The following is a 56,139-nucleotide window of genomic DNA, read 5'->3' on the forward strand; positions in this document are numbered from 1 at the left end:
GAAAGTCACCGCGATCGAGCGCGAGCGTCACGCCCAGTTCGGCACGCTGGAGGAGCAGTTGCGACGCGCGCAGGAGTCCGACGAGGCGCTGCGGGCGACGACGGAGTCCCTCGCCGGAGCGCTGCGCTCGACAGCCACGCGCGGAGTGTGGGGCGAGACGCAGTTACGCCGCGTGGTGGAAGCGGCAGGGCTCACACGCCACATCGACTTCGATCTGCAGGCGACGATCTCCTCCGACCGGGGCCAGGGTCGGCCCGACATGGTCATCCGTCTCGCCGGCGGCAGCTCCATCGCGGTCGACGCCAAGGTGCCGCTCGACGCGTATCTCGAGGCATCGGCGCTGTCGGCGGGCGACGCCCAGGAACCGCAGCGGCGATCCCTCATGCAGAAGCACGTCAAGGCCGTCCGCGCGCACATCGATGCCCTGGCCAAGAAGGCGTACTGGGCCGGACTCGACGCGAGTCCCGAGTTCGTGATCTGCTTCCTGCCGAGCGAGTCGCTGCTCGCCGCGGCCATCGACGAAGACCCCACCCTGCTCGACTACGCGTTCAGCCGACGAGTGGCTCTCGCGTCTCCCGTGAATCTCTGGGCCGTCCTGAAGACCGTGGCTTTCACGTGGACGCAGCAGGAGGTGTCGACCGAGGCACGCACGCTGCTCGCCCTCGGCACGCAGCTCTATGACCGGTTGGGCACTCTCGCCGGGCACGCCGACGACCTGCGCCGCGCCCTGGAGCGCACGGTCGACAGCTACAACCGCTTCGCCGGCTCCCTCGAGACGCGCGTGCTCGTGACGGCGCGGCAGTTCCCCGGCGTCGATGCTGCGGCTCTCGCGTCCGTTCCGGCAGTGACGGAGAGCACAGGACGACGCTTCACGGCTCCCGAGCTGATCGCCGCCGACGGGCGAGGGGACGAATCCGTGGCTGAAACGTCAGAAGCCACCGACCACATCGGTGCGGCATCGGTGCGCGCGGACGTGGGCGAGGTACGGGTTCGTCTCGACGAGATCTAGGGGCCACCGACGCTGTGCACCGCCGTCACGCCTGCACTGCGGCCTACGGCGTAGCGCGCGGACGAACGGTCGAGCAGCGCCTCAGGCGATACCGGGTACGCCGCTGAGCAGCAGGATCACGAGGCCACTGGTGGCGAGGAAAGCTCCGATCATCCACCAGGCACTGATCTCATGGCCCTCGTCGCGGCGGACGCGGAACAGCACGTCAGCGCGGCGAGCCGGATCGGCGATCGCCGCCGGCGGGGTGGTCACGGGCGGGGTGGCTGCGACGCCCGGCTCGGCGTCGGCGCTCACTCGGAGAATTCGCCCGGTGTTCGTCGTGATGATCTTCGTCGCGGCGGCCTTCGAGCCGCTCGTGTGCTGCGTTGTCATCCGTTCGCCCTCCTGTGCCTGCGGTGCCTGACGGCTCCGTCCACGGCGACAAACCCAGTGACAATTGTGACACGGCGCTCCGGAAAGCGTGGCTCACGCCACCCCGGCCCTATACCGGCTCGATAACGATGCCGTCGTCGTCGGCCGGGAGAAACGCGCCCTCAGAGGGGCCTGTGAATCAGAGCCACTTCGAGACGAGGTGCTCCGAGGCGATGCGACGGAGGGTTCCGGAAGCACCACGGAGCACGACGCTCTCCGTGTACACATAGCCCCGCTCACGGCGGACGCCCGCCACGAGCTGGCCGTCGGTGACACCGGTCGCGACGAAGATCGTGTTGTTGCCCTGCACCAGGTCGTCGGCCTCGTAGACCCTGTCCATGTCGAGCCCGGCGTCGATCCCGCGCTGACGCTCGTCGTCGTCACGCGGCCACAGACGACCCTGGATGTGTCCGCCGAGCGCCTTGATGGCGCATGCCGTGACGATGCCCTCGGGGCTGCCGCCGACGCCGACGCACATGTCGGTGCGCGCATCATGCCGGGCGGCGTTGATCCCACCCGCGACGTCACCGTCGCTCATCAGTCGGGTGCCGGCGCCCGCATCGCGGATCTCCTGGATGAGTTGCTCATGACGCGGACGGTTCAGTACCGACACGACGATCTCGTCGACGGGCTTGTCGAGCGCACCGGCGAGCTTGCGGATGTTCTCGCCGATGGGGAGCCGGATGTCGACGACACCGACGCCTGCGGGCCCCGTGACGAGCTTGTCCATGTAGAAGACGGTGGAGGCATCCAGCATCGTGCCCCGGTCGGACACCGCGATCACGGACAGCGCGTTCTGCCGACCCGCTGCGGTGAGGGAGGTTCCGTCGATGGGATCGACCGCGATGTCGCACAGCGGTCCGCGCCCGGTGCCGACGACCTCGCCGTTGAACAGCATGGGTGCGTTGTCCTTCTCGCCCTCGCCGATCACGACGCGGCCTTGGAAGTCGACGGTGCCCAGGAACGCGCGCATCGCGTCGACGGCCGCCCCGTCGGCGGCCTCCTTCGCGCCTCGACCGATGAAAGGGACCGCGCGGATGGCCGCAGCCTCCGTCGCTCGCACCAACTCCATCGCGAGGTTACGGTCGGGACGAAGAGGGCTCAGATCCGCAGTCAGACTCACCATGCGGTCAGCCTAGCTATCGACGCGAGCGAACAGCCCGGTTTTCCGCCTCCATCCCTCGAAGGAATCGCGATTCTTAACGCCTGGGCACGAGCTGCCGTGCGAGCGGGACGCCCGACCTTCGATACGACTCCGGTGGCCCCGATAGAGTGGCACCTGTCCCGGCTTCCCTTATCGCAGGAGTTCTCATGCCCGTCGCCACCCCGGATCAGTACGCCGAAATGCTCGACCGCGCGAAGGCCGGCGGCTTCGCGTATCCCGCATTCAACGTCTCGAGCTCGCAGACGATCAACTCCGTCCTCCAGGGGCTGACCGAGGCCGGCTCCGACGGCATCATCCAGGTCACCACGGGTGGAGCCGACTACTTCGCCGGCCACACCGTCAAGGCACGCGCCACCGGCGCTCTCGCCTTCGCCCGCTTCGCCACCGAGGTCGCCAAGAACTACCCGATCACCGTCGCGCTGCACACCGACCACTGCCCGAAGGACGCCCTCGCCGGCTTCGTCGAGCCGCTGATCGCAGCCTCCGAGGACGAGGTCAAGGCCGGCCGCAACCCGATCTTCCAGTCCCACATGTGGGACGGCTCGGCGGTTCCCCTCGCGGAGAACATCGAGATCGCGAAGGACCTTCTCCCCCGCATGAAGAACATCAACGCCATCCTCGAGGTCGAGATCGGCGTCGTCGGCGGCGAAGAAGACGGCGTGCAGCACGAGGGCTCGAACGACGCCCTCTACACGACGTTCGCGGATGTCGACCAGGCCGTGCAGGCCCTTGGTCTCGGCGAGCAGGGTCGCTACATCGCCGCCCTCACGTTCGGCAACGTGCACGGCGTGTACAAGCCGGGTGGCGTCAAGCTGCGCCCGGAACTCCTCGGCGAGATCCAGGCCGAGGTCGCAGCGAAGTACAACACGGGCGCCAAGCCGCTCGATCTGGTCTTCCACGGTGGCTCCGGCTCGACCGACGAGGAGATCGCCCTCGCGGTCGCGAACGGCGTCATCAAGATGAACATCGACACCGACACGCAGTACGCCTACACGCGTGCGATCGCCGACTACATGTTCAAGAACTACGACGGCGTGCTGAAGGTCGACGGCGAGGTCGGCAACAAGAAGCAGTACGACCCCCGCGCCTGGGGCAAGATCGCCGAGTCGGCGATGGCAGCCCGCGTGGTCGAATCGACCCGTCAGCTCGGTTCGTACGGCCAGTCGAAGAGCTGATCCGTCGCGACTTCGATGAGAGATGCCCCAGCCGGTCGGCTGGGGCATCTCTCATTTCGCAGCGTGGCGCGGTCGGCCAGCCGGGCAGCCGTCAGCCTCGGCCGCGGCGGATCCGGACGATCGAGATCGCTGCATCGATCAACGCATCGATCACGAGCAGCAACCCGAGGGTCCTGCCCGCTCCCCGCACGCGAGACGTTACCCACGCTCCCGCGGCGAACTCCCCGAACGACAGGGCGAGGCCGACCACGGGACGGCGGCGGAGAGCCTCGCCGAGCCGCGCGAGCGGGCGTTCCCGACGGGTGAGAGGCGTGAACTCCCCGACCCCGGCGATCGCCGTCTCCCGTACCGCGGTCCACCACCCCACCGGCAGGAACCGCCGTTGCGGCCGTGCGGTCGCCCCGCCGAACGCGGCGTCGATCAAGTCCGGCGCGACGCCGAAGGCGGCCAGGAAGGCTCGCTCGCGGGACTCGGCACCGATCACACCACCCAATGCCTCGGGAATCAGTGCGCGGTGGGCGGCATCCACGTCGAGCCTGACGGCGGCGGCCAGCTCCAGGAGCTCATCGCGGCTCCCGTCACCCTCGGTGAGCAGTCGACGGTAGATCTCCGCAGTCTCGGGAACACGGATGGCGTCGATGTCGAGCACGGGTAGGGTGTCGCGTTCCGCATCCGTCCAGAACGGCACCGGACCGCCGTTGCCCGCGGTCACCTCGAACCACACGTCGGCGTCCGCGCGATTCAGCTCGATCACGGGCACCTCCGCCCTGGAGGTCGACCAATCACCGGTCGGCTCCGAGGTCTCGAACTGCTGAAGCGACCAGTCGCCGGACTCCCGGTGATCGACGGGCATTCTGCGCGCCGTCGCCAGGATCCTCGCGATGCCGGGGCCGCGGTGCGAGAACGCGGAGACCCTCACCGCCGAAGCCGCGAACAGTGCGGAATCGATCGCGGCATCCTCCGACTCGTCGGCGCCCACCTCGGCCGAATCGTCGATGAGCTCGTCGACCAGTTCCTCCACCGGATCGAAGCCGAACGCCTCGTCCTCATCCACGTCCACGTCCACGTCCAGCCAGAGCGTCAGGCCCTCCGCCTCGAAGGCTGACTTCAGCTCGCTCGTCGACAGGGTCGACTCGACCGTGTCCTCCTCGCTGAGCGTCAGGACGTGGCCGTCGTCCGTCACCGGGATCGCGAGTACGGCCTCCTCCCGGTCATCCCACGCGGCTGTCGCATCGCGCATACCGGCGGGAACACGCAACAGGGAGAGGATGTCTCGGGCCGCTGGCCGAGGGTCGGAGCCGTCGCCACGATCCACGGAGGCGTAGGAGAGCTGGATGCCGAAGCTGTTCTGAAGCATCCTTCGACAGTACGTGCTCCCGCGGCTACTGCCCGACGGTCGCGAGGTAGGCCACGAACGCCGGGTCGTTCATCATCGGCACCGAGATGCAGATCGTCACGACGATCATCGTCGCCAGCGCACCCGCGATCGGCACCCACCAGCTGATCCGTCGACGCCGCAGACGTCGGATCGACAGCGCCGCCGTGATCGACCATCCGACGGCGAGCACGATGGCCGCGATCGTCCCCCAGATCCGCCCCTGGGCGAAGTTCGTGAACTCCCCCTCGATGCCGAGGATCTTCATCGTCTCGTTCATCACGGTGGGCAGATCGAGATACGACAACCCGGTGATGATGATGTTCACCAGGCCGTAGGCAAGCAGCGCGATGGTCACGAAGCGGTCGACCGGGTGCGGACGTGCCGCCGGGGCGCTCGCGCTCGGATCGGGCACCGTCGGGCCTGCGGCCGGCGGTGCCGGCGGGGCGACGACGACCTCGTCGAGGGGCGGCAAGCCGGCGGCTCGCCGCTGCTCCTCGGGCGTGGCGAGTTCGCCGTACTGCGGGCGCTGATCGGTCATCCCGCCATGCTAACCGTCCCGACCCTGGGCGATTCACAGCGAGGGCGCGTGAAAACGATAGCGGCCCCGGAGAAGTGGGGACTTCGCGGGGCCGCGGACGTGAAGCGCTGGGGACGCTTCTCATCCAATTTGATCACCGGCGCTGGGGACGCCCGTGGTGATCAGTAGCGCTGATGCATGCCGCTACTCACCTGATCATAGGAAAACGTGTGCCCGAGCGCCAGGGGTCAGACTTCAGATAGTGAACTCCGCGCCGTCGGAACCCGCGTCGAAGTTGTCGGCGCCGAGTTGCAGCGAGAGCCGTCTGGCCGTTCGCTGCAGCGTCGCCACCAGCTCGCTGTCCACCACTGCGCGGTCGGCCGGCAACGAGATCGCGAGCGACGCGGTGACGCCGGGGGCGATGACCGGCACCGCCACACAGGTCGCGCCGATCACATACTCCTCATGATCCACCGCCCACCCGGGCGAGTGCTCCAGCTGGGTCAGCAGTGTCGTGCGATCGCTGATCGTGCGCGGCGTGAGCTCCTCCAGGCGATGTCGGGAGAGGTAGTCCAGTCGCTCATCATCGGGCAGGTCCGCCAGGATCTGCTTCCCCAAAGCCGTCGCGTGCGCGCTCGACTGCAGTCCGACCCACAGCTCCACCCTCGGGTTGCGCACCGCGTCGACGATGTCGACCAGGTGCATCTCTCCATCAGCGAACCGGGAGAGGTACGCGGTCGCCCCCACATCCTCCGTCACGTCCCGGAGGGCGGCTCGGACTCGAGCCAGGAAGACACCCCGCGAGTCGATCTGCTGCTGGAACGAGGGGAACCGGGCCCCGAGCACCAACCCGTCGGGTTCGGAGTTCAGATACCCCTCGTGGACGAGGGTGCGCACGAGATTGTATGTCGTGCCCGGTGTCAGCCCCGTAATCGCCGCCAGCATCTTGGTCGGAAGCGGCCGAGGTGAATTGGCGACGATGTCGACCAGCCGCAGCGCGCGCTGTACCGACCCGATGAGGGTCGGCTCCGCTTCCGCGGCGCTCAACGCTACGCGCCTCCTCCAGTGGCGCGACCGCCGAGTGCACGATCGTCACGCTGACCGGAAGCATCGTGTCGAAGCTCCTTGGGCAGGGAGAACATGAGGTCCTCCTCTGCGGTCTTGACCTCTTCGACATCACGGTACCCGGCGTCGCCGATCGCATCCAGTACCTCGCGCACCAGTACCTCGGGCACGGATGCACCACTCGTGACGCCGACGGTCTCGACGCCGTCGAGCCACTCCTGCTGGATCTCCTCCGCGTAGTCGACGCGGTAGGCGGCCTTCGCGCCGTACTCGAGCGCGACCTCGACGAGGCGCACGCTGTTGGAGGAGTTCGACGAGCCGACGACGATCACGAGGTCGGCACCGGCCGCGACCTTCTTGATCGCGACCTGGCGGTTCTGCGTGGCGTAGCAGATGTCGTCGGACGGCGGGTTGTGCAGCTCGGGGAAGCGCGTGCGGAGGCGATTCACCGTCTCCATCGTCTCGTCGACCGAGAGAGTGGTCTGCGAGAGCCAGACGACCTTGTTGGGGTCCTTCACGACGACGGTGTCTGCCTCTTCCGGGGAGTTCACGACCGTGACGTGCTCCGGGGCCTCGCCTGCTGTCCCCTCGACCTCTTCATGACCCTCGTGACCGATGAGCAGGATCTCGAAGTCGTCGCGGGCGAATCGCACGGCCTCGCGGTGAACCTTGGTGACCAGAGGGCAGGTCGCATCGATCGCGTGAAGTCCACGATCCGATGCGGCGTTGACGACCGCCGGGGAGACGCCGTGCGCACTGAAGACGACGTGCGCGCCCTCGGGGACCTCGTCGACCTCTTCGACGAAGATCGCGCCCTTCTCCTCGAGCTCGGTCACGACATGGATGTTGTGCACGATCTGCTTGCGCACATAGACCGGGGCGCCGTAGCGTTCGAGCGCCTTCTCGACGGCGACGACGGCGCGGTCGACGCCGGCGCAGTATCCGCGCGGCGCGGCGAGCAGGACCCGCTTGCGTCCGGCCACCGGGTTATCCTGAAGCCGTCCGGCCGCCGCACGAACACGTGGGAGACGGGGGACGGGGAGATGCACGGCAGTCGAAGTCACCCTTGGATTCTACCGCCGCGCGGCTGTGCGGGGCCGGAGAGACCAGGGTCAGGAACGGGAGCGGATGACAGTCTTCGAAGCGACGACGGGCCAGGGTGAGACGCCGCCCGCCGATTCGGTCGCCCCTCGCGATTCCACAGCCGATGCCCCCACCTCGGTCACGAGGCTCAACGCGACGATCCGCGACTTCATCGCCCGCTGGAACACGGTCTGGGTCGAAGGTGAGATCACGTCCTGGAACGTGCGCGCCGGCAACGTCTTCGCACGGCTGAAGGACACCCGCTCGGACGCGCAGATCTCGATCCGCGTGTGGTCGAGTGTGCGCGGACGCATCCCGTCCGACATCGGCATCGGCGATCACGTCGTCGTCGCGGTGAAGGCCGACTACTTCGTCAAAGCCGGAGACTTCAGCTTCGCGGTCTCCGCGATGAAGCACGTGGGGCTCGGCGATCAGCTCGAGCGTCTCGAGAAGCTCCGTGTGCAGCTGCGTCAGGAGGGTCTGTTCGACCCGGCCCGGAAGAAGCGCCTGCCGTTCCTCCCGCACGTCATCGGGCTGATCACCGGCGAGCGCTCGGACGCCGAGAAGGACGTGCACCGCAACGCCGAGCTGCGCTGGCCGCAGGTGCGCTTCCGCACCGAGTACGCCGCCGTGCAGGGTGATCGCTGTGTGCCCGACACCCTGGCGGCCCTCGCGAAATTGGACGCGGACCCCGAGGTCGACGTCATCATCATCGCCCGCGGCGGCGGTGACCCGCAGACGCTCCTCGGCTTCAGCGATGAGCGTCTCGTGCGGGCGGTGTCCGCGGCGACCACTCCCGTCGTCAGCGCGATCGGACATGAGAACGACCACCCCCTCCTCGACGATGTCGCCGACCTCCGCGCATCCACCCCGACGGATGCGGCGAAGCGCGTGGTCCCCGACGTCGGAGAGCAGCGGGCTCTGATCGCGCAGCTGAGATCCCGCGCGACGTCGCGCCTCACGCAGCGCCTCACGCACGACATCGCACAGCTCGAGCAGCTCCGCTCCCGCCCGGTCCTGCGCTCCCCCGCGCCGATCATCGACGCGCGCGCGCAGGAGCTGTGGCTCCTGCTGTCGCGTGGTCGTGACAGTCTCACCCGGCAGCTCGACCTCGCCGGACGTCGCACCAGCGAGCTGCGCGCCTCCCTGCGGGCGCTCTCCCCCGCGGCGACCCTGGCTCGCGGCTATGCGATCGCGCACCTCGAGGGCGGCGTGATCCTTCGCGATGCGGCGGATGCGCCGGCAGGCAGCGCCCTGACGATCACGGTCGATCGTGGATCGGTGGCTGCCCGCTCGGAGGGCGAGATCCCTGAGAACGACTGAGCCGGGCCGACACGACGCACGACGTAGGATGGAGGGGTGAGCGCCCTGAACGACATCCCCGTGGAGACGCTGTCGTTCGAGGCAGCCCGTGACGAGCTCGTGAAAGTCGTCGCCGAGCTTGAACAGGGCTCTCCGACCCTCGAGCACTCGCTCGCCCTCTGGGAGCGCGGCGAGGCGCTGGCCGCTCGCTGCGAGGAGTGGCTGCTCGGCGCGAAACGCCGTCTGGATGCCGCTCGCGCAGCCGCGTCGGACGACGAGACTCCTGGCGGCGACGCATGAGCAAGCAGCCTCCGATCATCGCCGAGCTCGGACGCCCGGAGACGCCTGACGAGACCGCCGCCCGCAAGGCGGCGTCGAGTAAGGCCTACCGATCCAGCCAGACCTTCCGCAACCTCATCGCGGCGCTGCTGGTCACAGTGGCCGTCGTCGCCGTCATCATCTTCGCCGTGCCCCGGGGCGAGCCTGTCGAGCGCAAGCCGCTCGACGTCGCGTCCGTGGCCGAAGGCGTGGAGTCCTCGATGGAGCGCCCCGTCCTCATCCCCGAGCTCGGCACCTTCTGGCGCGCGAACAATGCGGAGATGCAGGGTGGCGCCACGGTCGTCTGGGAAGTGACGCTCGCCCCGAAATCCGACACCGAGCGCGGCTTCGTCAAGGTCGCGCAAGCCTTCGACGCCGACGCGTCCTGGGCCCCGCAGCGACTGAACGGCATCGCACCCACGGACACGGTGCGCATCGGCGGACTCGACTGGGACGTCTACAAGCCCGGCAGCGCCGAGTCCAACGCGAACGTCACCTACGCCATCGGCACTCAGGCGGGCGACGACTACATCCTGCTCTACGGCGCGCGCTCTGCAGACTCCACCGCGGAGCTCGCAGAATCCCTCATCCCGCAGATCCGCGACATCTCGGAGGCCTCATGACGCACCCCTTGACCCCGGCCGCAGCCTGGCAGCAGATGCAGGAGGGCAACCGCCGTTTCGTCGCGGACGAACCGCGTCACCCGAACCAGGATGTGCTCCGACGCAAAGACCTGGCGGCGGCGCAGCACCCCGTCGCCACGCTGTTCGGCTGCTCGGACTCACGTCTCGCCGCGGAGATCATCTTCGACCTCGGCCTCGGCGACCTGTTCGTCGTCCGCAACGCCGGCCAGGTCATGGGTGAATCGATCGTCGCGAGCCTCGAGTACGCGGTCGCGGTGCTCGAAGTGCCCCTGATCGTGGTGCTCGCCCATGACTCCTGCGGCGCGGTTCGCGCGGCGATCGACGGCACCGCGATCGACGCCGCTCCTCTGCCGCCGCACATCTGGAAGCTGATCGCCCCGATCGTCCCCGCCGCGCGGAAGGTCCTGGCAGAGAGCGGCGGCGGCACCGTCGCCGACATCGACTCGGAGCTCGTCGGCATCGAGCATCTGCGCAACACCGTGCGCGACCTGCTGCAGTCGTCCGAGATCATCAGCAACGCCGTCGCCGAAGGCCGTCTGGGCATCGTCGGCGCCAACTACCGTCTGGCCGAGGGCGAGGCGGTGCCCGTCATCACGGTCGGGCTCGACACCGACGTCACCAAGGGGATCGACCCCGCAACCAAGGAGGGTTCGGAATGACCGACACCGAGTACCGGATCGAGCACGACACCATGGGTGAGGTGCGGGTGCCCGTGAACGCGCTCTACGGGGCGCAGACGCAGCGCGCCGTCGAGAACTTCCCGATCTCGGGCAAGGGCCTCGAATCGACGCAGATCGCCGCCCTCGCCCGGATCAAGAAGGCTGCAGCGCTCGCCAACAAGGAACTCGGCACGCTCGACGGCGCCATCGCCGACGCGATCGCCCAGGCCGCCGACCAGGTGGCCTCCGGCGCGCACGACGGCGAGTTCCCGGTCGACACCTACCAGACCGGTTCCGGCACGTCGTCGAACATGAACATGAACGAGGTGCTGGCCACCCTCGCAACCGGCATCCTCGGTTCGGCCGTGCACCCGAACGACCACGTGAACGCCTCGCAGTCCTCGAACGACGTGTTCCCGACGTCGGTGCACATCGCCGTGACGCAGGCCCTCATCGACACACTCATCCCCGCGCTCGACCACCTCGCCGTGGCCCTCGAGGCGAAGGCGGAACTGTGGAAGGACGCGGTCAAGTCCGGCCGCACGCACCTCATGGACGCCACGCCCGTGACCCTCGGCCAGGAGTTCGGCGGCTACGCCCGTCAGATCCGCCTCGGCATCGAGCGCGTGCAGTCGGCCCTCCCGCGCGTCGCCGAGGTTCCCCTGGGCGGCACCGCCGTGGGCACCGGCATCAACACGCCCCTCGGCTTCCCGCAGAAGGTCATCGCGCTGCTCGCGGCCGAGACCGAGCTGCCCATCACCGAGGCGAAGGATCACTTCGAGGCGCAGGCCAACCGCGACGGCCTGGTCGAGGCCTCCGGCGCTCTGCGGACGATCGCCGTCTCGCTCACCAAGATCAACAACGACCTGCGGTGGATGGGCTCCGGCCCCAACACGGGTCTCGGCGAACTGCACATCCCCGACCTCCAGCCCGGCTCCTCGATCATGCCCGGCAAGGTCAACCCGGTCGTCCCCGAGGCCGTGCTGATGGTGTGCGCGCGCGTGATCGGCAACGACGCGACCGTCGCCTGGGCCGGAGCATCCGGTTCGTTCGAGCTCAACGTCGCGATCCCGGTGATGGGCACGGCGGTGCTCGAGTCGATCCGTCTGCTGTCGAACGCCTCGCGCGTGCTCGCTGACAAGACCATCGACGGCCTGCAGGCGAACGTCGAACGCGCCGCCGCTTTCGCGGGCATGAGCCCGTCGATCGTCACCCCGCTGAACAAGCTCATCGGCTACGAGGCTGCCGCGAAGATCGCCAAGCACTCGGTCGCCAAGGGCATCACCGTGCGCGACGCCGTGATCGACCTCGGCTACGTCGAGCGCGGTGACCTCACTCTCGAGCAGCTCGACGAGAAGCTCGACCTGCTGTCGATGACGCACCCGGGCTGACCTGCACGAAACGACGGATGCCGCGATGACTCGTTCCTCGCGGCATCCGTCGTTTCCGGTCCGCAAATGCATGACCGTGTTCCGGGTGCATGAGAACCCAACAGGAACATTCATGCATCTGGCAAGAACTCATGCGGATGGAGCGGGTCAGACCCGCGCACGGCCGAGTGCTGCCATCACGGCCGCCACAACCACATCCCAGGTGTGCAAGATCATCGCGTAGTCGAAGCGAAGAGTCTCGAACCCGAGGCGTGATGCCGCGGCATCGCGCATGAGATCCCGGTGACGCTGACTCGGTCCGTCGTGGTTCTCCCGACCGTCTGCTTCCAGAATCACCCGCCCCTCGATGACGAAGTCGACTCGTCCGACTCCTGCGACTGCGACCTGCGTTCGCACCTCGACTCGGATGAGGTGGAGCCTCAGCCGTACCAGCGATTCCAAGCCGCTCTCCGCATCGGGCCGTGCAAGATCGACGAGCCAGCGCGCGGAAGCAGGAAGAGCCGCCCGGACCCTCGCGCGTGCCGCGGCTGTAAGCATCCGCTTGTTCCATGCCGACTCGAATGCAGCGAAGAAGAACTCCTCGCCATAGCAGGCGAATGCGTGCAGAAGCGCGACATCGATCGGAGCGATTCCGATATCCATACGTCCTGGGGTGAAGTGGGCGACGCAGCCGCACCGCTCCGGATGATGACGTCGACCACCGAGACCCATCCACACGTGCACCTCTTTCGGCATCTCGAGCGTCCACACTTCTCGAGCGCGCAAAGCTCCACCGCACGTGAGGGCGCCACCGTGCGCTGCTGCCGAGACCACTTCCGGTGCGGCGTCACCCGACGCGAAAAACCAGGGCCGCACCCGAACGATACGTCCGGCCCTGCACTCGACGCCCAGCCGCGAACGCGAGCAGCCGAACGCCTGAAGTCGGGTGCCGCGCGCGACCCCTCCGAAGTGCCCGAGGACGGAGCCGACGTCGATCATCGTCTCATCCTGGATGCACGTGACCATTGCTCTCGCACGCCGGAGTGCAATCCGTGGAATCACGTTTCTCAAACCATGGCTGTGCAGTCCCGGACCACCCGGTCCGCCCCCGGATGCATGAGGATTGCACGAACGCAGGATGTCCAGCGCCCGAACGGTCATGCATCCGGGCGCCACTCATGCATTCGGCGGAAGGCGAGATCCCCGCGCACACGACGGCGGATGCCGCGGTCTCAGACCGCGTGGCATCCGCCGTCGTCGCCGTCATGCGTCGTCAGCTGAGCTCTCCGCCCTCCAGGAGCTCGGTGACGAGGGCGGCGATGGCCGAGCGCTCGGAGCGGGTCAGGGTGACATGTCCGAAGAGCTCATGCCCCTTCAGCGTCTCGATGACACTGGCGATCCCATCGTGCCGGCCGACGCGGAGGTTGTCCCGCTGACCGACGTCGTGGGTGAGGATGACCCGCGAGTTCTGTCCCATGCGGCTCAGCACGGTGAGCAGCACGTTCCGCTCGAGGGACTGGGCCTCATCGACGATCACGAAGGCGTCGTGCAGAGAGCGTCCACGGATGTGCGTGAGCGGCAGCACCTCGAGCAGTCCGCGCTCGACGACCTCTTCGATGACGTTGCCGGAGACGACCGAGCCGAGCGTGTCGAACACCGCCTGCCCCCAGGGGCCCATCTTCTCGCCCTGGTCGCCGGGCAGGTAGCCGAGCTCCTGGCCGCCGACCGCGAACAGCGGCCGGAACACGATGATCTTCTTCTGCTGCTGGCGCTCCAACACGGCCTCGAGCCCGGCGCACAGTGCGAGCGCCGACTTGCCGGTTCCCGCACGACCGCCGAGGGAGACGATGCCGACCTCCTGGTCGAGCAGCAGGTCGATCGCGATCCGCTGCTCCGCCGAGCGGCCGTGCATGCCGAAGATGTCGCGGTCCCCTCGCACTAGGCGGAACTCGCCGTCACCCGTGACGCGCCCGAGAGCGGAGCCGCGCTCGGAGTGGATGATCAGCCCGGTGTTCACCGGGATCCCCCGAGCCTGGTCGCTGATGCCGACTTCGCTCTCGTAGAGGTCGCTGATGTCGTCGCCGGAGAGGTCGAGCGTCGCGATGCCGGTCCATCCGGAGTCCACCGCCTGTTCGGCGAGGTACTCCTCGGCCCGGAGTCCCAGCGATGCGGCCTTCACGCGCATCGGCAGGTCCTTCGAGACGATCGTGACGTCCTGGCCGTCCTGCGCGAGGTGCATCGCGACCGAGAGGATGCGGGTGTCGTTGTCGCTGAGCCGGATGCCAGCCGGGAGCACCGAGGAGTCGGTGTTGGCCAGCTCGACGCGGAGCGTGCCGCCCTCCCCGACCTCGACCGGGAAGTCCAGGCGGCCGTGCTCGATGCGCAGGTCGTCGAGGTGCCGCAGCGCCTGCCGTGCGAAGTAGCCGATCTCCGGGTCGTGGCGCTTGCCCTCCAGCTCCGTGATCACGACGACCGGGACGACGACCGAGTGCTCGGCGAAACGGAAGAACGCCTGCGGATCGCTCAGCAGAACGGAGGTGTCGAGCACGTAGGTGCGCAGATCCTGATCCGGATCGGCGGACGACGATGCCCGGCTCGACGTCCTACGGGTGGACTGCTGCGCGGTGCTGGTGGCCTGCTGCGCTGTACGTGTGGTCACGACCCACTCCCGACCCGGGGAATCCCGGCTATTCGAACGAGTCGACCAGGGGGTCACGAGCCGCGAACCTGAGGCCGACCCGAACGGGCGCCTTGCCCGATGCCTAGAACGTACGACCGCCCAGGGGATTAACCCGAACTCGACACGCCAGGGATTCGTTACGCGCTGATGAACGTCTCGTTGCCGAACGCGTGCAGGGCGTCGTCGAGGAGCTCGAAAGTGGCAGCATCCGTACCCGCGTGCGGGGCGACCCGCACCGAAGCACCTCGGGCAGTCACGACGATTCCTGCGTTGGCGAGCGCTGCGGCGAGGCGTGCAGGTTCCTCCGGTGCCAGCGCGACGATGCCGGCCCGCTCCACGCGCTCGCGCGGCGAACTCACCTCGATCCCATGGCGGTCGGCGATCTCGATGACACGGTCGACGTTCTCGGCGAGTCGCTCCTCGATGGCGGCGACCCCGGCATCGCGCATGTCCCGCACGCCGATCGCGAGGCGCCCGGCAGCGAGGGTGTCCGGCTGGCTGACCGTGTAGGCGCTCGCGGATGCCGCCGGCCCCGGCAGCTCATCGACGAACAGTCCGGTCGCCGTCGTTCCGGTGATCCCGGACAGCACGGGGACGATCCGCTCCCGTGCACGCGGCGCGAACCAGGCGAAGGCGCTGCCCCTGCCCGCACGCAACCACTTGTATCCGTGTCCGACGACCACGTCGGCGGCCGCGTAGTCCACGTCGATCACGCCGAACGACTGCACCGCGTCGACGATGAGCAGGCGGTCGGGGCCGATGACGTCACGCAGTGCGGCGAGGTCGGCCCGGTATCCGGTGCGGAAGTCGACGTGACTCACTGCCAGCGCGACGACCTCGTCGTCGAGCGCCTCGGCGACTGCCTCCGGCGTCACGCGTCCGTCGTCGGGCGTGATCCACCGGGGCGATACGGCGCGGTCCGATGCGGTCGCGGCCCGCTCGATCGTCAGGCTGACGCTGGGGAACTCCGCCGTGCTCACGATGACCGCCCCGGAGATGCCGTACAGGGCGTGCATGAGTCCGTGCGTCGACGAGGGCTGCAGGGTGACGTCGGCGGCGTCTGCGCCGAGGAGCTCCGCGACGAGCTCCTGCGCCTGGCCGACGCGCTCGGCGACCAGCGACAGGGAGGAGGGGCGCCCGCTTCCCAGAAGGTCGGCATCGGCGAAGACCTCTTCGCGCACGGAGGGGGACAGCGGACCGAATGCTGCCCAGTTCAGGTAGCCGGACTCGTTGTCGAATGTGTCGACGTAGTCCTGGAAAGTGCTCACTGCGTCATTGTGGCACGGTGCCGGGCGTGCCGCCCCGGCTTCAGCGACCGAACCGTCGGTCGCGATCCGCGAAGTCGCGGATGGCGCGGAGGAAGTCGACCTGTCGGAGATCGGGCCCGAGCGCCTCCACGAAGTAGAACTCGCTGTGAGCGCTCTGCCAGAGCAGGAAGTCGCTCAACCGCTGCTCACCGCTCGTGCGGATGACGAGGTCCGGGTCCGGCTGTCCCCCGGTGTAGAGGTGTTCCCCGATCATCTCCGGGGTGAGGTGGGCGGCGAGATCCTCCATCGTGCCCCCCGATGCCTCGTGCTTGGTGATGATGCTGCGAACGGCGTCGACGATCTCGTTGCGGCCGCCGTAGCCGACGGCGAGATTCACGTGGAGTCCGCTGTGGTCTTTGGTGCGCGCTTCGGCGTCGGCGAGCACTCTGGCGAGTTCGGGCGGCAGGATGTCGGAGCGTCCGACGTGCTTGACCCGCCAGTTGCCCTCCTGAGAGAGCGCCTCCGCCAGCTCGGCGATGATCTCGATGAGATCGGCGAGCTCCACGGAGTCCCGCTTTCGCAGGTTGTCACTGGAGAGCAGATACAGCGACACGACGCGCACGCCGAGCTCGTCGCACCAGCCGAGGAACTCACGCATCTTCGCAGCCCCGGCCCGGTGGCCTTCTGCCGCGCTGTCGAACCCGAGCTGGCGCGCCCATCGCCTGTTGCCGTCGATCATCATCGCGACGTGATGCGGGACGGAAGCGGGATCGAGGTGGCGACGCAGCCGACTGGTGTAGAGCCGATACAGCGGCCCTCGCACCGGATTCTCGCGTGATATCACCTCCCTACGCTACCGTGCCCCGGCTTTCGCCACGGTGTGCGGATGCTGAGGATCATGTGCTCGTCGAGGTATGCGCGTCGGCTTAGAGTGAGCACGTGAGCACTCCCGAACAGTCCGGTCCCGACGTCCCCGAGCTCCCGCTGCACGCTGCCGGGGAAGTTGATGCCGCGGTGGAGATCCGACCCACGTGGCGAGGGTGGATCCACGCGGGCACCTTCCCGGTGGCGGTGGTCGCCGGCGCGATCCTGATCCTCGTCGCCGACGGGGCCGCAGCGAAATGGGCCTCCGCGGTCTTCATGGTCACGTCCATGCTGCTGTTCGGCAACTCGGCGCTTTACCACCGGTTCGACTGGAAGCCGAAGGTCAAGGTGCTCCTGAAGCGGATCGATCACGCGAACATCCTGCTGCTGATCGCCGGCACCTACACGCCGCTGGCCGTGCTCGCGCTGCCGCCTGCGAAGGGAGTGCTGCTCCTCTGCCTCGTCTGGGGAGGGACCCTCGTCGGCATCCTCTTCCGCGTCTTCTGGATCAACGCCCCCCGCTGGCTGTACGTCGCGCTGTATCTGCTGCTCGGCTGGGCGGCGGTGATGTACATCGGCGACCTTCTCGCGGCGAACGTCGCGATGATGGTGCTCGTGATCGTCGGCGGGCTCCTGTACACGGGCGGCGCGGTCGTCTACGCCCTCAAGAAACCGAACCCCTGGCCCGGCCACTTCGGCTTCCACGAGATCTTCCACGTGTGCACGGTGCTCGCGTTCCTGTGCCACTGGACCGCGTGCCTGCTCATCGCCATCGCGCCGCTGTCGCCCTCGCTCGGCGCTCCGTAGTCACCGTCACCCGTCCTCACTCGGGCGCTCCGGAACTCGTGGGCGCTCAGCGTGCAGGCGGTTCTTCACCCTCGTCGTGTGTGCTCGAGCCGTCGACCTCGGTCGATCCCGTCGCGCTCGTGTCGGCTTGTGCTCCGGCTGCGGCGCGGGCGGCCTCCTCGGCGTCGAGCTCCTCGCGCACCTCGTCGCGATACCGGACGCGGCGGATCCGACGGTTCATGTCCCAGATCAGCAGGATCACGGCGATCACGATCACCACGATCACCGCGAAGCCCACGAACCCCGGGGTGACGGACACCGGATCGACGGTCATGCTGGGCGTCGGCATCGGGGTCTCGGTCAGAGCGAGCATGAATCGGCCTTTCGTACGCAGGTCGCATAACCTGGTACCACCAGCCTAACGACCGGGAAGACCCACCTGTGACGACCGCACAACAGCTCGACGAACGCTATGGACGAACCCGACGGCGTCGGTGGCCGTGGATCGTCGGCGGCGGCCTCGCGCTGCTCGTGATCGGTGCCTTCAGCTGGATGACCGTCGCGCAGTCCATGGCCTCCGTGGACGCCGACGATCTGGGCTTCACGCTCGTCGACGAGCACTCGGTGGAGGTGAGCTTCCAGGTCACCGGCGTGCAGGGCCGGGACGTCGTGTGCGCTCTCGAAGCCCTCGATGAGGAGTTCGGCGTGGTCGGCTGGAAGATCGTCGAGATCCCCGCCGGGAACAGTCACTCACAGGCGAAGTCGGTCACCATCCCGACGGTCGCCGAGGCCACGACAGGTTTGGTGAACACCTGCTGGGTCGCCTAGACTCGTGGCAGACATACGACGCCCCGGCACGAGCCGGGGCGTCTTGGCATATCCCCCGCAGCACGCCGGAGGGATCCCGAAAGAAGGAGCTTCGCCATGTCCACCGATGCTCAGGTTCCCTTCCTCACGCAGGAGGCTTACGACCGGCTCGTCGCCGAGCTGGAGCACCTGTCGACCGTCGGTCGCGATGAGATCGCCAAGCGCATCGAGGCGGCTCGCGAAGAAGGCGACCTCAAGGAGAACGGCGGATACCACGCCGCGAAGGATGAGCAGGGCAAGCAGGAGGCCCGCATCCGCACCCTCGAGGCTCTGCTGAAGACCGCCAAGGTCGGCGAGGCTCCCGCCAGCCGCGGGATCGTCGAGCCCGGCACCGTCGTCACGGCTCTCGTCGCCGGCGGCGAAGAGGTCTTCCTCCTCGGCAGTCGGGAGATCGCGGTCGGCAGCGACCTCGACGTCTACAGCGAGGCCAGCCCGCTCGGTCAGGCCATCCTCGGCCTCAAGGTCGGCGAGAAGTCGGCCTACGAGGCGCCCAACGGGCGTTCCATCAGCGTGGAGATCGTGAACGTCGAGACTTACGCGGGCTGACCACCCACGCAGAAGCGCCCCCGCATCCTCTCGGACGCGGGGGCGCTTCTGCGTGGGTGGGAAGGTCAGTCGGCGACGAGGATGGGCTCGAAGCCGGCCCGCCGCAGCGTGTCGAGCGTGTGCTCCGAGTGCTCGGGGCCACGCGTCTCGACGCTGAGTTCGAGGATGACCTCGCTGATCTGGAGTCCGTGACCATGACGGGTGTGCATCGCCTCGATGACATTCGCACCCGCCTCGGCGATGAGCTCGGAGACGCGGGCGAGCTGGCCCGGACGGTCGGGCAGTGGGACGCGGATGGTGAGGTATCGGCCCGATGCCGCAAGCCCGTGCGAGACCACGCGCTGCAGGAGCAGCGGATCGATGTTGCCGCCCGACAGCACCGCCATCGTCGTGCCGGTGCCGGAGACCTTGCCGGCCAGGATCGCCGCGACGCCGGCCGCACCGGCCGGCTCGACCACGACCTTCGCCTGCTCCAGCAGGATCAGGATCGCCCGAGCGAGGTCATCGTCCGAGACCGTGACGACCTCATCGACGAGCTCCTTGATGATGTCGAACGGGATGGCGCCGGGGCGCGCGACCAGGATGCCGTCGGCGATGGTCGGACGGGTGACGATGTCCACGGGTTCGCCCGCAGCGAGCGACGGGGGCACAGCGGCGGCGTTCTCGGCCTGGACGCCGATGATGCGGACGGTGCGCCCGAGTTCGGCGGCACGCGCTTTCACGGCCGCGGCGACGCCCGCGATCAGGCCTCCGCCACCGATGCCGAGGACCACGGTGTCGACATCCGGGGCGTCCTCGAGCAGTTCGAGTCCGAGCGTCCCCTGCCCGATCACGACGTCGCGGTGGTCGAACGGGTGGATCAGCACCGCACCGGTACGCTCGGAGAACTCCGCCGCCAGACGCAGCGATGTCGCCACGGTCTCACCCTCCAGCACGACCTCGGCGCCGTACCCGCGGGTGGCGAGGAGCTTGGGAACCGGAACCCCCAGCGGCATGAAGATGGTCGCGGGGATGCCGAGCGCCTGCGCCGCGAGCGCGACGCCCTGGGCGTGGTTGCCGGCGGATGCGGCGACGACGCCCCGCGAGCGCTCCTCGGCGCTCAGGCGTGAGAGGCGGTACGCGGCACCGCGGATCTTGAACGAGCCCGTGCGCTGAAGATTCTCCATCTTCAGCAGGACGGTGCCTCCGTGAATGTCGGAGAGGGCTCGCGACGGCAACGTCGGCGTGTGCGAGATCACCTCAGCCAGACTCTGAGCCGCTAGCTCGAACTCGGTCAGGCTGGGGACTGCACTCATCGATTCCTCCGTCTCCGCTCGCGCGGTACTGTGCTCCAGATAAGGTCTCCGCTGGGCCCGACGCCGGTGCGCCAGGAACCAGAACTGATGGTCACGGCCGCGACGTTGACGAAGGCCGCAAGCGGAACGGCGAACAGTGCTCCGGGGATGCCGGCGATCATCGCGCCGCCCGCCACGACGAGGACGACGGCGAGCGGATGCACCTTGACCGCGGAGCCCATCATGATCGGCTGCAGGATGTGGCCCTCGATCTGCTGGACCGCCAGCACGACCACGAGCATCCACAGTGCGATCCACGGCCCGTTGTAGACGAGAGCCAGGAACACGGCGACGGCGCCGGTCGCGACCGCACCCACGATCGGGATGAAGGAGCCGAGGAACACCAGGACGGCGACCGGAAGCGCGAGCGGCACCTGCAGCAGGAATGCCCCGAGGCCGATGCCGATCGCGTCGATGGTGGCCACGAACAACTGAGTGCGGGCGTAGTTCACGATCGTCGCCCAGCCGTTTCGGGCGGCACCGTCGACGGCGGGCCGCGCCTTGCGCGGGAAGATCCGAAGGGTCCAGCGCCAGATTCCTGCGCCGTCGGCGAGGAGACAGATGAGGATGAACAGCGACAGCAGCGCACCGGTCGCGACGTGTCCGACCGTCGTGCCGATGGCCAGTGCGCCCGTCCAGAGCGCCTGCGTCTGCTCGTCGAGGAAGTCGAGGCCCTGCTGCAGGTAGTCGGCGATCTGGGTGTCGGAGAGGTTCAGGGGACCTTCGTGGAGCCAGACCTGGAACTGGTCGAACGCCTCGGTCGAGCGTGCCTGCACGTCGGGCAGCTGAGCGCGCACCTGCCAGACGACTAGCCACATCAGTCCGGTCACGATGGCGGCCGTTCCGATCAGCGAGATCGTGATCGCCAGCCAGCGTGGGAATCCGCGTCGCAGCATCCACGAGAACGCCGGCCACAGGAGTGCGGTGATGAGGATGCCGACCATGAGCGGGATGACCAGGAGCTTCAGCAGCATCACCAGCCAGATGAAGACGCCGATCGCTGCGGCGATGATCAACAGCCGCCAGGAGTAGCTCGCCGTGATGCGCAGCGGCAAGGGCACCGCCTCATCGGCATCGGTCGTCACGGTGCGGTCGGTGGAGACCGGGCGCGGACGGAAGAGATCTCGCAGCCGGGGGCGCTGGTCCTCGCTCATCGCCCAAGTCTACGGTCAAGCCGTATGCCGTTCGACGCATCCATCGCTGAAGAGCGGAGATGTCGGTGCCCGGCGATACGCTGACGGCGTGACCGAGACCCTCAGCTCCCCGCACGCCCGGCGGATCGCCCTCGCCGCTCAGGGGTTCACCCGATCCCGACCCGCATCGGTCACCGCGCGCCACGTGCACCGCGTGATGGATCGGCTCGGCGTCCTTCAGATCGATTCGGTGAACGTGTTCGCGCGCTCGCATTACCTGCCGCTCTTCTCGCGTCTCGGCTCCTACGACCCCACACTGCTCGACAGGGTCTTCCTCTCCCGCACCACCCATTACGTCGAGTACCTCGCCCACGAGGCGACGTTCATCCCGGTGGCGGACTGGCCGCTGTGGCGATTCCGCATGGACGACTTCCGGCGGAAGTGGGCGGATGAGGACTCGTGGATGAGCAACAACGCGCGCACGGTGCAGTGGGTGCAGGACGAACTCCGCGCCAGGGGGCCGCTGCGTCCCGCCGACCTGCGCGACGACGCGCCGCGAGAGCGCGGAACATGGTGGGACTGGGACGAAGCCAAGCTCGCGCTCGAACACCTCTGGCGCACGGGCGATGTCGCCGTGAGCGGCCGCCGGGGCTTCGAGCGCACGTACGCGCTGGCCGACCAGGTGATCCCCGACGTTATCCGATCGCGGGAGATCTCCCGAGACGAGGCGATCCTGGAGTTGACGCGCCGTGCGGCTCGCTCGAGCGGTGTCGCGACGCAGTCCGACCTCGCCGACTACTACCGCATCCGCGACCGTGCCGCGGTCGCCCGATCGATCACCGAGCTCGTCGACGCCGGCGAGCTGCAGCCGGTGCAGGTGCGCGGCTGGGAACGCGGAGGCCGTCCGCTGCGCGCGTGGCGGCATCGCGATGCCGTGCTGCCCCGCAAGATCGAGACCGCGGCCGTTCTGACTCCGTTCGATCCGGTGGTGTGGTTCCGCAACCGGGCGCTGCGCATCTTCGATCTCGACTACCGCATCGAGATCTACGTGCCGGCCGAGAAGCGCCGGTTCGGCTACTACTCGCTGCCCGTGCTCGTCGGCGACCGCATCGTGGCGCGCGTCGATCTGAAGGCCGACCGCGCCACCTCGACGCTGCAGGTGCAGTCCGCGTGGTGGGAACCCCAGGCGCAGCCGGGCGATGCCGAGCCGGTCGCCGCCGAGTTGGCCCTCGCGGCCGCCTGGCAGGGCCTGGAGCGGGTCTCGGTCTCTGGGTGGGGTGATGCCACGGCAGCGCTTCATGCGGCGCTGACCGGAGCAGGTGGCAGCGTGCACCGCCACGTGCACGCTAGAGAGAGTGCCCCGTGAGCCGGCGGCGATGGTGGCTGATCGCCGGTGCGGTCGGTGTCGTCGTGCTCGTCGCCGGGGGCCTGTGGATCTGGCAGGCGACCGGCCGCCCCGCCACGGCGGAGGAGGCGGCGGCGGAGTACCTGCGCGCACTCGAATCCGGTGACCCCGCAGCGGTGGAGGCCACTGGTGCCGTGATGCAACGGGAGACCCTCGACGCGTTCTCCGACGCGACGGCACTCGTGCACGATGCGGAGGTGATCTCCGTCAGCGGAGACGACAGCGCGCCGGTCGGTGGTGTGACGGCGACGGCCGAGATCACTTTCCGCCTGGCCGACGAGAAGCACACGGCAGCGCTCACACTCTCCCCCGTCGACGGGCGGTGGGTCGTGGATGAGTCCGGGCGGGGCACCGTGACCGCCGATCCCTCGATCGGCTCGTTCGTCTCCATCGGCGGGCAGACGCTGCCCGCGGGCGAAGCCACGGCGCTGTTGCCGGCGAGCTACACCGTCGCCGCCGCACCGGTGTCGCTGCTCAGCGGAGAGACATCGGTGACCGTGCTCCCCGGCGACGAGACGGCCGTCGACATCGATGTGTCGCTGCGCTCGGAGGCGACAGTCGCAGCCCAGAATCAGCTCGACGAGCACCTCGAGACGTGCGCGGAGCCCGGCACCGCCGCGCCCGAGGGCTGCGGCATCCGCATTCCCTGGGGTACCGAATTCCGCGCCGTGTCGGAGTACCGGTACCGCATCGAGAAGCTACCGACGCTGGCCCTATCCGGCAACGGATTCGCGGCGGAGGGGGGCGTCCTCGTCACCACGGTCACCGGAACCGGTCAGGACGGCGCGAAACGTGAGGCCACCTACCGGACCGACTCGTGGAGTCTGCGCGGCGACGTGTCGTTCACCGCAGAGGGCGTGGTGCTCAGCGCCTGGTGAGCGGGCCCCTGGTGAATGCGATTCGAATCAGAACTGGACGCGAGGAGGTTCGGAGATCGCACTGCTGTCGGCGACCTCGAAGAACTCCCGCTCGGTGAAGCCGAGCCCCTTGGCGAACAGGTTGTTCGGGAAGACCTTGATCTTGGTGTTGAGCTCGCGCACGCCACCGTTGTAGAACCGGCGCGCAGCCTGGATCTTGTCTTCGGTGTCGACCAGCGCCTGCTGCACCTGGAGGAAGTTCGTGCTCGCCTGCAGCTGCGGGTACGCCTCGGCGACCGCGAAGAGACTGCGCAGCGCCTGCTGGAGGTGTCCCTCGGCGATGCCGGCCTCACCGGGACCGCCGGCCGACAGCGTCTCGGCGCGCGCACGAGTCACGTTCTCGAAGACCGCCTTCTCGTGGGAGGCGTATCCCTTGACCGTCTCGATGAGGTTGGGGATGAGGTCGGCTCGTCGCTTCAGCTGCACCGTGATGCCGCTCCACGCCTCGTCGACGCGGACCTTCAGCTGCACCAGCGAGTTGTACGTGGCCCACAGATAGATGCCGGCGAGCAGGATCACTCCGACAACGATCAGTACCGGCACGAGCCATTCCATCAGAGGCCCACCCTTCCTCGTGTTTCTCTCATCCTAGACGCGCACCCTGCACGTGGACTGGGCGCGCGGCGCGGATTGCGGCCTCGAGCCGGGTCAGGCTCCGAGAACCCGTTCGAGATAGCGGTTCGAGAAGCGCCGCTCGGGGTCCAGGCGGTCGCGGAGCGCGACGAAGTCGTCGAATCGAGGGTAGCGCTCGCGCAGCGTCTGGTCCGTCAACGTGTGCAGCTTGCCCCAGTGCGGCCGTCCGCCGAACTCGAGCATGATCTCCTCGACCGCGTTGAAGTACTCCGTGGGGTCGGCGCGCCAATACCGGTGCACGGCGATGTAGGCGCTCGGCCGCCCGTGCGCCGTCGACAGCCACAGGTCGTCTTCCGCCGCGAAGCGCACCTCGATCGGGAACTCGATCCGCCACCCGCGCTGAGCGATGAGGGCGCGGACCGCCTGGAACGCCGGCACGACGTTCTCGGCCGGGAGCGCGTACTCCATCTCACGGAAACGCACGGTGCGGCTCTGGATGAGCACCCGATGCGACAGCTCGGTGTACTCACGGTCCCCGGTGAGCTTGACCGCCAACCTGCTGAACGGCGGAGTCACCGCAGGAACCACCTGCCCCGCAGCGCACACGACGCGGTAGACCCCGTTGGAGAGGAGCGTCTCATCGATCCACCTGCCCACGACCGGGAGCGGCTTGCGCACCGTCGACTCCGGCAGTCGCGTCTGACGCTTCGTCAGCGCCACCTCGGTGTGCGGGAACCAGTAGAACTCGAAGTGGTCCCACGAGGCCACGCGCTCCTCGAGTGTGGCGAGCACGTCGTCGAGGGGCGCCGGCTCGTCGATGGCGTGCATCACGAACGCCGGCGCGCATTGCAGCGTCACCTCGACGATGATGCCGAGCGCGCCGAGCCCGAGCGCGACGGCAGGCAGCAGGTCGCTCTCGTGTTCATCGTCGATGCGGAGGAAATCTCCGGCGGCCGTGACCATGGTGATGCCGACGACCTGGGTCGCCAGGCCGCCGAACCGGGCACCGGAGCCGTGGGTTCCGGTCGAGATCGCTCCCGCGATGGACTGGCGATCGATGTCGCCCAGATTCTCCATGGCGAGCCCATAGGGGGCGAGTAGTCCGGGGATGCGGTGCAGACGGGTTCCTGCGAGGAGGGTGACGCGGCCGCTGGCTGCATCCGCCGATACGAGTCCCTGCAGGTCGTCCAGCTCCAGCAGAACACCGGGTGCGACGGCAATGCCGGTGAAGCTGTGCCCCGCTCCGACAGCCTTCACGCTGAGACCGTGCTTGACCGCAGCGATCACCGCGCGCTGCACGCCTTCGGGGCTGCGCGGACGCTCCACGCGCACGGGGCGCACCGAGGCCGAACGGCCCCAGTTCTGCCAGGAGCCGCCGATTCTCGTCACAGGAACGCCTTTCCCTCGCCGCGGTAGGTGGGAAGCTCCTCGATGACCTGCTCCCCCGACACCAGGTGATAGCGCTCGATGCGCTCCGCGGGCTCGCCGCTCTTCGCATGCCGGAACCAGACCCGGTCCCCCACGCCCAACGACGTGGCGGCGGGGCCCTGCAGCGGCGTCTGCACCTCACCGGCGGCCTCGCGCCCGAGTGTGCGGAGTCCCTCGGGCCACACCGGACGGGGCTGACGGGAGGCGAGAGCGGGACCGGAAGCTACCCACCCTCCACCCAGCACGGTGGCGATGTCGGCGGCCGGTCGGCGCACCACATCGAACGCGAAGGCCGAGGCAGGAGCGGGACGGAACGAGCGGTAGCCGTCGAACAGGTGGCCACCGAGCAGCCCGCTCCCGGCACTCGCCTCGGTGAGTGATTCGTCGCTCCCCGTGAACTCGAGCGAGCCGGTGCCCCCTCCGTTGAGGATCTCCAGCGGAGCGATCGCACCGACGGCGGCCACGATGGCTGCCCGTCGCTCCCGCAGCTCGTTCCTCGAACGTGCCTGCACCATGCGGATCAGCGGCGCGTCGGCACCGGCATCATCGCCCTGACCGGCGATCTGCGCGTCGTACATCTGAAGTCCGACGAGCCGGAAGCCGGGACGGGCGACGACCTTGCGGGCGAAGCCCGCGACCTCGCCGGGCGTGAAGAGCGCCGAGCGGCGCACGCCGATGTGGCCGAGGAGGGAAGAGCGCCAGGACGCATCGACATCGATCGCGACCCGGATCTCGGGGCGCGAGGCGGGACCTGCGACACTGTCGATCAAGTCGAGGTGGACGAGATCGTCGACCATCAGCGTGATGCGCTGCGCCGCCTGCTCGTCGGAGAAGAGCCGTTCCAGGCCCGCACGATCCACCGTCGGATAGCCGAGCATGATGTCATCGTGCGTCTCGGCCAGCCACAGCGCCTCCTCGAGCGTGAACGCGAGGATCCCGCGGAATCCGGGGAGCTTCAGCACGGCATCGAGCACGGCCCGCACCCGCACCGATTTCGAGGCGACACGGATGGGGAGCCCGCCCGCGCGCACCAGCAGGTCCATCGCGTTATAACGGAGCGCTTCGCGATCGATCACCCCGACCGGCGCGGGCAAGTGTCCGGTGGCGGCGGAGAGGCGTGGCCAGTAGCGGGCAGGATCTTCCCACTCGGGGGCGGTCGCGGGCGCACCCTGGACGGGGCTCAGTTCGTCGATGAGGTCGAGCACTCCCCCACCCTAAGGCCTCCTCGTACTCCGGATCACCCCTTGCGGCACCGGGTCGCAGCCACCACACGGCGATAGGCTGACGACGCGGCCCCCGTAGCCCAATGGCAGAGGCAGGCGACTTAAAATCGCTTCAGTCTGGGTTCGAGTCCCAGCGGGGGCACTCCGCTTCTCAGTTCTCGCCGTCGGCAACCGCCCTCCGCTCTCCCGCAGCCTCACGCACCCGGCGAGCGACCAGGACGATGAGGGCGATCACGATGGCCGTGTAGACGGCGTAGTCGAGGTACCCGAGGTACTGCTCCAACTGCTCGTGCTGCGTGCCGAGCGCCGCACCGACACCGAGGAGCAGAGCGTTCCACGCGCCACTGCCGACGATCGTGTAGATGCTGAAGGTGGCGAGATTCATGCGCGATGCCCCGGCGGGGATGGAGATGAGACTGCGAACGCCCGGGACCATCCGGCCCACCAGCACCGTCCAGCCGCCGCTGCGCGTGAACCAGTCGGCTCCCCGCTCCAGGTCGGAGCGGCTCACCAACCGGGTCGCCGCCAGCAGCCGCACCGCCCGTTGCATGCCGATCGCCGCGCCGAGTCCATACAGCAGCAGGGCTCCCAGCCAGGAGGCCAGCGTGCTCCAGAAGATGAGCCACCCCAGGTTCAGCTCCCCACTCTGGCTGAGGTATCCGGCGAACGGCAGGATCACCTCGCTCGGGATCGGCGGGATCAGCACCTCGAGGAAGACGAGCACCCCGACCCCGACGTCGCCGAGGGAGGTGAGCACGTCGGCCGCGAATCCGGTCAGACCGGTGAAGCCGTGTTCGGCGTCGGTTGCGAAGAACATCCGAGCTCAGCGTCCGAACAGATCGCCGATGCCCGGGATGCCCAGGTCGCCGAGCCGCTCGCCCCATCCCGTGGCCGTCTCGCCCAGTCCGGACGCCGCCTCGCCTGCGGAACCCATGAGGTCGCCGGCCCCGCCCGCGATCGACTCGACATCGATTCCGGCGGCGAGCGACTCGACGTCGACGCCCTCGGCCAGCGCGCCGAAGTCGACGCCGATGTTCGCGGCCTGCTCCAGAAGCGGACCGGCCACCGTGCTGAGCACCGCACCACCGGCGACAACGCCGAGCAGTCCCACCGCCGCACCGCCTGCGGCGACCGCAGCACCACCGGCACCCGCGCCGCGCACGCGCGACAGGAGTCCGCGCATCCGCCCCGGCTTCATGGCCTCGGCCCGCCCGGCCGCTCGCGCGAGGTCGTCCGGCGACGACGACCTCGGACGCTCCCCCGGTTCGAGCTCCTGCCGCATCCGCGCCTCGACGAGCGTGCGCTGCTCGGGAGTCAGACGGGCGAATGCCTCGCGGTGGATCTGCTCGACACGCTGCGGGTCGGCCGTCTGCAGCAGGTAATCGTAGCGGGCGATGGCTGCTCTATCGGCGTCGGTTGCCGCAGGGGATGTACGCGCGGATCCGGCGACCGGTGGTGCGTAACGATCCCGCGGAGGGGTCGAACCGGCCCTGACGCTCGGAGCACCGGGTGCCGGCGGCGCGTAGGGATCCGCCCCCGCGACCCGTGCGCTCTGCTCGGCGCGAGGAGTTCCGTCCGCCGGACCGCGGACCGCGTCCACGGCTCCGCGGAGCATCCCGCCCCAGTCCGTCGAGCGGGACCCGCCCGCCGAATGGTCGGTGCGTCCGGAACCGGCATTCTTCTCGAGCGCGTCGGATGCCATTCCGATCAGTCGGGAGAGCTTTCCCATGGGTGTCCCTTTCGTGGTGCGGGCCACCGGGGATTCCCACGTCGAAGCGACGGCAGGGGTCTCTCGGCACCCCGCGATGCGGGTGCCAAGGTCTCCTCCACCCTCACGGGCCAGCGGGCCGGAGCACGATCTCGTGCTCGTAATGACGACGACGCTGCAGACGGGAGTACTCCCCTTGCTGCCCTCACGCTACCGACCGCACCTGTGCTTCGCCTCGGAGCCGCCCCGAAGAAACGAAGATCGGCCCCGGCGCAGAGCGCGCGGGGCCGATCTCAATCTGATTCGAGGGTCTGCTACTTCGCTGCAGCCTCGGCCGGCTCAGGAGCCTTCTCGGCGGCAGGCTTCTTCGCCGCAGGCTTCTTCGCGGCCGGCTTCTTCGCGGCCGGCTTCTTCTCGGCGGTCGTCTCCGAGGCCGCCGGAGCAGCCTTCGCGGCAGGAGCAGCCTTCGCCGCAGGAGCAGCATCTGCCACGGGCGCCGCGGGAGCTGCCGGACGCGGACGCGCGGCGAACTCCTCGAAGACGTAGCGCGGGTTCTGCACCGTCTCGAGGTTCACCAGGTCGCGACCCAGCCACAGGTTGTTCCACCAGCCCCAGATGACGCGGAACTTGCGCTCCCACGTCGGCATCGCGAGGCCGTGGTAGCCGCGGTGCGCGACCCAGGCCACGAAGCCCTTGAGGGCGATCTTGCCGGACTGGAAGACGCCGTTGTACAGGCCGAGACCCGCCACCGCGCCCATGTTCTTGTGGAAGTACTCCTTGGGGTTCTCGCCCCGGAGGACGGCCACGAGGTTCTTCGCGAGGAGCTTCGCCTGACGGACGGCATGCTGAGCGTTCGGCACGCAGAAGCCGCCGACGCCGCCACCCGAGAGGTCGGGGACGGCCGACACATCGCCCGCAGCCCAGGCACCCTCGACGAAGGCCTCGGGCGTTCCGACGCGCAGGTCGGCACGGGTCTGGATGCGACCGCGCTCCTCGACCGGGAGGTCGCCACCGCGAACCACGGTCGGGTTCGCCATGACACCGGCGGTCCACACGATGACGTCGGTCGGGATGACCTCGCCCGTGGAGAGCTCGACGTTGCCGTCGACCGCGCTCGTCAGCTGCGTGTCGAGGTGCACGTTGGCACCGCGCTTGGCGAGGTCCTTGAGCACCCACTCGCTGGTCTGCAGCGAGACCTCGGGCATGATGCGGCCCATCGCCTCGATGAGGTGGAAGTGCGTGTCTTCGAAGCTGATCTGCGGGTACTTGCCCACCAGCGCGGAAGCCAGCGAACGCAGCTCGGCGAACACCTCGATACCGGCGAACCCGCCGCCGACGACGACGACGGTCAGCAGACGGTCGCGCTCGGGTCCGGCGGGGAGCGAGGCCGCCTTGTCGAAGTTCGACATGACCTTGTCGCGGATCGCGACGGCTTCCTCGATGGTCTTCAGCCCGATCGCGTTGTCGGCGATGCCCGGGATCGGGAAGGTGCGGGAGACGGCTCCCGCGGTGACGACGATCTGGTCGTACGCGAACTCGTACGGCTCGCCGACGGGCGGCGTGATCGTCGCGACCTTCTGCGCGTGGTTGATGTTCGTCACCTTGGCGGTGAGGACGTGGGTGCGCTTGAGGTGACGGCGGTGGGCGACGACCGAGTGACGTGCCTCGATCGAGCCGGCGGCCACCTCGGGCAGGAACGGCTGGTACGTCATGTACGGCAGCGGGTCGACCATGGTCACGTCGGCCTCACCCTTGCGGAGGTGCTTCTCGAGCTTCCACGCGGTGTAGAAGCCTGCGTACCCTCCGCCGACGATCAGAATCTTGGGCACAGTGCTGTTCTGAGGCACAGAAGAACTACTCCTCGGAGTCGGGGATTTGGCGTACGGAAACGCGCGCCGATCGGATGCGCCGGGCAGCTGCGGTGACGCCAAGCGCTACCAGGATACCAGGCACGGTGAGCGCGATGAGCGGCAGGGTACCGTAGCGCAGCGAATCGGCGCTGGGAAGCAACGGTGAAGCCGCCTCGCTCGGCGCATCGGCCGCGGGAAGAGGGGGCACGTCCACCGGCGTCATCGACGGCACGGGCTGCGGTTCCGACTCCGCGCGACGGAAGTAGCGCACCCATTCCGCCAGGTCGCCCATGGGGTTCACACTCACCGGGGGGATGTCCGCGGAGATCGCCGCGGCGGCATCCACCAGGCCGTAGCCGTAGAGCGGATCCTGCGGCTTGATGGCGTCCGGGACCGGTATCGCGGTCTTGATGATGCGGTTGATGACGTCGATCGCCTTGATGTCGGGATGTGCAGAGCGGATCAGCGCGGCGACTCCCGCGACGATGGGCGCCGCGCCGCTCGTGCCGCGCCAGTGCTCGACCTTGCCATCGGCGGAGACGCCGATCAGGCCTTCGCTCGGCGCCGAGATCCCGATCGTGATGCCCTGGGTGGAAGCCTCGACGCTCGCCGTGCCGGTCTGGTCCACGCCGCCCACCGTGAGCACGCCGGGAATGGTCGCAGGAGCGCCGATGATGTTCGTGCCGCTCCCCCGGTTGCCCGCAGCGACGACGACCACCACGTCGTGCTCGAACGCGTAGAGGAACGCGTCGTCCCAGCTCTCGTCCCAGTCGAGTGTGTTCGTCGTGAAGGAGAGGTTGATGATGTCGGCGCCGTTGTCGACCGCCCAGCGCATGCCCTTCGCCACCTGCTCCGTGAACGGCACGGCGGCGGCCGCGCCGAAGCCGACCGAGATGGAGAGGAGGTTGGCCTCCGGCGCGACTCCGATCATGCCGGTCCCGTCGGCGGCGCCGCGTCCGGCGGCGAGCGAAGCCACCCAGGAGCCATGATTTCCGTCGATCGCGCCGAGCGGCGTCCGTCCATCCGGCGTGCCCGCACCGGAGACGTCCGTGCCGCCGACCACGGCATCGCCGAACACCTCGGGCACCTTGCCGATGCCGGTGTCGATCACGGCTATCGTCACACCCTTGCCGCGGGTCGTCTGCCACGCCTCACGGATGCGGGCACCGTCGAGCCAATACTCCGATGCGCGGGTCGGGTCGGAGGGGTCGTCCGGGATCGGCGGCGGCGTCGCCGTGGCCCCGAGGAGCAGCACAGACGCCGCGACCACCATCATGGCGGCGGCGCTGCGCAGCGTCAGACGGGCTGTCATGCCGGTGACGCCGCCGCTTCGCGCTGGGCGGCACCGGGGTCTTCGCACCGGCACACCTCGGGCGACCACGACGACCGCGCCAGCGCGGCATCGCCGATGGGGTTCACTCCCGGACCGGCAGCGAGCGCATGCCCCGCGAGTGCATGCAGGCACTTCACACGCGTCGGCATCCCTCCCGCCGAGATGCCGTCGATCTCGGGCACCTCCCCAAACTGCGCGCGGTCGGCGAGGTAGGCCTCATGCGCGGCGAGGTAGGCGGCGGCGACATCTTCATCGTCGGCCAGGAGCGCCGCGAGCTCCGGCATCACCTGGGTGGCCTCGAGGGTCGACATCGCGGCCGTGGCAGCCGGGTGCGTCAGGTAGTAGAACGTGGGGAACGGTGTGCCGTCCGGGAGGCGCGGCGTCGTCGCGACCACCGTGGGGTTGCCGCAGGCGCAGCGAGCGGCGATGCCCACCACACCCCGGGCAGGACGACCGAGCTGGGCCGAGACGACGGCGAGCTCGGCGGGCGTGGGAGCGGGGAACGGCGGCGTGGTCACCCCACCAGCGTAGGGGAGCCGGCCGAGAGGATGCTCGGAGCGGACGCTCAGGGAGCGGTCGTCGCCGTGTCGCTGAGTCCCGTCGCGACCAGGGTGCGCAGCAGCTGCGGCATCCAGTCCGACGGCTTCTCCTCGAGTGTGTCGCTCACGGGCGCCTGCTCACGCGGGAGCACGGACGGATCGAGGTCGTTGTCGATCAGATAGACGACCTCGCCCGGCTTGACGTAGTACAGGCGCTCGCGCGCCTGAGTGGTGATGTAGGCGGGGTCGTTCCATCGCTCGCGCTCGGCGATCAGCGCCGTGATCTCGTCTTCGCTCACCTGCACCGATGCCTCGAGCGCCGCGATCTTCTGACGCTGGTCGATGAACGTGCCGAGCGTGGGCACGAGGACCCAGGCCCCCAGCACCACGAGCGAGAGCATGATGACCGAGAACGCGGAGAGGCGGATGCCGGAGGCCCACTCGCGCACATCGACACGTGCGTCGTCGCCGCGGTTCCTCCCCGAGGCCCTGGGCGCGGGGGCGGCAGCAGCGGACGCCTTCGACCCGCCGCGCCCCTTTCCGGTCGTCTTCGGGTTCGGAGACGACGAAGGAGGAGCCGGTCGTCGTGCCACGGCCCCTCCTTCGTCATACCGCTTCAGCGGCTTCCTGCGCCGCGGGCGACGGCTTTCTCGGCCGCCGCTCGCGCGGCTTCTTCGTGTGTCAGCTGTTCTCAGGCCTGCGAACGCGGGAACGCGGAACGACCGGCGAAGACCGCGGCGTCGCCGAGCTCCTCCTCGATGCGCAGCAGCTGGTTGTACTTCGCGACGCGCTCGCTGCGAGCGGGCGCACCCGCCTTGATCTGACCGGAGTTCGTCGCGACGACGAGGTCGGCGATGGTGGTGTCCTCGGTCTCACCCGAGCGGTGCGACAGCATCGCCGTGTAGCCGGAGCGCTGCGCCAGGCTGACCGCATCGAACGTCTCGGTGAGCGTGCCGATCTGGTTGACCTTGACGAGCAGCGAGTTGGCGACGCCGCGCTTGATGCCGTCGGCGAGACGCTGCGGGTTGGTGACGAACAGGTCGTCGCCGACCAGCTGGACCTTGGAGCCCAGAGCGTCGGTGAGGTGCTTCCAGTTGTCCCAGTCGTCCTCGGCGAGAGCGTCCTCGATCGTGACGATCGGGAAGTCGTTGACGAGGCCCACGTAGTACTCGGTGAGCGCGGCCGCGTCCCAGTCCTTGTTGTCGAGGCGGTAGACGCCGTCCTTGAAGAACTCGGTCGCCGCGACGTCGAGGCCGAGGGCGATGTCGGTGCCGGGGGTGAAGCCGGCCTTCTCGATCGCCTTCACCAGGAAGTCCAGACCCTCGCGGTTGCTGGGCAGGTCGGGGGCGAAGCCGCCCTCGTCGCCGAGACCGGTCGCGTAGCCCGCGGCCTTCAGCTCTGCGCGCAGCACGTGGTAGGTCTCGACGCCCCAGCGGAGCGCCTCGGAGTAGGTCTCCGCGCCGACCGGCGCGAGGAAGAACTCCTGCATGTCGATGCCGTTGTCGGCGTGCTCGCCGCCGTTGATGACGTTGAAGAGCGGAACGGGCAGCACGTGCGCGTTCGGGCCACCCAGGTAGCGGAACAGCGGGAGGTCAGCGGAGTCTGCGGCCGCCTTGGCGACGGCGAGGCTCACGCCGAGGATGGCGTTGGCGCCGACGCGCTTCTTGTTCTCGGTGCCGTCGACCTCGATGAGGATCTCGTCGACGATGCGCTGCTCGCTCGCCTCGACACCTTCGATCGCAGGTCCCAGCTCGTCGATGATGGCCTCGACGGCCTTGAGGACGCCCTTGCCGCCGTAGCGGCTCTTGTCGCCGTCGCGGAGCTCGTACGCCTCGAACGCACCGGTGGATGCACCGGACGGGACGGCCGCCCGCTGCACGATGCCGTCGTCGAGGAGGACCTCCACCTCGACGGTCGGGTTTCCGCGCGAGTCGAGAATCTCGCGTGCGCCTACAGCCTCGATCAGTGCCACTGATGTGCTCCTTGCTCAGGGGGAAAACGTGGTGTGGAGCGTCGTCGATCCGCGCCCAGTCTAGCCCGGCCGTGCGACCCGATCAGGGACTCGTCCGACCGCCGCGCGCGGAGCGGGCTCAGACCACGACGGCGATCGCGAAGCCGTCCCAGCCCTTCGCCCCGACCGTCTGCAGCGCCGTGGCGTCGAAGCGCGGGTCCTCCCCCAGCATCCGCAGTCCGTCACGGGTGCCGATCACCTTCGAGTCGGTGCTGTCGTCGCGGACGATCTCGCCTTCGCGCCCGATGTTGTCCAGCACGACGACCGTGCCCGAGTGACCGAGTCGCGCGGCCCAGTCGAGATAGACGGTGTTGGACTCCTTGTCGGCGTCGATGAACACCAGATCGAACCCGCCGACCAGAGTCGGCAGCACCTCGGCGCCCCTGCCGATGCGGATGTCGACCCGGTCGCCGACACCGGCGGCATCGATGCTGGCCCGTGCGACGGCGGCGTTCTCAGCCTCCGCCTCGATCGTCACGACGCGGCCTTCGGAACCGACGGCGCGGGCGAGCCAGATCGTCGAATAGCCGCCGAGCGTGCCGATCTCGAGCACCCTTCGCGCACCGCTGATGCGGACGAGCAGGTTCAGCAGCTTGCCGGCGACGGGAGCGACCTCGATCTCGGGCAGCCCCGCCTCCCGCTGCGCGACGAGAGCCGATTCCAATTCGGCGTCGGGCCCGACGAGCGTGTCGGCGAGGTACGAATCGGCCTGCGACCAGGCGGCGGGGGTGGAGTCCATGACCTCAGCCAACCGCCGGCTGTGGCCTCCGTCAACCCCGCGGCGGCGAGAGCAGACGACCGGGCGCGTCGGCGAGCTCCGGCTGCTTCCGGAACTGGCCGGTCAGCACGAGCACCAGGACGACCACCGCGATGACGATCCATGCCGCCACGCCGAGCGGTCCGGCGAGCGCCATGTCGGGCTGCGTGGCCGCGAACAGGACGATGAGCCCGGCGGCGGCGTTCAGTGATCCGTGCGCGATCACCGCCGGCCAGACGGATGCCGAGCGCAGGCGCAGCCAGCCGAGCAGGATGCCCCACGCGACGCAGCCGCCGACCATGAACAGGACTCCCGTGATGTCGGTGCGCCCGAAGTTGTAGCCGAGCAGGATGATCGGGCTGTGCCACAGGCCCCAGATCGCGCCGCTGAGGATCAGGGCGGGCCAGGTGCCGAGCGGTCGCAGGGCCGGCACCAGCCAGCCTCGCCATCCGAGCTCCTCCCCGAAGGCGAAGAAGCTGTTGAGCAGCGCCCCGAGCGGAACCATCGCGATCTGCGCGAACACCACGATCTCGACCGGCGGCACCGGAACACCATCGGGCAGCGACTTCGCGAGCTCAGCCGCGAAGCCGGCGAACGTCAGATCGAGCTGCACGAACCCGAGCGCTGCGGACACCACGATCGTGAGCGCCACCAGGACCGGCGGGACGAGCCATGCGGCGACCATGAGCCAGACCACGCGCTTGGCGGGCCGTAGCGGCCAGAGGCCCAGGAAGCGCGCACGCTGTCCCCGCGCGGGCACGCTCATCGCGAAGGTGGCGACCAGTACCGCGATGGCCGGAGTGAACATCATGACCGGGAGGAGGAAGACGGACATCGGCTCGGCGAGACCGTCTCCGAGCCACAGTGGCAGTGCCACCAGCCAGGCCAGCGCGCAAGCGACGACCACGAAGACGATGATGGCGGGCCACTCGACTCTTCGAGACGTGGGGGTGGGTGAGTCCATGCTGTTCACGCTTCCTTCCTCGTGACGGCGGCGAGCGCCGCCGCCGCTGTCTGTGCGTCGTCGACCGTGACGACGAACCGCCGTCCACCGACCCGCGTCACTTCGAGCGCTTCACCTCGCCGCAGGACCACGCCGTACCGTCCGTCGAGGCCGTAGCGCAGCCCCCATCCCCCGAACTCGGCGAAGGGATCGACGTCGATCGCGCGTACCGACGCGATATCGGCGGACGGGATCTCGATCTTCGGCCAGCCCGCCAGCGACCGCACGAGCAGTCCGGCGGGCCCGATGCGCACGCGGAACGCGAAGGTGGTGACGAGCGCGGCGATCAGGATCCCGCACGAGGCGAGCGTGATGACCGCGGTCATCACTCCGCCCGCTCCCGTCGCGATCATGACGGCGGCGAGCGCACAGGCGAGCAGCACCGCGCCGCCGAGCACGGCCAACGCGACACCGGCGATCGCTGCGGTGCCGATCCACACGAGGCGTTCCGTGGCGGAGGTCGGGAGGGGCTCCGCCGGGCTCTCGGACCCGCTCGTGTCCGGCAGGGGCGTGGACGGCTGCAGGAACCACCCGATCGCCACGCCGGCGGCCATGAGCAGGAACCCGATCAGCACCTCGAAGCCGATGTCGGGTGTGTCGGCGGCATCCGCGAGACCGCGTTGCGCGTCGACACCGACCAGGGTGATGAAGGAGATGATGGCCGCGAGACCGAGGTTCATCGCGCCGAGGAACCTCGCCGTGATCGACCACTGCGGGCGCTCGGCTTCTGCGGAGGGAACCGGCTGCCCGTTCTGCGGGAGTCGGTGCGCGAACCACGCGAGGAGCGCGAACCCGATGACCATCACCGCGATGCCGCCGAGGATGGCGAGGTAGGTCCAGCCGGGCCCGAAGCCGTTCACGCCGTCCTCCGACCAGTGGATCGCCGCAGGCTCCGGGATCTCGGGGAGCCAGAACGCGACGATGACCGCCGACACCGCCAGGATCGTGAGCGGAATGATCACCCCCACCCAGAGGAAGGCGGTGCGGGCACGGCGGACGGCGGGGGTCATACGGTGATCTCCTTCACGAGAGCGGCGAGTGTGGCCGGCGCGACGCCGAGCGCGGCGGCGCGCGACACCAGATCATGCAGATCCTTCGTCAGGTCGACGAGCGGACCGACGGAAGCCGAGACCACTGCACCACGACCACGTCGCAGGTCGATCAGGCCCTCCGCGCGCAGCTGCTGGTAGGCGTGCAGGACGGTGTGCAGGTTGATCTCGAGGGTCTCGGCGACTTCGCGCGCCGAGGGAAGGCGGTCTCCCGGCGCCAGTCTGCCGGCGATGATGTCGGCGCGCACAGAAGCGGCAACCTGCTCGTAGAGCGGCACCCCGCTCGCCATGTCGACCCTGATCAGCATCCGACCTCCGTCTTGTTCGCGTTATTCTACTCGAACTAGAACAACTGTGGCTACCCTCCAGACGTCTTCGTCGTCCTCGCCCGCGTCCCCCACACTGGCGGGATGCGCATCACTCCCCGCCGCCTCGCCCTCGGCATGAGCCTGTGGATCCCGAACCTCTTCAGCGGCATCCGCATCCGTCGCTTCAGCGAGGACTGGACCCACGCCACCGTCGAGCTGCACGTGAACGTCTTCACCCGCAACTACGTCAAGACCGCGTTCGGCGGGTCGATGTCCGCGATGACCGACCCGTACTTCTTCATGCTCGTCATGCATCAGCTCGGGCGCGACCATGTGGTGTGGGACACCCGCGGCGAGATCGAGTTCCTCAAGCCCGGCCGCGGCGTGCTGACGGCCGAGTTCGAGGTGTCGAAGGAGAAGGCCGAGGAGATCCGCGAGCGTGCCCGGGGTGGGGCGAAAGTGCTCGAATGGTTCGAGACGACCATCACGGACCGCGAGGGCGATGTCGTCGCGAAGGTGCGCCGCGAGGTGTACATCCGGGAGAAGAAGCGGGTCACGGCGTCCCGAGGGTAAACCGCGTCACCCGCCGTTCACCGCGGGCTGTCACCATGGACGGATGCCCCTCGCTCGCCGTCTGACGCTCGGAGACGCCGTCGCCATCGGTCTCGGCTCCATGATCGGCGCCGGCGTGTTCGCCGTGTGGGCTCCGGCGATCGGGGCCGCCGGAAGCGGCATCCTCATCGCCCTCGCGATCGCCGCCGTCGTCGCATACGGCAACGCCACCGCATCGGCGCAGCTCGCGGCCGCGCATCCCGTCGCGGGCGGCACGTATGCGTATGCCCGCGCCGAGATCGGGCCCTGGTGGGGATTCGTCGCCGGCTGGAGCTTCGTGATCGGCAAGATCGCGAGCTGCGCCGCCATGGCGATGACCTTCGCCGCCTATGCCGCCCCCGCCGGATGGCAGGTGCCGGTTGCCGCGGCGGCGGTGGCGGCGCTCGCGGTCGTGAACTGCTTCGGCGTGACCAGGACCGCGCTGCTCACCCGCATCCTGGTCGTGTGCTCGCTCCTCGGGATCGCCGTCGCGGTCGGATTCGGGCTCGGCGCCGCACCGACCGCCGCCCCCGGTCCGCTGCCCGACGCCACCGCCTACGGCGTGCTGCAGGGTGCCGGGCTGCTGTTCTTCGCGTTCGCCGGCTACGCGCGCATCGCGACCATGGGCGAGGAGGTGGTCGACCCGGCGAAGACGATTCCGCGCGCGATCGTCCTCGCACTGGGTGGAGCCGTCGTCGTCTACGTGCTGGTGGTCGTCGCGGTCGTCCTGGTCCTCGGCGGGGATGCCGTCGACTCGCCCGCTCCGCTCGTCGATGTGCTCGTGCGCGCCGGATGGCCCGGCCTGACCCCGATCGTGCGGGTCGCCGCCGCCGCGGCATCGTTGGGCGCGCTGCTGGCACTGCTGACCGGGATCGGCCGGACGACCCTCGCCATGGCACGGGAGAGCGACGTCCCGAGATTCCTCGCGAAGATCGACGAGCGCCACCACGTGCCGCAGCGCGCCGAGATCATGATCGCCGTCATCGTGATCGCCATCGTGCTGTTCGCCGATCTTCGCGGGGCGATCGGCTTCTCGTCCTTCGGTGTGCTGCTGTACTACTTCATCGCCAATGCGGCGGCCTTCCGGCAGACAGGATCGGCACGCCGCTACCCCCGCGCACTGCAGGTCATCGGCGCGCTCGGCTGCCTCGTGCTGGTGGCGACCCTTCCCGTCCTGGCCTCCACCATCGGAGCAGGGGTGGTCCTGCTCGGCGTGGGATACCGGATGCTGCGACTCCGACTCGCGCGCGTCTGAGGTCAGCGGCTCGACTCGGAGCGGTATGCGCGCGGCGCGATACCGAGGACGGCTTGGAAGTCCCTCGTCAGATGGGCGTGATCCGCGTATCCGAGCTCGGCGGCGATCGACGCGAGGTCGATGTCCGGGTGCTCCCGCACGCGCACAGCTGCCTCCTGCAGGCGCCGTCGCCGGATCATCGCTGCCGGCGAGAGCCCGACGTGGCGATGGGTCATCCGCTGGAGAGTGCGAACCGATACCGCGAGGCGGGCGGCCGCCTCTTCCGGAGTGAGCGCGGCTCCCTCCCCCATCAGCACGTCCATGAGCGCGTTGGCCTGGCGGGCGGGATCCCCGACCGGACCGACCCGTTCCCCGAGCCACCGGGCGAAGGCCGCGACCGCCCGATCGCGATGCCCGTCTCCGGAACCCATCGCCGCCACCAGGGCACCGCGCAGCTCGGCGACCTCCGCCGTCGACTCGCCCAGGACTCGCTCGCCGTCGACCAGCACGCTGGGGTCGTCGATCAGGGCGGCGACAGCAGCGGGGCGCAGCAGAGCACCCACGGCCCAGCCTCTCCCCCGGAGATCACGGTGGGTCATCCGGGTCGTGGCGCCCGACAGCGTCACAGCATCCGCATCGACAACGAGGTTGAGCGCCGGATAGGCGACGATCTCCTGGCGCGACGAACGCCCGCGCTCGATGTCCCACTCCGGAATCCAGAACCAGGCGACCAGCTCCGTCGCCGCTGCCGGTGCGGGGAGGCGGTGGAACTCGGGCAGGCGGGCGGGGTAGAGCACCCCACGGGTCGGGTTCACCATGCGCTCAGCGTAGGCTCCCCCACCGACGTCGGGAGGTTGTCGCGGATTTTCAAGCCGCGGGCCTTCCCCGCGACCTAACGTGGCGGCATGAGCAACGACATCCCCACGACAGAGGCCCCCACGACAGGCGCCACCGGGACATACACGACCGACGGCCGCCCGAACAGCGCGACCTCGCTCACGCCGTTCCTGGCGATCCCCGACGCGAGGCAGGCCATCGAGTTCTACCGCGACGTGTTCGGTGCCAGGGTCATCGACGTGACCGAGTTCGGCGGCGTGGTCGCACACGCCGACCTCGACTTCGGGCTCGGCATCCTCCAGCTCGGCGAACCGAACCCGGAGTACCATCTCGTCCGCGCGCCCGATGGCGACGACGACTGCTACTCGATGGGCCTGTATGTCTCCGATGTCGATGCGGTCGTGGCGAAGGCCGTCGCGGCAGGAGCCACCGTGCGCGAAGCACCCGCACCGTTCGTCTCGGGCGACCGCTTCGCGAGCATCCGCGACCCGTTCGGCGTGCGCTGGTCGGTGATGACCCGTGTCGATGACATCTCCGACGAGGAGAGCAGCCGGCGGGTGGCCGAGTGGGCCGCGTCGTTCAGTACGGCCCCGAGCGACGGCGCGAACTGAGCGCCACCTCCGCCGCACGGCACACGGCAGGCAGCAGGGCCTCGGCGGTGCGCCGGTAACCCAGAGCGCTCGGGTGGAAGCGGTCGAGACTGAACATCTCCTCCGGCTCGTCGAAGAACATCGGGCCGACCGCGCGGCGCAGGTCGACCGGCTCGGCGCCCGCCCGCCGCGCCGTCTCGTCCTGGATCACGGCGAGACGGCGCGACAGGCTCGACGCGATCCGACGGAGCGGCTGCGGAACCGCACGCAATGCACCGAGGTCGGGACAGGTGCCGACGACGACCTCGGCACCGCTCGTGCGCAGCCTCCGGATGGCCTCGTGCAGATGCTGCGCAGACAGCGCCACCGGCAGACGGTGCGTCACGTCGTTGCCGCCCACCACGATCACGGCCACGTGCGGACGGTAGTCGGCGGGGAGCGCATCGAGCTGCGCCGGGAGGTCGGGTGACTCCGACCCCACGACCGCCGCGGTGCGCAGCCGCACCGGTCGATGCATCCGGCGTCCCGTCGCCTTCGCCAGACGACCGCCGAGCGTCTCCTTGCGATGCTCCGCCCCGAGGCCCGCGGCGATCGAGTCGCCCAACACCAGCAGATCGAGGTGCTCGCCGTCGAGCGCTCGACGCCACACCCGGTCGGCGTCGAGGGACTCCTCCCCCAGCGGCTTCCCGATCCGCTTCCGCGCGATGGCGGCCTGCTGCACGAGGGCGAAACGCGCACCGCTCAGCACCGCCGCGAGGGCCAGCGTCACGACGGCGAGGGTGCGGAAGCGGCTCACGCCCCGATTCCACCGCGCCGGCGTGAACGCGGCGTGAACGCGACGCGGGGGCCTTCCGAACCTCGCGTCAGGAGAGCGGCTTGACCTCGAGGTCGTCGGCACCCGCGGACACGGTCGCGAAGGCCGTGTATCCGTCGGCCGCCGAGCGCTCGAGCAGTGCCTTGACGTTCTTCGTGCGTCGCTCGAGCCGAACCCGGGCACCCTCGGCGATGAGCGCGGCCTTGTGACGGACGAGCTCATGCACGGGAACGTCGGCGTCGTGGATCAGCACGACCGCCTCGGCCGCAGCATCCACCTCATCGGCGATCAGATCGACCAGACGCTCGAAGCCCAGCGAGAACCCGACCGCGGGCACCTGCTGCCCGAGGAAGCGACCGATCATGCCGTCGTACCGCCCGCCGCCGCCGAGCGAGTATGCGACAGACGGGTGCGCGAGCTCGAAGATCGTGCCGGTGTAATACCCCATGCCGCGCACGAGGAACGGGTCGAAGACGAGCGGGATGTCGGACTGACCACGCCCCGCCGCGACGGCCTCGCCGATGCCGACCAGGTGCTCGATCAGTTCGGCCGGGGCGCCGTCGGGCAGCGCCTTGCGGATCTGACGCTCCCCGAACGGGTTGTACTCCATCGTCTGCGGCCGACGCAGGAAAGCGTCGAAGGCGTCGGCGGCAGCGGTCGAGGCACTGCGCTCATGCAGCTCGGCGGCGACTCCCTCCGGACCGATCTTGTCGAGCTTGTCGATCGTGATGAGCACGCCGGGACGCTCCTCGGCGGTGAACCCGAAGGAGTCCAGCATCCAGTCCAGAACGCGTCGGTCGTTGATCCGCACGGTCGCGCCCTCGAGACCCAGGGCGTCGACCGCGTCGAGCGAGGCGACCATCAGCTCGGCCTCGGCACGAGACGAGTCGTCTCCCATGATGTCGATGTCGCACTGCACGAACTGCCGGTAGCGTCCCTTCTGCGGGCGCTCCGCACGCCAGACCGGACCGATCTGGATCGAGCGGAAGACGGTGGGCAGCTGACCGCGGTTGCTCGCGTAGAAACGGGCGAGCGGCACGGTGAGGTCGTAGCGGAGGCCGAGGTCCGAGAGCGCGGCAGGGTCGTCGGCCGCCGCACGGATCGCGTCGGCGTCGAGTCCGCGCCGCAGGATGTTGTACGAGAGCTTCTCGTTGTCTCCGCCGATCCCGGCATGCAGGCGTTCGTAGTCCTCGACCACGGGAGTCTCGATCTCGTCGAATCCGTGCGCGAGGTAGCGCTCGCGGATGACGGAGAGCACGCGCTCACGGCGGGCTTTGTCGGCGGGGAGGATGTCGCGCATGCCGCGCGGCGGGTTCACAGTAGCCACGCGTCCATCTTCCCAGGTCGGGCACCCCGGCCGTGCGTCAGGAGCCGGCTTCGGCCGCCCGGACGTCGTCTTCGAGCGCGCGGAGCCGGTCGCGCAGTGCACGTTCCGCGTCCCAGCCCTCGGCGCGCGCGGTCGCCACGAGCGCGAGCAGTGCCTCACCGAGGTCGGCTTCGGATGCCGGGGACACTGCCGTCGAAACCGGCGCGACCGTCACACCGACACCGGCTGCGCGACCGACGAGCTTCTGGGCGAGCGCGAGTGCCGGCATCCCCCGCGGCACGCCGTCGAGCACGCTGCGGCGGGTCCGCTTCTCCGCGGCCTTCGCCGCGTTCCAGTGCACCAGCACCTGCTCGGGCGTCTCGGCCACCTCTCCCGCGAAGACGTGCGGATGCCGGCGCACCATCTTCTCGGTCAGGGTGCGCGCCACGTCGTCGATGTCGAACGGGTCCTCCGGATCCTGCGCCGCGATCGCCGCGTGGAACAGCACCTGCCACAGCAGGTCTCCGAGCTCTTCGCGGAGGTCGTCGCGGGTGCCGGACTCGACCGCGTCGATCACCTCGTGCGACTCCTCGATCAGATACGGCACGAGGTCGCGGTGCGTGATCTGCTGCGACCACACGCAGCGGTCGCGGACCGCGTGCATGGTGTCGGCGGCGGTGCGGAGCGGGTCTTCCCCGTCAGCACGGGACTCAGACTCGGGCTGCGAGTTCACGCGACCTCCTTCGGTCGGTCCGGATCCGGCTCCGCGCTCACGACGAGGCGGATGCGACCCGACGGTACCAGCGTGCCCGCAGCGACACGATGAACCCGGAGAGGACGAGCGCGATCAGCGAGCCCACGAGCACACCGAGGATCGCCTGGTCGCGGATGCCGCCGTCACTCGCGAAGGCGAGGTTGGCCAGGAGGAGCGAGACCGTGAAGCCGATACCGCCGAGCGCACCGGCCGCGAGGATGTCGGCGAACGGCAGCGCAGGATCTGCGCCCTTCGGACGGATGCGCATCGCGATCCAGCCGAACAAGGAGATGCCGATGATCTTGCCGACGGGGAGCGCCACCACGATCGCCCAGAACGCCGGTGACAGCTGCGTGATCGACACCGCGGGGATCACGACGAACGCCGCGACAAAGGCGAAGACCGGGAGGATCACGCCGTTCACGGTCGGCTCCAGCGCGTGCCGCGTGCGGCCCGCGGGGACCGGCGACATGACGAGCCCGAGCAGCACCCCGGCGATCGTCGCATGGATGCCGGAGGAGGCGACGAGCCCCCAGGTGATGACACCCACCACGACCATGGCGACCGCGATGAGCGGGTGCCCCTTCGCGTGCAGGACACGGCTGAGCGCCCAGAACACGGCGACACCCACGACCGCGAGGCCCAGCAGCAACCACTGCACGTCGTCGGCGAAGAGCACCGCGATGAAGATGATGCCGATGATGTCGTCGAGGATCGCCAGGGCGAGGAGGAACACCCGAACGCGCGAGGGCAGCCCCTTGCCGAACATCGCCAGCACCCCGAGAGCGAAGGCGATGTCGGTCGCCGTCGGGATCGGCCAGCCCGACGACGTGGAGCTGTCACCGCCGGCGATCAGCAGATACACCGCGATCGGGACGAGCACCCCGCCGCCCGCGGCGATCGCCGGCTGCACGGCCTTGCGCGGCGAATCGAGCTCGCCATGCGTGAGTTCGTGACGCAGCTCGATCGCGACGACGAGGAAGAAGATCGCGAGGAGGCCGTCGGACACCCAATGCGAGATCGACAGATCGAGCGCGGTGCCCGGCACCGCGATGTGGAAGTCGAGGAACGCCGCCAACCCGTCGTGCGTCGGCAGGTTCGCGAGCAGCAGGCCGAGGCCGGCGGCGACGAGAAGGAGGACGGCGGGGAACTGCTGACCTCGGAGGGGGTTCGCTGAGATGCGCATCCCCTCCATCGTAGGTCGCCGGGATATCGCCGCGCCCGCGGTCTCGCTGCGTCGCTCCGGCGCCGGGCGTCATGCGTGCAGGACACCCCCACCGCCCGGGATACTCTCGAAGGGTGACCCCCGCACACTCTTTCTCCGAGCCCACGAACACCGAGGCGATCCGTGTGATCGGCCGATTCGAAGCCGGTCGCGGCACGCCGGATGCGATGCGCACCGATGTCAGGATGCTCGGGCAGCTGCTCGGGCAGGTGCTGCGCGAAGCCGGCGGCGACGGCCTCTTCGAAGACGTCGAGCGTCTGCGCCTCGCGACGATCCAGGCGTACGACGAGGAGACGCCCGACGCGTTCGAGCGTGCCGCGGCAATCGCCGAGTCGTTCACGATCGCCAGGGCCGACGAGGTCGCCCGGGCCTTCACCTGCTATTTCCACCTCGTGAACCTGGCCGAGGAACACCAGCGCGTTCGCGTGCTGCGTGAGCGCGCCGGACAGCCGGGACGGGAGGATGCCGCCGACACCGTCGCGACCGCCTATGCCCGACTGCGCAGCGAGGTCGGCGACGAAGAAGCCCGCCGCCGCCTGGACGGCCTCCGCTTCCACCCGGTCTTCACCGCGCACCCGACCGAGGCCCGCCGCCGCGCCGTCTCCTCGAGCATCCGCCGCCTGTCCGAACTGCTGACCCAGCACGACGCGGCGAGCGCCGGCGGATCCGAGGAGCACCGCGCCCGCCGCCGGATGCTGGAGGAGATCGACACTCTCTGGCGCACCGCGCCGCTGCGATCGCAGAAGCCTTCCCCGACGGACGAGGTCCGCACCGTGATGGGCGTGTTCGACGAGACGCTCTTCACGACCGTGCCCCACGTGTACCGCCGCATCGACGACGCCCTCCGTGGCGAGGAATCCGGCTCCAGCGCCCCGGTGGTGCCCGCGTTCGTGCGCATCGGCTCCTGGGTCGGCGGCGACCGCGACGGCAACCCGTTCGTCACGGCCTCCGTGACGCGTGAGGCCTCGCAGATCGCGGCCGACCACGTCCTGCGCGGCCTCGAGCGCGCGCTCGACCGCATCGGCCGGACCCTCACGCTCTCGGCCGACGACACCCCGCCGAACGCCGAGGTCGTCGCCCTGTGGGACCGTTTCGTGGCGGCCGAACCGGAACTCGCCGCCGAACTCGCGGCCCGCTCCCCCGATGAGCCCCACCGCCGCGTGCTGCTCGTCCTGTCCCGACGAGTCGCCGCGACCCGCCACGGCGACTCGACCCAGGGTTACTCGCGTCCCGAGGAACTTCTCGCGGACCTGCGGGCCGTGCAATCCTCGCTCGCGGAGGCCGGCGCCAAGCGCCACGCCTTCGGCGGCGTGCAGCACCTGATCTGGCAGGTCGAGACCTACGGCTTCCACCTCACCGAGCTCGAGGTGCGTCAGCACTCGCAGGTGCACGCGAAGGCTCTGGCCGAACTCGATGCGGGAGAGGCGATCAGCGCCCAGACCGAGGAGGTGCTGGAGGTCTTCCGCGCGATCGCGGACATCCAGCGCGACCGCGGCCTGCGCGCGGCCGGACGCTACGTCGTCTCCTTCACCCAGGCCGCCTCGGATCTCGCCAACGTGCACCGTCTCGCTCGGTACGCGCTCGGTGACGACGCTCCGGTGCTCGACGTGGTGCCGCTGTTCGAGACGTTCGCCGACCTTCAGGCAGCGCCCGGAATCCTGGCCGAGGCCGTGACGTTCCCGGAGTTCCGCGAGCGCATGGCCGCCACCGGCAACCGCCTCGAGGTCATGCTCGGATACTCGGACTCGTCGAAGGATGTCGGCCCCGTCGCCGCGAACCTCGCCCTGTACGAGGCCCAGGAGAAGATCGCGCGCTGGGCGCAGGAGTCCGAGATCGAGCTGACGCTCTTCCACGGTCGCGGTGGCGCCCTCGGGCGCGGTGGCGGGCCCGCCAACTCCGCGATCCTCGCGCAGCCGCCGCACTCGGTCGACGGTCGATTCAAGCTCACCGAGCAGGGTGAGGTCATCTTCGCGCGCTATGGCGAGCCGGCCATCGCGATGCGGCACATCGACCAGGTCGCCGCCGCCACGCTGCTCGCGTCGTCCCCCACCGAGGAGGAGCGCACCAGTCGCGCGGCCGAGCGCTACGCGGAGGTCGCCTCGGTCATGGACGCCGCCTCCCGCGAGCGCTTCTTCTCGCTCGTGAAGGCCGATGGATTCGCGCCCTGGTTCGCCACGGTCACCCCGATGGAGGAGATCGGGCTGCTCGCGCTCGGCTCCCGCCCGGCGCGCCGCGGACTGTCCGTCGAGTCGCTCGAGGATCTGCGGGCCATCCCGTGGGTGTTCGCGTGGACGCAGGCGCGCATCAACCTCGCCGGCTGGTTCGGTCTCGGCACCGCCCTGGACGCCGTCGGCGATGAGGAGCTGCTCGTCGAGGCGTACCGCGAGTGGCCGCTGCTTCGCACCATGATCGACAACGTCGCGATGAGCCTCGCCAAGACCGACGAGCGCATCGCGCGGCAGTACCTGGCGCTGGGCGACCGCGATGATCTGGCACAGCTCGTCCTCGACGAACTCGCGATCACGCGGCGCTGGGTGATCCGGCTCACCGGCGGCGAGCGCCTGCTGGAGAACAAGCCGGTTCTGCAGCGGGCCGTGCAGCTGCGCAGCCCCTACGTCGACGCGCTCTCGCTGCTGCAGCTGCGCGCCCTGCGGGCGCTGCGCTCGGCGAGCGACGAGCCCACCGGCTCGGGCGCCGATGCCGAACAGCAGCGTCTGCTCCTGCTCTCGGTCAGCGGCGTCGCCGCCGGCCTTCAGAACACCGGGTGACCGAGATACCGTCCGGCCGGGTGCGCGATCCGCATTCGGCCGGCCGCTAGAGTGAAACCTCCGCCGACTCCGGCGATGCCTCACGCGACACGATCGCCTGCACCACAATCCCCCATCAGAAAGTCCCTTCCGCGTGACCGCTACGACTCCCGCCGACTTCCATCCGCTCGCCGCCTCCGTGCAGCCCGTGTTCGACACGGTGCTGTCCCGCAGCCCGCACGAGCCGGAGTTCCACCAGGCCGTCCACGAGGTGCTGCACTCGATCGCCCCCGTGCTGGAGCGACGCCCGGAATACGTCGACGGCGGCATCCTCGAGCGGCTCGTCGAACCCGAGCGGCAGATCCTCTTCCGCGTGCCGTGGATCGACGACGCCGGCAAGCTGCAGGTCAATCGCGGCTACCGCATCCAGTTCTCCTCTGTGCTCGGCCCGTACAAGGGCGGACTGCGCTTCCACCCCTCGGTGAACCTGTCGATCATCAAGTTCCTCGGCTTCGAGCAGATCTTCAAGAACGCGCTCACCGGTCAGGGCATCGGCGGCGGCAAGGGCGGGTCCGACTTCGACCCGCACGGCAAGTCCGACGCCGAGGTCATGCGCTTCTGCCAGTCGTTCATGAACGAGCTCTACCGCCACCTGGGCGAGCACACCGACGTCCCCGCGGGCGACATCGGCGTCGGCGGCCGCGAGATCGGCTACCTCTTCGGCCAGTACCGCAAGGTCACCAACCGCCACGAGTCGGGCATGTTCACCGGCAAGGGCACCGGCTGGGGCGGCGCCGAGGTGCGCACCGAAGCGACCGGCTACGGGGCGGTGTTCTTCGCGCAGGAGATGCTCGCCGTGCACAACGACTCTCTCACCGGCAAGCGCGTCGGCATCTCGGGCTCGGGCAACGTCGCGATCTACGCGATCCAGAAGGCCACCCAGCTCGGCGCGACCGCCGTCACGGCCTCCGACTCGTCCGGCTACGTCGTCGACGACGCCGGCATCGACGTCGACCTGCTCCGTCAGCTCAAGGAGGTCGAGCGCGCCCGCATCGTCGAGTACGCCAACCGTCGTCCGAGCGCGCGCTTCGTCGAAGGCGGCAGCGTCTGGGAGGTCCCGGTCGACATCGCCGTCCCCTCCGCCACGCAGAACGAGGTCAGCCTCGCGGATGCCGAGGCCCTGATCGCGAACGGCGTGCGCGCCGTCTCCGAGGGCGCGAACATGCCGTGCGTGCCCGACGCCGTCGAGGCCTTCCAGAAGGCGGGCGTGCTGTTCGCCCCCGGCAAGGCCGCGAACGCCGGCGGTGTCGCGACCTCGGCGCTCGAGATGAGCCAGAACGCCTCGCGTCAGCGCTGGACCTTCGCCGACAGCGAGAACAAGCTGCGCGAGATCATGGCGGACATCCACGACGCCGCGTTCGACGCCGCAGAGCGTCACGACGTCGGCGGCGACTACGTGGCCGGCGCCAACATCGCGGGCTTCGAACGCGTCGCCGCCGCGATGCTCGCCCAGGGCGTCATCTGATCCGAACGACATGAGGCCGGGCATCCGCAGGGGTGCCCGGCCTCGTCGTCTCCGCGGCGTCTCAGTCCGTGATCTCGCGGTCGTGGGCGTGCCTGGCGAGCGAGCTGCCGTAGCGCTCGGTGAGCTGCACCATCAGGTCGGGGGTGTCTCGGTCGACGCCGAACACGTGACCGGGGAAGTCGAGCTCGGGCTGCGCAGCGGCGATCTCCTGATCCCGGTCGGGTGAGAGCAGCTGCACCGGGTCGCCGACGGCCACCCACCCGATCGGGACCACCGTGCCCTCGGGCAGCACGGCGCGGCGGTGCACGATCGCGTTGACCCGCACCTCGCAGCGGGCCCCCACGAGAGCACCGTTGAAGACGCGGGCGCCGGAGGCGAAGAAGACCTCCTCACCCACCGTCGCCCCGGCGATGCTCGCCAGCGTTCCGATCAGCGTGTGCGCGCCGACATGGACCGCATTGGCCGCGGTGGCGCGGATCAGCGCGTTCTCCATCACGATCACGTTCTCGCCGAGGGTGATCGGGCCGCCCTCCGCCGTGATGACGGCGCCGTGCAGCACCTGGCAGCCCGGCCCCACCTCCACATCGCCGGAGACGACGGCGGTGGGTGCGATGACGGCGGTGTCATGGATGCGGGGGCGAGCCCCGAGGTGCTCGTACAACATGCGGCCAGACTAGTCCCGCCGCAGCCGCGAAAGCAGCCACCGCACGCTACTCGGCTTTGGCCGGTTCCGGGAAGATCGCGGTGAACAGCTGCTCGACCCATTCGAGAAGCTGTGCGTCGGGCAGCGGCTCGAGCCCCACGCCCACAGCGGCGGGAACCGTGGGCATCGGCACGACCAGCGCCTCTCCCCCGGCCACGAGCTTCGCCTTCGGATACAACCGCTGCAGCCGCACCTTGATCGAGTCCTCGAGCCGCGCCGGTGCGATGCGCAGGTTCGAGCCCATGACCACCACGTCGGTCAGCCCGGCGCGCGCAGCCCGACGACGCAGTCGCGAGATCGCCAGCAATCCCTCGACCTCTTCCGGCGGCGTGCCGTAGCGGTCGACGAGCTCCTCGATCACGAGATCGATGGCCCCGTCCTTCGCTGTGGCCGCCGACGCCGCCGACAGCTTCTGGTACGCCTCGAGACGCAGCCGCTCGCTGTCGATGTAGTACTCGGGGATGCGGGCATCGAGGGGAAGCTCGAGCCGCAGCTCCTGCCCGGTCTCGACCTCGTCGCCGCGGAACGTCGCCACCGCCTCGCCGATCATCCGCAGATACAGGTCGAATCCGACGCCGGCGATGTGTCCGGCCTGCTCCGCACCGAGCATGTTGCCCGCGCCGCGGAGCTCGAGGTCCTTCAGCGCGACCTGCATGCCCGAGCCGAGCTCGTTGTTGACCGCGATCGTCTGCAGCCGGTCGGCGGCGGTCTCGGAGAGCGGCTTCATCTCGTCGTAGAGGAAGTACGCGTACGCCCGCTCACGCCCTCGCCCGACCCGACCGCGGAGCTGGTGCAGCTGGCTGAGGCCGTACTTGTCGGCGCGGTCGATGATGATCGTGTTCGCGTTCGAGATGTCGAGGCCGGTCTCGATGATCGTGGTCGAGACGAGCACGTCGAACTTGCGCTCCCAGAAGTCATCGACGACCTGCTCCAGTTGGTGCTCACCCAACTGCCCGTGGGCGACGGCGATGCGCGCTTCGGGCACGAGCTCCGCCAACTGCGCCGCGACGCGCTGAATCGACTGCACGCGGTTGTGCACGAAGAAGACCTGCCCCTCGCGCAGGATCTCGCGCCGGATGGCCGCGGCGATCTGCTTGTCGCTGCGGGGGCCGACGAACGACAGGATCGGATGCCTGTCCTCGGGCGGCGTCGCGAGCGTGGACATCTCGCGGATGCCCGTGACCGCCATCTCCAGCGTGCGCGGGATGGGGGTGGCGCTCATGGCGAGGATGTCGACGTTGGTCTTCAGCTTCTTCAGCGCGTCCTTGTGCTCGACGCCGAACCGCTGCTCCTCATCGATGATCATCAGGCCGAGATCCTTGAAGATGACCCCTTCCGTGAGGATGCGGTGGGTGCCGATGATCATGTCGACCGACCCCTCCAGCAGCCCCTGGAGCGTGAGCCGGACTTCCTTGTCGGTCTGGAAGCGCGACAGCGCGCGCACCTTGACCGGGAAACCGGCGAAGCGCTCGGTGAACGTCTCCATGTGCTGCTTCACCAGGAGCGTCGTCGGCACGAGCATCGCGACCTGCTTGCCGTCCTGGATCGCCTTGAACGCCGCGCGCACGGCGACCTCGGTCTTGCCGAAGCCGACGTCGCCGGAGAGCAGCCGGTCCATCGGGATCGGCCGCTCCATGTCGGCCTTGATCTCGTCGATGGTCTGCAACTGGTCCTGCGTCTCCGCGAACGGGAACGCCTCCTCCAACTCGCGCTGCCAAGGCGTGTCCGGGCCGAAGGCATGGCCCTTGGCGCTCATGCGCGCGGAGTACAGCTTCACGAGCTCGACGGCGATGTCGCGCACCGCCTTGCGGGCCTTGCCCTTGGCCTGCGACCAGTCGCTGCCGCCCATCTTCGACAGGGTCGGGGCCTCGCCGCCGACGTACTTCGAGAGGGAGTCGAGCTGATCCGTCGGCACATACAGCTTGTCGCCCGGGTAGCCGCGCTTGGAGGGGGCGTATTCGAGGATGAGATAGTCGCGCACGGACTTGGTCGCGTTGCGGCCACCGGTGGACACCTCACGCTGGGTCATCTCGACGAACCGTCCGATGCCGTGCGTGGCGTGCACCACGAAGTCGCCCTGCTTCAGCTGCAAGGGGTCGACGACGTTCTTGCGCCGCGAGGCGAGCTTCTTGACGACCCGCTGGTCGCCACCGATCGTGCGTCCGTAGAACTCGTTGTCGGTGAGGACGGCGAGCTTCGCCTCGGGCACCTGGAATCCGGCTTCGACGGACCCCATGACCAGGGTCGCGACACCGGCCTCGGGCGCATCCGTGAGACTCTCGACGACGCGGGCCGCGAGGCCGCGATCGGACAGCACATCGCGTGCACGGTCGACCAGGCCGCTTCCGGCTGCGATCACCACGACGCGCCAGCCGTCGGTGACCTTGGCCTCGACGAACGAGATCGCCCCGTCGACGTTGCCGTGGAACGACGGGATGATGGCGGCACCGAGGGTGGCGGCATCCGTGTCGGAAGCCGCATCGCCGTCGCCGACGCTGATGCCGAAGGGGCTCAGCTGCCACCAGACGCCACCCCGGTCGCGCACGACCTCGCGCAGTTCGGCGACCGTGAGGAAGTCGCCGGCCCCGAGGTCGATGGGCGCCGACGCACCAGAGGTGGCCGCGCTCCAGGCGGCATCGAGGAACTCGCGGTTGGTGTCACCCAGCGTGATCGCACGCGCGGTGGAGCGGTCGGGATCGACGACGGCCGTCGCGGCCCCCGCCGGCAGATACTCGGCCAGGGACTTCAGCGGCCCCGCGACCGCAGGCAGGAGCGATTCCATGCCCTCGACCGGGATGCCCTCGGACATCTTCTCGAGCATCCCTCTGATCGCCGGGAAGCCCTCGATCAGCTCCCGCGCGCGATCGCGGACATCGGCGGTCAGCAGCAGCTCGCGGCTCGGCGGCAGGTCGACGCCGGGCACGTCGCCGGGGAGCGAGCGCTGATCGGCGACGGAGAAGGCGCGGATCTGGTCGATCTCGTCGCCGAAGAACTCGATGCGGAACGGGTGCTCCGAGACGGGAGGGAAGACATCGAGGATGCCGCCGCGCACGGCGAACTCGCCACGGCGGGAGACCATGTCGACACGGGAGTATGCCCGCTCCACGAGCTGCTCGACCACGCGGTCGAGCTCGTTGCCCCTGCTGCCGACGGAGAGTTCGAGCGGCGCGATCTCCCCGAGGTTGCCCGCGATCGGCTGCAGCGCCGCGCGCACGGAGGCGACGATCACGAGCGGGTGGTCACCGGACCACTCCGCGATGCGGCGCAGTGTCTGCAGGCGCTGGCCCACCGTGTCGACGCTGGGGCTCAGGCGCTCGTGCGGCAGCGTCTCCCAGGCCGGGAACGTCAGGATGTCGGCCGTGGGCAGGTAGGCATGCATCGCCAGCGCCAGGCTCTCGGCGCGGCGCCCGGTGGGGACGACCGCGAGGAGGGCGGGAGGATGCCCCGCCGCAGCGCGCTTGCCGAGCAGGCCGGCGAGCGCCGGCGCATCGAGCCCGTCGACCAGACCGAGGTCGGCATCGGTGTGCGCCCACTGCAGAGCGTCACGGTACAGAGACGCCTCTTCCAAGGCGCGCAGAATCCCCGGAACAGTCACCGGACAAGACTAGTCGCGCCCGCCGACACTCCGGCCCGCCCGCTCGTTCCGAGGGGGCTCACCTCAATAGGCTGTCGGGATGGAATCCGTCGCCCTGACCACCGAACGTCTCGTCCTGCATGCACCGACGGAGGCGGACATCGATGCGATCACGGAGGCGTGCCAGGATCCGGAGATCGCGCGCTGGACGACGGTTCCGAGCCCGTACAACCACGAGGATGCCGAGCACTTCGTGCGTCTCGTCGCGGGGTCGTGGGCCGACGGCTCGGAGGCCGTCTGGGGCATGTACGCCGGCGACGAGCTCGTGGGCATGATCGGTCTGCACGGCATCGCCACCCACGTCACGGGTGGGGCCGCCGAGCTCGGGTACTGGGTGACCCCGGCCGCTCGGGGCAAGGGTCATCTCGCGGAAGCGGCACGCGCCGTGATCGACTGGGGTTTCACCGAGCTCGGGCTCGTCCGCATCCGCTGGCAGGCCGTCGCCGGGAACGTCCCTTCGGCGCGGGCCGCCCGCGCGCTCGGCTTCCGCTATGAAGGCCTGCAGCGCCAGGCGCTCACGAGCCCGCGTGGCCGAGACGACGGCTGGATCGCCGGCCTGCTGCACGATGACGACCGCACGCCGGTGGACTGGCCGATCCTCTGAGGAGTGAGCCCACCGGGTGACAGTGTCGGCGGCCGATGACAGGATGAAGGCATGCCGGAGATGCCGGAAGTCCAGGGCCTGACCACGTTCCTCGCCGACCGCGCCGTGGGGCGCACGATCACCCGCGCCAGCGTCGCGGCGATCGCCGCGTTGAAGACCTACGATCCGCCGATCACCGCGTTGCAGGGCACCACGATCACGGCGGCCGCCCGGCTCGGCAAGTTCATCGTGCTGTCCTGCGGCGACGAGCTGCACCTCGTGTTCCACCTCGCGAAGGCGGGGTGGCTGCGTTGGTACGAGACGCTGCCGACGACGCTCATCAAACCCGGCAAGTCGCCGATCGCCCTGCGCATCGCGCTCGACGACGACAGCGGTTTCGACCTCACCGAGGCCGGAACGAAGAAGTCGCTCGCCGTCTACGTCGTCCGCGACCCGCAGGAGGTGCCGGGCATCGCGCGGCTCGGCCCCGACCCGCTCGACCCCGCCTTCGACCGCGGCACGTTCGCTGCGCTGCTGGAAGACCGGCGGATGCAGATCAAGGGACTGCTGCGCGACCAGGCGGTGATCGCGGGGATCGGCAACGCGTACTCCGACGAGATCCTGCACGCCGCCCGGATGTCGCCGTACGCGATCGCGGGAAAGCTCGACGATGCCGAGATCGACCGCCTGTACGAAGCGATGCGCGAGACGCTCACAGAGGCGGTCGCCGAGGCATCGGGCAAACCGCCCGCCGACCTCAAAGACGCCAAGCGACGGGGGATGCAGGTGCATGCGCGTCGCGGCGAGGCATGCCCCGTTTGCGGTGACACCGTCCGCAGCGTGTTCTTCGCCGACCGCTCCCTCGAGTACTGCCCCACGTGCCAGACCGGCGGCAAGGTGCTCGCCGACCGTCGTCTCTCTCGACTGTTGAAGTGACCTCGCCCTTCCGGGCCCTCCCGATCCATGTCTCGGAATGAAATGCGCGCAGATGCGTTGAGTACACTCAGAACAACAACGTGCTCCGGGGTCGGTGGGAATCCGAACCGGCGGTGACAGTCCGCGAGCGTCTCGAGAGATCGGGATGCCGATCCGGTGGAATTCCGGGACCGACGGTGATGCGAGGGAGACCTCGCTAGTCCGGAAGGGAGGCAGCACGAGACGCATCCGTGCGTCCGTTCCGCCATCCCTGTCTGACCCCGGAGCCTCAGAGGAGGACGACGGATGGCAGTGAACGCGGCAGAGCGCAGCGCGATGGATCGCGCGCTCCAGCTCGCCACGCGCGGACCGCGCGGGGCGAACCCGCAGGTCGGCGCGGTCATCCTCTCCCCCGATGGCACGGTCCTCGCCGAGGGCTGGCATCAGGGAGCCGGGACACCGCACGCCGAGGTCGATGCGCTCTCGAAGCTCGCGCCCGGCGACGCCCGCGGCGCCACTGCCGTCGTGACGCTCGAGCCCTGCAACCACACCGGCCGTACCGGGCCCTGCGCCGTCGCCCTCATCGAGGCGGGCGTGGCCAGAGTCGTGTACGCCCTCGACGATCCCGGCGCCGAATCGGGAGGCGGAGCGGAGCGCCTGCGCGCCGCCGGCGTCGACGTCGACTCGGGTGAGCAGGCGGATGCCGCGCATGCCCTGATCGACGGCTGGCTGACGGCACAGCGCCTGGGACGCCCGCACATCACGGTCAAGTGGGCGCAGAGCCTCGACGGTCGCGCCGCTGCCGCCGACGGCTCGAGCCAGTGGATCACGGGACCGGCCGCTCGGGCCGACGTGCACCACCGCCGCGCGGAGGCCGACGCGATCGTCGTCGGCACCGGCACCGTGCTCGCCGACGACCCTGCTCTCACCGCCCGCGACGGCGACGCTCTGCTGTCGCACCAGCCCGTCCCGGTCGTCATCGGTTCGCGCCCGACGCCGACGGACGCCGCCGTGCACCGTCATC

At 69.3% G+C, this 56,139-nt stretch carries 54 protein-coding genes and 1 tRNA gene (2 of these 55 running past the window's edge); 21 read left to right on the plus strand and 34 right to left on the minus strand.

The annotated features are described in order from the left end of the window. Window positions 1-1,009, plus strand: partial view of a DNA recombination protein RmuC gene (locus ACIOTO_RS00855; protein WP_400855957.1) — the 3' portion only. It extends 278 nt beyond the left edge of the window; the window shows 1,009 of its 1,287 coding nt (coding positions 279-1,287); its start codon lies off the left edge, out of view; it ends in the stop codon at window positions 1,007-1,009. 81 nt (window positions 1,010-1,090) lie between these two features. On the opposite strand, the gene ACIOTO_RS00860 is transcribed toward ACIOTO_RS00855, so the two are convergent. Next, a complete protein-coding gene (locus ACIOTO_RS00860; protein WP_215067109.1) occupies window positions 1,091-1,381 on the minus strand; it encodes a hypothetical protein in 291 nt (96 codons plus the stop codon). Between the two features lie 178 nt (window positions 1,382-1,559). Next, the gene (gene glpX / locus ACIOTO_RS00865; protein WP_029262953.1) at window positions 1,560-2,546 is read right to left on the minus strand and encodes a class II fructose-bisphosphatase; all 987 of its coding nucleotides are present in this window, start codon (window positions 2,544-2,546) and stop codon (window positions 1,560-1,562) included. Window positions 2,547-2,731: 185 nt separating this feature from the next. Here glpX and fbaA point away from each other — a divergent pair, with 185 nt between their 5' ends. Further along, a complete protein-coding gene (gene fbaA, locus ACIOTO_RS00870; RefSeq protein WP_029262954.1) occupies window positions 2,732-3,760 on the plus strand; it encodes a class II fructose-bisphosphate aldolase in 1,029 nt (342 codons plus the stop codon). Between the two features lie 91 nt (window positions 3,761-3,851). Here fbaA and ACIOTO_RS00875 read toward each other — a convergent pair whose 3' ends face one another. The 4 genes from ACIOTO_RS00875 to ACIOTO_RS00890 form a co-directional block, all read right to left on the minus strand. Beyond that, on the minus strand, window positions 3,852-5,117 hold the full coding sequence (locus ACIOTO_RS00875; protein WP_400855958.1) for a hypothetical protein: 1,266 nt from the start codon (window positions 5,115-5,117) through the stop codon (window positions 3,852-3,854). 25 nt (window positions 5,118-5,142) lie between these two features. Further along, entirely contained in the window at window positions 5,143-5,676 is a 534-nt protein-coding gene (locus ACIOTO_RS00880; protein ID WP_029262956.1) for a DUF6264 family protein, read from the minus strand. Between the two features lie 234 nt (window positions 5,677-5,910). Further along, entirely contained in the window at window positions 5,911-6,702 is a 792-nt protein-coding gene (locus ACIOTO_RS00885; RefSeq protein ID WP_372467309.1) for an IclR family transcriptional regulator, read from the minus strand. Window positions 6,703-6,704: 2 nt separating this feature from the next. Further along, window positions 6,705-7,784, minus strand: a complete 1,080-nt coding sequence (locus ACIOTO_RS00890) for a 4-hydroxy-3-methylbut-2-enyl diphosphate reductase (RefSeq protein WP_181156177.1) — start codon at window positions 7,782-7,784, stop codon at window positions 6,705-6,707. Between the two features lie 64 nt (window positions 7,785-7,848). Between ACIOTO_RS00890 and xseA the strand changes: the two genes are divergently transcribed. From xseA to ACIOTO_RS00915, 5 genes are read left to right on the plus strand one after another with little or no spacing between them, the layout of a single operon-like run. Further along, window positions 7,849-9,126 (plus strand): exodeoxyribonuclease VII large subunit, encoded by a 1,278-nt coding sequence (xseA, locus tag ACIOTO_RS00895; protein ID WP_029262959.1) that lies wholly within the window; start codon window positions 7,849-7,851, stop codon window positions 9,124-9,126. Between the two features lie 36 nt (window positions 9,127-9,162). Beyond that, window positions 9,163-9,405, plus strand: a complete 243-nt coding sequence (locus ACIOTO_RS00900) for an exodeoxyribonuclease VII small subunit (protein WP_029262960.1) — start codon at window positions 9,163-9,165, stop codon at window positions 9,403-9,405. Further along, on the plus strand, window positions 9,402-10,046 hold the full coding sequence (locus ACIOTO_RS00905; protein WP_400855963.1) for a DUF4245 family protein: 645 nt from the start codon (window positions 9,402-9,404) through the stop codon (window positions 10,044-10,046). Before ACIOTO_RS00900 ends, ACIOTO_RS00905 begins: the two co-directional genes overlap by 4 nt. After that, the gene (locus ACIOTO_RS00910) at window positions 10,043-10,726 is read left to right on the plus strand and encodes a carbonic anhydrase (RefSeq protein WP_400855964.1); all 684 of its coding nucleotides are present in this window, start codon (window positions 10,043-10,045) and stop codon (window positions 10,724-10,726) included. The genes ACIOTO_RS00905 and ACIOTO_RS00910 overlap by 4 nt, the downstream gene beginning before the upstream one ends. After that, window positions 10,723-12,117 (plus strand): class II fumarate hydratase, encoded by a 1,395-nt coding sequence (locus ACIOTO_RS00915; RefSeq protein ID WP_400855966.1) that lies wholly within the window; start codon window positions 10,723-10,725, stop codon window positions 12,115-12,117. Before ACIOTO_RS00910 ends, ACIOTO_RS00915 begins: the two co-directional genes overlap by 4 nt. 147 nt (window positions 12,118-12,264) lie before the next feature. On the opposite strand, the gene ACIOTO_RS00920 is transcribed toward ACIOTO_RS00915, so the two are convergent. From ACIOTO_RS00920 to ACIOTO_RS00935, 4 genes are all read right to left on the minus strand, one after another. Continuing rightward, window positions 12,265-12,759 carry an endonuclease domain-containing protein gene (locus ACIOTO_RS00920; protein WP_400855968.1) on the minus strand — a complete coding sequence of 165 codons (495 nt, stop codon included), beginning with the start codon at window positions 12,757-12,759 and terminating at the stop codon, window positions 12,265-12,267. A 610-nt stretch (window positions 12,760-13,369) separates the two neighbouring features. Then, complete coding sequence (locus tag ACIOTO_RS00925) at window positions 13,370-14,755, minus strand: PhoH family protein (protein ID WP_400855969.1); 1,386 nt, start codon at window positions 14,753-14,755, stop codon at window positions 13,370-13,372. Window positions 14,756-14,913: 158 nt separating this feature from the next. Next, entirely contained in the window at window positions 14,914-16,044 is a 1,131-nt protein-coding gene (locus ACIOTO_RS00930; RefSeq protein ID WP_400855971.1) for an aminotransferase class V-fold PLP-dependent enzyme, read from the minus strand. A 40-nt stretch (window positions 16,045-16,084) separates the two neighbouring features. Further along, the gene (locus ACIOTO_RS00935) at window positions 16,085-16,864 is read right to left on the minus strand and encodes an isoprenyl transferase (protein ID WP_029262967.1); all 780 of its coding nucleotides are present in this window, start codon (window positions 16,862-16,864) and stop codon (window positions 16,085-16,087) included. A gap of 98 nt (window positions 16,865-16,962) precedes the next feature. Here ACIOTO_RS00935 and ACIOTO_RS00940 point away from each other — a divergent pair, with 98 nt between their 5' ends. Further along, complete coding sequence (locus ACIOTO_RS00940; RefSeq protein WP_029262968.1) at window positions 16,963-17,694, plus strand: hemolysin III family protein; 732 nt, start codon at window positions 16,963-16,965, stop codon at window positions 17,692-17,694. Window positions 17,695-17,740: 46 nt separating this feature from the next. On the opposite strand, the gene ACIOTO_RS00945 is transcribed toward ACIOTO_RS00940, so the two are convergent. Continuing rightward, entirely contained in the window at window positions 17,741-18,046 is a 306-nt protein-coding gene (locus ACIOTO_RS00945) for a hypothetical protein (protein WP_029262969.1), read from the minus strand. Window positions 18,047-18,114: 68 nt separating this feature from the next. Here ACIOTO_RS00945 and ACIOTO_RS00950 point away from each other — a divergent pair, with 68 nt between their 5' ends. Further along, window positions 18,115-18,501 carry a DUF4307 domain-containing protein gene (locus ACIOTO_RS00950; RefSeq protein ID WP_400855973.1) on the plus strand — a complete coding sequence of 129 codons (387 nt, stop codon included), beginning with the start codon at window positions 18,115-18,117 and terminating at the stop codon, window positions 18,499-18,501. A gap of 96 nt (window positions 18,502-18,597) precedes the next feature. Continuing rightward, window positions 18,598-19,086 carry a transcription elongation factor GreA gene (gene greA, locus ACIOTO_RS00955; protein ID WP_029262971.1) on the plus strand — a complete coding sequence of 163 codons (489 nt, stop codon included), beginning with the start codon at window positions 18,598-18,600 and terminating at the stop codon, window positions 19,084-19,086. Window positions 19,087-19,151: 65 nt separating this feature from the next. On the opposite strand, the gene ilvA is transcribed toward greA, so the two are convergent. Next, window positions 19,152-20,381, minus strand: a complete 1,230-nt coding sequence (gene ilvA / locus ACIOTO_RS00960; RefSeq protein ID WP_029262972.1) for a threonine ammonia-lyase — start codon at window positions 20,379-20,381, stop codon at window positions 19,152-19,154. Continuing rightward, complete coding sequence (locus tag ACIOTO_RS00965; protein WP_029262973.1) at window positions 20,378-21,574, minus strand: AI-2E family transporter; 1,197 nt, start codon at window positions 21,572-21,574, stop codon at window positions 20,378-20,380. The genes ilvA and ACIOTO_RS00965 overlap by 4 nt, the downstream gene beginning before the upstream one ends. Window positions 21,575-21,662: 88 nt before the next feature. On the opposite strand from ACIOTO_RS00965, the gene ACIOTO_RS00970 reads away from it, so the two are divergent. Continuing rightward, window positions 21,663-22,919 carry a winged helix-turn-helix domain-containing protein gene (locus ACIOTO_RS00970; protein ID WP_400855976.1) on the plus strand — a complete coding sequence of 419 codons (1,257 nt, stop codon included), beginning with the start codon at window positions 21,663-21,665 and terminating at the stop codon, window positions 22,917-22,919. Then, the gene (locus ACIOTO_RS00975; RefSeq protein WP_400855978.1) at window positions 22,916-23,836 is read left to right on the plus strand and encodes a hypothetical protein; all 921 of its coding nucleotides are present in this window, start codon (window positions 22,916-22,918) and stop codon (window positions 23,834-23,836) included. The genes ACIOTO_RS00970 and ACIOTO_RS00975 overlap by 4 nt, the downstream gene beginning before the upstream one ends. 27 nt (window positions 23,837-23,863) lie before the next feature. Here the strand turns inward: ACIOTO_RS00975 and ACIOTO_RS00980 are convergent, their stop codons facing one another. From ACIOTO_RS00980 to ACIOTO_RS00990, 3 genes are all read right to left on the minus strand, one after another. Then, window positions 23,864-24,430, minus strand: a complete 567-nt coding sequence (locus ACIOTO_RS00980; protein ID WP_029262976.1) for a LemA family protein — start codon at window positions 24,428-24,430, stop codon at window positions 23,864-23,866. 93 nt (window positions 24,431-24,523) lie between these two features. Beyond that, complete coding sequence (locus ACIOTO_RS00985) at window positions 24,524-25,837, minus strand: D-arabinono-1,4-lactone oxidase (protein ID WP_400855981.1); 1,314 nt, start codon at window positions 25,835-25,837, stop codon at window positions 24,524-24,526. After that, complete coding sequence (locus ACIOTO_RS00990; RefSeq protein ID WP_400855982.1) at window positions 25,834-27,081, minus strand: alanine racemase; 1,248 nt, start codon at window positions 27,079-27,081, stop codon at window positions 25,834-25,836. Before ACIOTO_RS00990 ends, ACIOTO_RS00985 begins: the two co-directional genes overlap by 4 nt. Before the next feature lie 87 nt (window positions 27,082-27,168). Between ACIOTO_RS00990 and ACIOTO_RS00995 the strand changes: the two genes are divergently transcribed. After that, window positions 27,169-27,241, plus strand: a tRNA-Leu gene (locus ACIOTO_RS00995). Window positions 27,242-27,250: 9 nt separating this feature from the next. On the opposite strand, the gene ACIOTO_RS01000 is transcribed toward ACIOTO_RS00995, so the two are convergent. From ACIOTO_RS01000 to ACIOTO_RS01050, 11 genes are all read right to left on the minus strand, one after another. After that, window positions 27,251-27,916: a DedA family protein gene (locus ACIOTO_RS01000; protein ID WP_029262979.1), complete on the minus strand. Its 666-nt coding sequence runs from the start codon at window positions 27,914-27,916 to the stop codon at window positions 27,251-27,253. Between the two features lie 6 nt (window positions 27,917-27,922). Next, entirely contained in the window at window positions 27,923-28,828 is a 906-nt protein-coding gene (locus ACIOTO_RS01005; RefSeq protein WP_262000601.1) for a cation-transporting ATPase, read from the minus strand. A gap of 293 nt (window positions 28,829-29,121) precedes the next feature. Continuing rightward, window positions 29,122-30,636 carry an NAD(P)/FAD-dependent oxidoreductase gene (locus ACIOTO_RS01010; protein WP_372467331.1) on the minus strand — a complete coding sequence of 505 codons (1,515 nt, stop codon included), beginning with the start codon at window positions 30,634-30,636 and terminating at the stop codon, window positions 29,122-29,124. Between the two features lie 25 nt (window positions 30,637-30,661). Further along, complete coding sequence (locus ACIOTO_RS01015; RefSeq protein ID WP_400855984.1) at window positions 30,662-31,969, minus strand: S8 family peptidase; 1,308 nt, start codon at window positions 31,967-31,969, stop codon at window positions 30,662-30,664. Next, entirely contained in the window at window positions 31,966-32,508 is a 543-nt protein-coding gene (locus tag ACIOTO_RS01020; protein ID WP_400855986.1) for a DUF501 domain-containing protein, read from the minus strand. The genes ACIOTO_RS01015 and ACIOTO_RS01020 overlap by 4 nt, the downstream gene beginning before the upstream one ends. A 47-nt stretch (window positions 32,509-32,555) precedes the next feature. After that, entirely contained in the window at window positions 32,556-33,122 is a 567-nt protein-coding gene (locus ACIOTO_RS01025) for a septum formation initiator family protein (RefSeq protein ID WP_400855987.1), read from the minus strand. Window positions 33,123-33,220: 98 nt separating this feature from the next. Further along, complete coding sequence (gene eno / locus ACIOTO_RS01030) at window positions 33,221-34,501, minus strand: phosphopyruvate hydratase (RefSeq protein ID WP_029262985.1); 1,281 nt, start codon at window positions 34,499-34,501, stop codon at window positions 33,221-33,223. Window positions 34,502-34,619: 118 nt separating this feature from the next. Then, window positions 34,620-35,279: an O-methyltransferase gene (locus ACIOTO_RS01035; protein WP_105709539.1), complete on the minus strand. Its 660-nt coding sequence runs from the start codon at window positions 35,277-35,279 to the stop codon at window positions 34,620-34,622. 31 nt (window positions 35,280-35,310) lie between these two features. Then, a complete protein-coding gene (locus ACIOTO_RS01040) occupies window positions 35,311-36,261 on the minus strand; it encodes a lysostaphin resistance A-like protein (RefSeq protein ID WP_400855989.1) in 951 nt (316 codons plus the stop codon). Between the two features lie 5 nt (window positions 36,262-36,266). Next, window positions 36,267-37,310 (minus strand): hypothetical protein, encoded by a 1,044-nt coding sequence (locus ACIOTO_RS01045; protein WP_400855990.1) that lies wholly within the window; start codon window positions 37,308-37,310, stop codon window positions 36,267-36,269. Next, window positions 37,307-37,657 carry a GntR family transcriptional regulator gene (locus ACIOTO_RS01050; protein ID WP_262000597.1) on the minus strand — a complete coding sequence of 117 codons (351 nt, stop codon included), beginning with the start codon at window positions 37,655-37,657 and terminating at the stop codon, window positions 37,307-37,309. The genes ACIOTO_RS01045 and ACIOTO_RS01050 overlap by 4 nt, the downstream gene beginning before the upstream one ends. Before the next feature lie 102 nt (window positions 37,658-37,759). Here ACIOTO_RS01050 and ACIOTO_RS01055 point away from each other — a divergent pair, with 102 nt between their 5' ends. Together ACIOTO_RS01055 and ACIOTO_RS01060 are read left to right on the plus strand one after the other, a co-directional pair. Further along, window positions 37,760-38,230, plus strand: a complete 471-nt coding sequence (locus ACIOTO_RS01055; protein ID WP_029262990.1) for a PaaI family thioesterase — start codon at window positions 37,760-37,762, stop codon at window positions 38,228-38,230. A gap of 43 nt (window positions 38,231-38,273) precedes the next feature. Continuing rightward, window positions 38,274-39,503: an APC family permease gene (locus ACIOTO_RS01060; RefSeq protein ID WP_400855993.1), complete on the plus strand. Its 1,230-nt coding sequence runs from the start codon at window positions 38,274-38,276 to the stop codon at window positions 39,501-39,503. 2 nt (window positions 39,504-39,505) lie between these two features. Here ACIOTO_RS01060 and ACIOTO_RS01065 read toward each other — a convergent pair whose 3' ends face one another. Continuing rightward, window positions 39,506-40,300 carry a helix-turn-helix domain-containing protein gene (locus ACIOTO_RS01065; protein ID WP_372467344.1) on the minus strand — a complete coding sequence of 265 codons (795 nt, stop codon included), beginning with the start codon at window positions 40,298-40,300 and terminating at the stop codon, window positions 39,506-39,508. A gap of 87 nt (window positions 40,301-40,387) precedes the next feature. On the opposite strand from ACIOTO_RS01065, the gene ACIOTO_RS01070 reads away from it, so the two are divergent. Next, complete coding sequence (locus ACIOTO_RS01070; protein WP_400855995.1) at window positions 40,388-40,930, plus strand: VOC family protein; 543 nt, start codon at window positions 40,388-40,390, stop codon at window positions 40,928-40,930. Here the strand turns inward: ACIOTO_RS01070 and ACIOTO_RS01075 are convergent. The 4 genes from ACIOTO_RS01075 to nhaA form a co-directional block, all read right to left on the minus strand. Continuing rightward, window positions 40,899-41,705 carry an SGNH/GDSL hydrolase family protein gene (locus ACIOTO_RS01075; protein WP_400855996.1) on the minus strand — a complete coding sequence of 269 codons (807 nt, stop codon included), beginning with the start codon at window positions 41,703-41,705 and terminating at the stop codon, window positions 40,899-40,901. The two genes, ACIOTO_RS01070 and ACIOTO_RS01075, sit on opposite strands and share 32 nt — an antisense overlap. Window positions 41,706-41,772: 67 nt before the next feature. Then, window positions 41,773-43,023, minus strand: coding sequence for a histidine--tRNA ligase (hisS, locus tag ACIOTO_RS01080; protein ID WP_262001213.1), 1,251 nt, complete (start codon window positions 43,021-43,023; stop codon window positions 41,773-41,775). 64 nt (window positions 43,024-43,087) lie between these two features. Then, the gene (locus ACIOTO_RS01085) at window positions 43,088-43,693 is read right to left on the minus strand and encodes a MazG family protein (protein WP_400858065.1); all 606 of its coding nucleotides are present in this window, start codon (window positions 43,691-43,693) and stop codon (window positions 43,088-43,090) included. 106 nt (window positions 43,694-43,799) lie between these two features. Then, window positions 43,800-44,969 (minus strand): Na+/H+ antiporter NhaA, encoded by a 1,170-nt coding sequence (gene nhaA / locus ACIOTO_RS01090; protein ID WP_029262997.1) that lies wholly within the window; start codon window positions 44,967-44,969, stop codon window positions 43,800-43,802. Between the two features lie 113 nt (window positions 44,970-45,082). Between nhaA and ACIOTO_RS01095 the strand changes: the two genes are divergently transcribed. Together ACIOTO_RS01095 and gdhA are read left to right on the plus strand one after the other, a co-directional pair. Continuing rightward, window positions 45,083-47,776: a phosphoenolpyruvate carboxylase gene (locus tag ACIOTO_RS01095; RefSeq protein ID WP_400855997.1), complete on the plus strand. Its 2,694-nt coding sequence runs from the start codon at window positions 45,083-45,085 to the stop codon at window positions 47,774-47,776. 133 nt (window positions 47,777-47,909) lie between these two features. Further along, window positions 47,910-49,280 (plus strand): NADP-specific glutamate dehydrogenase, encoded by a 1,371-nt coding sequence (gene gdhA, locus ACIOTO_RS01100; protein ID WP_262000591.1) that lies wholly within the window; start codon window positions 47,910-47,912, stop codon window positions 49,278-49,280. Between the two features lie 61 nt (window positions 49,281-49,341). Here gdhA and ACIOTO_RS01105 read toward each other — a convergent pair whose 3' ends face one another. After that, window positions 49,342-49,944, minus strand: coding sequence for a gamma carbonic anhydrase family protein (locus ACIOTO_RS01105; RefSeq protein ID WP_105709528.1), 603 nt, complete (start codon window positions 49,942-49,944; stop codon window positions 49,342-49,344). A gap of 46 nt (window positions 49,945-49,990) precedes the next feature. Further along, the gene (gene mfd, locus ACIOTO_RS01110) at window positions 49,991-53,578 is read right to left on the minus strand and encodes a transcription-repair coupling factor (protein WP_400856001.1); all 3,588 of its coding nucleotides are present in this window, start codon (window positions 53,576-53,578) and stop codon (window positions 49,991-49,993) included. A 79-nt stretch (window positions 53,579-53,657) separates the two neighbouring features. On the opposite strand from mfd, the gene ACIOTO_RS01115 reads away from it, so the two are divergent. The 3 genes from ACIOTO_RS01115 to ribD all read left to right on the plus strand — a co-directional run. Further along, window positions 53,658-54,221 carry a GNAT family N-acetyltransferase gene (locus tag ACIOTO_RS01115; protein WP_400856003.1) on the plus strand — a complete coding sequence of 188 codons (564 nt, stop codon included), beginning with the start codon at window positions 53,658-53,660 and terminating at the stop codon, window positions 54,219-54,221. 51 nt (window positions 54,222-54,272) lie between these two features. Further along, complete coding sequence (locus ACIOTO_RS01120; protein ID WP_400856005.1) at window positions 54,273-55,136, plus strand: Fpg/Nei family DNA glycosylase; 864 nt, start codon at window positions 54,273-54,275, stop codon at window positions 55,134-55,136. A gap of 285 nt (window positions 55,137-55,421) precedes the next feature. After that, a protein-coding gene (gene ribD / locus ACIOTO_RS01125; RefSeq protein WP_372467360.1) for a bifunctional diaminohydroxyphosphoribosylaminopyrimidine deaminase/5-amino-6-(5-phosphoribosylamino)uracil reductase RibD crosses the window boundary here: on the plus strand, window positions 55,422-56,139 show its 5' portion. It continues 332 nt past the right edge of the window; only the first 718 of its 1,050 coding nucleotides appear in the window; the start codon lies at window positions 55,422-55,424; its stop codon lies beyond the right edge, outside the window.

The organism is Microbacterium sp. NPDC087592, from assembly GCF_044743585.1.
Lineage (GTDB): Bacteria > Actinomycetota > Actinomycetes > Actinomycetales > Microbacteriaceae > Microbacterium.

Excerpts from the sequence above, each read along its gene's own strand:
- ACIOTO_RS00860 (WP_215067109.1), bottom strand. The coding sequence starts at position 1,381 with ATGACAACGCAGCACACGAGCGGCTCGAAGGCCGCCGCGACGAAGATC.
- glpX (WP_029262953.1), bottom strand. The coding sequence starts at position 2,546 with ATGGTGAGTCTGACTGCGGATCTGAGCCCTCTTCGTCCCGACCGTAAC.
- fbaA (WP_029262954.1), top strand. The coding sequence starts at position 2,732 with ATGCCCGTCGCCACCCCGGATCAGTACGCCGAAATGCTCGACCGCGCG.
- ACIOTO_RS00875 (WP_400855958.1), bottom strand. The coding sequence starts at position 5,117 with ATGCTTCAGAACAGCTTCGGCATCCAGCTCTCCTACGCCTCCGTGGAT.
- ACIOTO_RS00880 (WP_029262956.1), bottom strand. The coding sequence starts at position 5,676 with ATGACCGATCAGCGCCCGCAGTACGGCGAACTCGCCACGCCCGAGGAG.
- xseA (WP_029262959.1), top strand. The coding sequence starts at position 7,849 with ATGACAGTCTTCGAAGCGACGACGGGCCAGGGTGAGACGCCGCCCGCC.
- ACIOTO_RS00905 (WP_400855963.1), top strand. The coding sequence starts at position 9,402 with ATGAGCAAGCAGCCTCCGATCATCGCCGAGCTCGGACGCCCGGAGACG.
- ACIOTO_RS00910 (WP_400855964.1), top strand. The coding sequence starts at position 10,043 with ATGACGCACCCCTTGACCCCGGCCGCAGCCTGGCAGCAGATGCAGGAG.
- ACIOTO_RS00915 (WP_400855966.1), top strand. The coding sequence starts at position 10,723 with ATGACCGACACCGAGTACCGGATCGAGCACGACACCATGGGTGAGGTG.
- ACIOTO_RS00920 (WP_400855968.1), bottom strand. The coding sequence starts at position 12,759 with ATGGATATCGGAATCGCTCCGATCGATGTCGCGCTTCTGCACGCATTC.
- ACIOTO_RS00945 (WP_029262969.1), bottom strand. The coding sequence starts at position 18,046 with ATGCTCGCTCTGACCGAGACCCCGATGCCGACGCCCAGCATGACCGTC.
- greA (WP_029262971.1), top strand. The coding sequence starts at position 18,598 with ATGTCCACCGATGCTCAGGTTCCCTTCCTCACGCAGGAGGCTTACGAC.
- ilvA (WP_029262972.1), bottom strand. The coding sequence starts at position 20,381 with ATGAGTGCAGTCCCCAGCCTGACCGAGTTCGAGCTAGCGGCTCAGAGT.
- ACIOTO_RS00965 (WP_029262973.1), bottom strand. The coding sequence starts at position 21,574 with ATGAGCGAGGACCAGCGCCCCCGGCTGCGAGATCTCTTCCGTCCGCGC.
- ACIOTO_RS00980 (WP_029262976.1), bottom strand. The coding sequence starts at position 24,430 with ATGGAATGGCTCGTGCCGGTACTGATCGTTGTCGGAGTGATCCTGCTC.
- ACIOTO_RS01000 (WP_029262979.1), bottom strand. The coding sequence starts at position 27,916 with ATGTTCTTCGCAACCGACGCCGAACACGGCTTCACCGGTCTGACCGGA.
- ACIOTO_RS01005 (WP_262000601.1), bottom strand. The coding sequence starts at position 28,828 with ATGGGAAAGCTCTCCCGACTGATCGGAATGGCATCCGACGCGCTCGAG.
- ACIOTO_RS01015 (WP_400855984.1), bottom strand. The coding sequence starts at position 31,969 with ATGACAGCCCGTCTGACGCTGCGCAGCGCCGCCGCCATGATGGTGGTC.
- ACIOTO_RS01035 (WP_105709539.1), bottom strand. The coding sequence starts at position 35,279 with ATGGACTCCACCCCCGCCGCCTGGTCGCAGGCCGATTCGTACCTCGCC.
- ACIOTO_RS01040 (WP_400855989.1), bottom strand. The coding sequence starts at position 36,261 with ATGGACTCACCCACCCCCACGTCTCGAAGAGTCGAGTGGCCCGCCATC.
- ACIOTO_RS01045 (WP_400855990.1), bottom strand. The coding sequence starts at position 37,310 with ATGACCCCCGCCGTCCGCCGTGCCCGCACCGCCTTCCTCTGGGTGGGG.
- ACIOTO_RS01050 (WP_262000597.1), bottom strand. The coding sequence starts at position 37,657 with ATGCTGATCAGGGTCGACATGGCGAGCGGGGTGCCGCTCTACGAGCAG.
- ACIOTO_RS01055 (WP_029262990.1), top strand. The coding sequence starts at position 37,760 with ATGCGCATCACTCCCCGCCGCCTCGCCCTCGGCATGAGCCTGTGGATC.
- ACIOTO_RS01060 (WP_400855993.1), top strand. The coding sequence starts at position 38,274 with ATGCCCCTCGCTCGCCGTCTGACGCTCGGAGACGCCGTCGCCATCGGT.
- ACIOTO_RS01065 (WP_372467344.1), bottom strand. The coding sequence starts at position 40,300 with ATGGTGAACCCGACCCGTGGGGTGCTCTACCCCGCCCGCCTGCCCGAG.
- ACIOTO_RS01070 (WP_400855995.1), top strand. The coding sequence starts at position 40,388 with ATGAGCAACGACATCCCCACGACAGAGGCCCCCACGACAGGCGCCACC.
- hisS (WP_262001213.1), bottom strand. The coding sequence starts at position 43,023 with ATGCGCGACATCCTCCCCGCCGACAAAGCCCGCCGTGAGCGCGTGCTC.
- ACIOTO_RS01085 (WP_400858065.1), bottom strand. The coding sequence starts at position 43,693 with ATGCACGCGGTCCGCGACCGCTGCGTGTGGTCGCAGCAGATCACGCAC.
- nhaA (WP_029262997.1), bottom strand. The coding sequence starts at position 44,969 with ATGCGCATCTCAGCGAACCCCCTCCGAGGTCAGCAGTTCCCCGCCGTC.
- ACIOTO_RS01105 (WP_105709528.1), bottom strand. The coding sequence starts at position 49,944 with ATGTTGTACGAGCACCTCGGGGCTCGCCCCCGCATCCATGACACCGCC.
- ACIOTO_RS01115 (WP_400856003.1), top strand. The coding sequence starts at position 53,658 with ATGGAATCCGTCGCCCTGACCACCGAACGTCTCGTCCTGCATGCACCG.
- ACIOTO_RS01120 (WP_400856005.1), top strand. The coding sequence starts at position 54,273 with ATGCCGGAGATGCCGGAAGTCCAGGGCCTGACCACGTTCCTCGCCGAC.